At 35.3% G+C, this 57,671-nt stretch carries 52 protein-coding genes and 4 pseudogenes (1 of these 56 only partly in view); 40 read left to right on the top strand and 16 right to left on the bottom strand.

Annotated features, from left to right (window positions below; translation table 11 throughout):
* The 11 genes and pseudogenes from HMPREF9333_RS06315 to HMPREF9333_RS06270 form a co-directional block, all read left to right on the top strand.
* Positions 1–565, top strand: partial view of an ABC transporter substrate-binding protein gene (locus HMPREF9333_RS06315; protein WP_005540669.1) — the end only. The gene continues 602 nt to the left of window position 1, outside the view; the window shows 565 of its 1,167 coding nt (coding positions 603–1,167); its start codon lies beyond the left edge, outside the window; its stop codon occupies positions 563–565.
* Complete coding sequence (locus tag HMPREF9333_RS06310; RefSeq protein ID WP_050798116.1) at positions 543–1,304, top strand: ABC transporter permease; 762 nt, start codon at positions 543–545, stop codon at positions 1,302–1,304. Before HMPREF9333_RS06315 ends, HMPREF9333_RS06310 begins: the two co-directional genes overlap by 23 nt.
* Positions 1,288–1,878: an ATP-binding cassette domain-containing protein gene (locus HMPREF9333_RS06305; RefSeq protein WP_005540667.1), complete on the top strand. Its 591-nt coding sequence runs from the start codon at positions 1,288–1,290 to the stop codon at positions 1,876–1,878. Before HMPREF9333_RS06310 ends, HMPREF9333_RS06305 begins: the two co-directional genes overlap by 17 nt.
* An 81-nt stretch (positions 1,879–1,959) precedes the next feature.
* Positions 1,960–3,450: pseudogene (gene glpK / locus HMPREF9333_RS06300) on the top strand (glycerol kinase GlpK); the annotation flags it as partial.
* A 120-nt stretch (positions 3,451–3,570) separates the two neighbouring features.
* Positions 3,571–3,978: a MazG nucleotide pyrophosphohydrolase domain-containing protein gene (locus tag HMPREF9333_RS13645; RefSeq protein ID WP_169311763.1), complete on the top strand. Its 408-nt coding sequence runs from the start codon at positions 3,571–3,573 to the stop codon at positions 3,976–3,978.
* Entirely contained in the window at positions 3,947–4,498 is a 552-nt protein-coding gene (locus tag HMPREF9333_RS06295; protein ID WP_005540664.1) for a methylated-DNA--[protein]-cysteine S-methyltransferase, read from the top strand. Before HMPREF9333_RS13645 ends, HMPREF9333_RS06295 begins: the two co-directional genes overlap by 32 nt.
* A 536-nt stretch (positions 4,499–5,034) precedes the next feature.
* Entirely contained in the window at positions 5,035–5,787 is a 753-nt protein-coding gene (locus HMPREF9333_RS06290) for a hypothetical protein (RefSeq protein WP_005540663.1), read from the top strand.
* Positions 5,788–6,217: 430 nt separating this feature from the next.
* Positions 6,218–6,814 (top strand): TetR/AcrR family transcriptional regulator, encoded by a 597-nt coding sequence (locus HMPREF9333_RS06285; protein WP_005540662.1) that lies wholly within the window; start codon positions 6,218–6,220, stop codon positions 6,812–6,814.
* Entirely contained in the window at positions 6,811–7,410 is a 600-nt protein-coding gene (locus HMPREF9333_RS06280) for an MptD family putative ECF transporter S component (protein ID WP_005540661.1), read from the top strand. Before HMPREF9333_RS06285 ends, HMPREF9333_RS06280 begins: the two co-directional genes overlap by 4 nt.
* Complete coding sequence (locus HMPREF9333_RS06275; RefSeq protein ID WP_005540660.1) at positions 7,410–8,105, top strand: energy-coupling factor transporter transmembrane component T family protein; 696 nt, start codon at positions 7,410–7,412, stop codon at positions 8,103–8,105. The genes HMPREF9333_RS06280 and HMPREF9333_RS06275 overlap by 1 nt, the downstream gene beginning before the upstream one ends.
* Positions 8,090–9,535 carry an ABC transporter ATP-binding protein gene (locus HMPREF9333_RS06270; RefSeq protein ID WP_005540659.1) on the top strand — a complete coding sequence of 482 codons (1,446 nt, stop codon included), beginning with the start codon at positions 8,090–8,092 and terminating at the stop codon, positions 9,533–9,535. The genes HMPREF9333_RS06275 and HMPREF9333_RS06270 overlap by 16 nt, the downstream gene beginning before the upstream one ends.
* A 155-nt stretch (positions 9,536–9,690) precedes the next feature.
* Here HMPREF9333_RS06270 and HMPREF9333_RS06265 read toward each other — a convergent pair whose 3' ends face one another.
* Positions 9,691–10,236 carry a flavodoxin family protein gene (locus tag HMPREF9333_RS06265; protein ID WP_005540658.1) on the bottom strand — a complete coding sequence of 182 codons (546 nt, stop codon included), beginning with the start codon at positions 10,234–10,236 and terminating at the stop codon, positions 9,691–9,693.
* Positions 10,237–10,378: 142 nt separating this feature from the next.
* On the opposite strand from HMPREF9333_RS06265, the gene HMPREF9333_RS06260 reads away from it, so the two are divergent.
* The gene (locus tag HMPREF9333_RS06260) at positions 10,379–10,711 is read left to right on the top strand and encodes a winged helix-turn-helix transcriptional regulator (RefSeq protein ID WP_040882454.1); all 333 of its coding nucleotides are present in this window, start codon (positions 10,379–10,381) and stop codon (positions 10,709–10,711) included.
* Positions 10,712–10,762: 51 nt separating this feature from the next.
* Here HMPREF9333_RS06260 and HMPREF9333_RS06255 read toward each other — a convergent pair whose 3' ends face one another.
* The 6 genes from HMPREF9333_RS06255 to HMPREF9333_RS06230 form a co-directional block, all read right to left on the bottom strand.
* Entirely contained in the window at positions 10,763–10,975 is a 213-nt protein-coding gene (locus HMPREF9333_RS06255) for a hypothetical protein (RefSeq protein ID WP_005540654.1), read from the bottom strand.
* Between the two features lie 20 nt (positions 10,976–10,995).
* Positions 10,996–12,102: a site-specific DNA-methyltransferase gene (locus HMPREF9333_RS06250; RefSeq protein WP_005540653.1), complete on the bottom strand. Its 1,107-nt coding sequence runs from the start codon at positions 12,100–12,102 to the stop codon at positions 10,996–10,998.
* Between the two features lie 15 nt (positions 12,103–12,117).
* Positions 12,118–12,918 (bottom strand): type II restriction endonuclease, encoded by an 801-nt coding sequence (locus tag HMPREF9333_RS06245; RefSeq protein WP_005540652.1) that lies wholly within the window; start codon positions 12,916–12,918, stop codon positions 12,118–12,120.
* 276 nt (positions 12,919–13,194) lie between these two features.
* The gene (locus HMPREF9333_RS06240) at positions 13,195–13,995 is read right to left on the bottom strand and encodes a class I SAM-dependent methyltransferase (protein ID WP_005540651.1); all 801 of its coding nucleotides are present in this window, start codon (positions 13,993–13,995) and stop codon (positions 13,195–13,197) included.
* A 189-nt stretch (positions 13,996–14,184) separates the two neighbouring features.
* The gene (locus HMPREF9333_RS12235) at positions 14,185–15,960 is read right to left on the bottom strand and encodes an RsiV family protein (RefSeq protein WP_005540650.1); all 1,776 of its coding nucleotides are present in this window, start codon (positions 15,958–15,960) and stop codon (positions 14,185–14,187) included.
* A gap of 142 nt (positions 15,961–16,102) precedes the next feature.
* Positions 16,103–17,587 carry a helix-turn-helix transcriptional regulator gene (locus HMPREF9333_RS06230; protein WP_005540649.1) on the bottom strand — a complete coding sequence of 495 codons (1,485 nt, stop codon included), beginning with the start codon at positions 17,585–17,587 and terminating at the stop codon, positions 16,103–16,105.
* A gap of 213 nt (positions 17,588–17,800) precedes the next feature.
* Here HMPREF9333_RS06230 and HMPREF9333_RS06225 point away from each other — a divergent pair, with 213 nt between their 5' ends.
* The 3 genes from HMPREF9333_RS06225 (at position 17,801) to HMPREF9333_RS06215 (ending at position 22,666) form a co-directional block, all read left to right on the top strand.
* Entirely contained in the window at positions 17,801–18,892 is a 1,092-nt protein-coding gene (locus tag HMPREF9333_RS06225) for an AAA family ATPase (RefSeq protein ID WP_005540648.1), read from the top strand.
* 118 nt (positions 18,893–19,010) lie between these two features.
* On the top strand, positions 19,011–21,356 hold the full coding sequence (locus tag HMPREF9333_RS06220) for a DUF5682 family protein (RefSeq protein WP_005540647.1): 2,346 nt from the start codon (positions 19,011–19,013) through the stop codon (positions 21,354–21,356).
* A 122-nt stretch (positions 21,357–21,478) separates the two neighbouring features.
* Positions 21,479–22,666 carry a VWA domain-containing protein gene (locus tag HMPREF9333_RS06215; RefSeq protein ID WP_005540646.1) on the top strand — a complete coding sequence of 396 codons (1,188 nt, stop codon included), beginning with the start codon at positions 21,479–21,481 and terminating at the stop codon, positions 22,664–22,666.
* A 339-nt stretch (positions 22,667–23,005) separates the two neighbouring features.
* Here the strand turns inward: HMPREF9333_RS06215 and HMPREF9333_RS06210 are convergent, their stop codons facing one another.
* Positions 23,006–23,728: a hypothetical protein gene (locus HMPREF9333_RS06210; RefSeq protein WP_005540645.1), complete on the bottom strand. Its 723-nt coding sequence runs from the start codon at positions 23,726–23,728 to the stop codon at positions 23,006–23,008.
* Positions 23,729–24,334: 606 nt separating this feature from the next.
* On the opposite strand from HMPREF9333_RS06210, the gene HMPREF9333_RS06205 reads away from it, so the two are divergent.
* Complete coding sequence (locus HMPREF9333_RS06205; RefSeq protein WP_005540642.1) at positions 24,335–25,540, top strand: MalY/PatB family protein; 1,206 nt, start codon at positions 24,335–24,337, stop codon at positions 25,538–25,540.
* 120 nt (positions 25,541–25,660) lie between these two features.
* Positions 25,661–26,533, top strand: a complete 873-nt coding sequence (locus HMPREF9333_RS06200; protein ID WP_005540640.1) for an ROK family protein — start codon at positions 25,661–25,663, stop codon at positions 26,531–26,533.
* A gap of 111 nt (positions 26,534–26,644) precedes the next feature.
* Here the strand turns inward: HMPREF9333_RS06200 and HMPREF9333_RS06195 are convergent, their stop codons facing one another.
* Entirely contained in the window at positions 26,645–27,028 is a 384-nt protein-coding gene (locus HMPREF9333_RS06195; protein WP_005540639.1) for a Fur family transcriptional regulator, read from the bottom strand.
* Between the two features lie 245 nt (positions 27,029–27,273).
* Here HMPREF9333_RS06195 and HMPREF9333_RS06190 point away from each other — a divergent pair, with 245 nt between their 5' ends.
* From HMPREF9333_RS06190 to tadA, 21 genes are all read left to right on the top strand, one after another.
* The gene (locus HMPREF9333_RS06190) at positions 27,274–27,978 is read left to right on the top strand and encodes a S1 RNA-binding domain-containing protein (protein ID WP_005540638.1); all 705 of its coding nucleotides are present in this window, start codon (positions 27,274–27,276) and stop codon (positions 27,976–27,978) included.
* 91 nt (positions 27,979–28,069) lie between these two features.
* On the top strand, positions 28,070–29,482 hold the full coding sequence (locus HMPREF9333_RS06185; protein WP_005540637.1) for an aminopeptidase: 1,413 nt from the start codon (positions 28,070–28,072) through the stop codon (positions 29,480–29,482).
* 68 nt (positions 29,483–29,550) lie between these two features.
* Entirely contained in the window at positions 29,551–30,888 is a 1,338-nt protein-coding gene (locus HMPREF9333_RS06180; RefSeq protein WP_005540636.1) for a trigger factor, read from the top strand.
* A 31-nt stretch (positions 30,889–30,919) separates the two neighbouring features.
* Positions 30,920–31,567: a serine O-acetyltransferase gene (gene cysE / locus HMPREF9333_RS06175; protein WP_005540635.1), complete on the top strand. Its 648-nt coding sequence runs from the start codon at positions 30,920–30,922 to the stop codon at positions 31,565–31,567.
* 91 nt (positions 31,568–31,658) lie between these two features.
* Complete coding sequence (locus HMPREF9333_RS06170; RefSeq protein ID WP_005540634.1) at positions 31,659–31,967, top strand: GIY-YIG nuclease family protein; 309 nt, start codon at positions 31,659–31,661, stop codon at positions 31,965–31,967.
* A gap of 76 nt (positions 31,968–32,043) precedes the next feature.
* Positions 32,044–32,766 (top strand): RluA family pseudouridine synthase, encoded by a 723-nt coding sequence (locus tag HMPREF9333_RS06165; RefSeq protein WP_005540633.1) that lies wholly within the window; start codon positions 32,044–32,046, stop codon positions 32,764–32,766.
* 114 nt (positions 32,767–32,880) lie between these two features.
* Positions 32,881–33,750, top strand: coding sequence for a dTDP-4-dehydrorhamnose reductase (gene rfbD / locus HMPREF9333_RS06160; protein WP_005540632.1), 870 nt, complete (start codon positions 32,881–32,883; stop codon positions 33,748–33,750).
* Positions 33,751–33,754: 4 nt separating this feature from the next.
* On the top strand, positions 33,755–35,110 hold the full coding sequence (glmM, locus tag HMPREF9333_RS06155; RefSeq protein WP_005540630.1) for a phosphoglucosamine mutase: 1,356 nt from the start codon (positions 33,755–33,757) through the stop codon (positions 35,108–35,110).
* A gap of 126 nt (positions 35,111–35,236) precedes the next feature.
* Positions 35,237–36,199, top strand: a complete 963-nt coding sequence (locus tag HMPREF9333_RS06150; protein WP_005540628.1) for a glycosyltransferase family 8 protein — start codon at positions 35,237–35,239, stop codon at positions 36,197–36,199.
* 79 nt (positions 36,200–36,278) lie between these two features.
* The gene (locus HMPREF9333_RS06145; RefSeq protein ID WP_005540626.1) at positions 36,279–37,184 is read left to right on the top strand and encodes a glycosyltransferase family 2 protein; all 906 of its coding nucleotides are present in this window, start codon (positions 36,279–36,281) and stop codon (positions 37,182–37,184) included.
* Between the two features lie 22 nt (positions 37,185–37,206).
* Positions 37,207–38,175 (top strand): glycosyltransferase family 2 protein, encoded by a 969-nt coding sequence (locus tag HMPREF9333_RS06140; RefSeq protein ID WP_005540625.1) that lies wholly within the window; start codon positions 37,207–37,209, stop codon positions 38,173–38,175.
* A 79-nt stretch (positions 38,176–38,254) separates the two neighbouring features.
* Positions 38,255–39,700, top strand: a complete 1,446-nt coding sequence (locus tag HMPREF9333_RS06135) for a lipopolysaccharide biosynthesis protein (RefSeq protein ID WP_005540623.1) — start codon at positions 38,255–38,257, stop codon at positions 39,698–39,700.
* A 28-nt stretch (positions 39,701–39,728) separates the two neighbouring features.
* A complete protein-coding gene (locus tag HMPREF9333_RS06130) occupies positions 39,729–40,871 on the top strand; it encodes a DegT/DnrJ/EryC1/StrS family aminotransferase (RefSeq protein WP_005540622.1) in 1,143 nt (380 codons plus the stop codon).
* A gap of 19 nt (positions 40,872–40,890) precedes the next feature.
* Positions 40,891–41,982, top strand: coding sequence for an ATP-grasp domain-containing protein (locus HMPREF9333_RS06125; RefSeq protein ID WP_040882452.1), 1,092 nt, complete (start codon positions 40,891–40,893; stop codon positions 41,980–41,982).
* Positions 41,982–43,373 (top strand): lipopolysaccharide biosynthesis protein, encoded by a 1,392-nt coding sequence (locus HMPREF9333_RS06120; RefSeq protein ID WP_005540619.1) that lies wholly within the window; start codon positions 41,982–41,984, stop codon positions 43,371–43,373. Before HMPREF9333_RS06125 ends, HMPREF9333_RS06120 begins: the two co-directional genes overlap by 1 nt.
* The gene (locus HMPREF9333_RS06115; protein WP_005540617.1) at positions 43,366–44,325 is read left to right on the top strand and encodes a glycosyltransferase family 2 protein; all 960 of its coding nucleotides are present in this window, start codon (positions 43,366–43,368) and stop codon (positions 44,323–44,325) included. Before HMPREF9333_RS06120 ends, HMPREF9333_RS06115 begins: the two co-directional genes overlap by 8 nt.
* Before the next feature lie 20 nt (positions 44,326–44,345).
* The gene (locus HMPREF9333_RS06110) at positions 44,346–45,059 is read left to right on the top strand and encodes a glycosyltransferase family 2 protein (protein WP_005540616.1); all 714 of its coding nucleotides are present in this window, start codon (positions 44,346–44,348) and stop codon (positions 45,057–45,059) included.
* 119 nt (positions 45,060–45,178) lie between these two features.
* Positions 45,179–45,667 (top strand): DUF2304 domain-containing protein, encoded by a 489-nt coding sequence (locus tag HMPREF9333_RS06105; RefSeq protein ID WP_005540614.1) that lies wholly within the window; start codon positions 45,179–45,181, stop codon positions 45,665–45,667.
* A 24-nt stretch (positions 45,668–45,691) separates the two neighbouring features.
* Positions 45,692–47,542: a DUF2142 domain-containing protein gene (locus HMPREF9333_RS06100; RefSeq protein WP_005540611.1), complete on the top strand. Its 1,851-nt coding sequence runs from the start codon at positions 45,692–45,694 to the stop codon at positions 47,540–47,542.
* 108 nt (positions 47,543–47,650) lie between these two features.
* Entirely contained in the window at positions 47,651–48,613 is a 963-nt protein-coding gene (locus tag HMPREF9333_RS06095; RefSeq protein ID WP_005540610.1) for an ROK family glucokinase, read from the top strand.
* A gap of 94 nt (positions 48,614–48,707) precedes the next feature.
* A complete protein-coding gene (gene tadA, locus HMPREF9333_RS06090) occupies positions 48,708–49,169 on the top strand; it encodes a tRNA adenosine(34) deaminase TadA (protein WP_005540609.1) in 462 nt (153 codons plus the stop codon).
* 223 nt (positions 49,170–49,392) lie between these two features.
* Here tadA and HMPREF9333_RS06085 read toward each other — a convergent pair.
* From HMPREF9333_RS06085 to HMPREF9333_RS06065, 4 genes and pseudogenes are all read right to left on the bottom strand, one after another.
* A pseudogene (locus tag HMPREF9333_RS06085) lies at positions 49,393–50,579 on the bottom strand (tyrosine-type recombinase/integrase).
* A gap of 83 nt (positions 50,580–50,662) precedes the next feature.
* Positions 50,663–50,866, bottom strand: a complete 204-nt coding sequence (locus HMPREF9333_RS06080) for an excisionase (protein ID WP_005540605.1) — start codon at positions 50,864–50,866, stop codon at positions 50,663–50,665.
* Between the two features lie 413 nt (positions 50,867–51,279).
* Positions 51,280–51,603 (bottom strand): annotated as a pseudogene (locus tag HMPREF9333_RS13290) (helix-turn-helix domain-containing protein).
* A complete protein-coding gene (locus tag HMPREF9333_RS06065) occupies positions 51,593–52,027 on the bottom strand; it encodes an RNA polymerase sigma factor (protein ID WP_005540604.1) in 435 nt (144 codons plus the stop codon). Before HMPREF9333_RS06065 ends, HMPREF9333_RS13290 begins: the two are co-directional and overlap by 11 nt.
* Positions 52,028–52,280: 253 nt before the next feature.
* Here HMPREF9333_RS06065 and HMPREF9333_RS06055 point away from each other — a divergent pair.
* A protein-coding gene (locus tag HMPREF9333_RS06055) for an IS3 family transposase (protein ID WP_156797294.1) occupies positions 52,281–53,440 on the top strand; the annotation gives its coding sequence in 2 pieces (ribosomal slippage) (positions 52,281–52,533 and positions 52,533–53,440; 1,161 coding nt in all).
* Between the two features lie 360 nt (positions 53,441–53,800).
* On the opposite strand, the gene HMPREF9333_RS06050 is transcribed toward HMPREF9333_RS06055, so the two are convergent.
* Positions 53,801–54,577 carry a hypothetical protein gene (locus HMPREF9333_RS06050; protein ID WP_005540599.1) on the bottom strand — a complete coding sequence of 259 codons (777 nt, stop codon included), beginning with the start codon at positions 54,575–54,577 and terminating at the stop codon, positions 53,801–53,803.
* Positions 54,578–54,685: 108 nt separating this feature from the next.
* Positions 54,686–54,808, bottom strand: a complete 123-nt coding sequence (locus HMPREF9333_RS13495) for a hypothetical protein (protein ID WP_277352361.1) — start codon at positions 54,806–54,808, stop codon at positions 54,686–54,688.
* A gap of 212 nt (positions 54,809–55,020) precedes the next feature.
* On the opposite strand from HMPREF9333_RS13495, the pseudogene HMPREF9333_RS06045 reads away from it, so the two are divergent.
* A pseudogene (locus HMPREF9333_RS06045) lies at positions 55,021–56,166 on the top strand (IS110 family RNA-guided transposase); the annotation flags it as partial.
* Positions 56,167–56,653: 487 nt separating this feature from the next.
* Here HMPREF9333_RS06045 and HMPREF9333_RS06040 read toward each other — a convergent pair.
* Positions 56,654–57,671, bottom strand: a 1,018-nt coding sequence (locus tag HMPREF9333_RS06040; protein ID WP_005540596.1) for a M56 family metallopeptidase, incomplete at its 5' end; no start/stop codon positions are given.

Here is a 57,671-nt window from a genome sequence, read left to right as displayed (position 1 = left end):
AAAAGGCGGCACTCCTGAATATGTACTTAAATATATTCTTACAAAGAACGGTATAGATCCTGACAAGGATGTTACAATAGAGTGGAAGAGCGAGCATACTGAAGTTATAAGTACCATAGCGGGTATGGACAAGGCTGTGGTTATGTGCCCTGAACCGTTTATGACAGTTGCAAAGAATACGGTTGAGGGTTTTGATGAAGCACTTGACCTTACAAAGGAATGGGATAAGGTAAGCGACGGTAATAAGCTTATAACGGCAGGTCTTTTTGTAAGGACGGATTTTGCAAAGGAGCATCCTGAGCAGATAAAGAGATTTCTTCAGGAATATAAATATAGTACACAGTGGGTGAATGCAAATATAGCTGAAGCTGCAAAACTTGCTCAAAAGTATGATATAGTTAAAGAACCCGTAGCATTAAAAGCTATACCGAAATGCAATATAACCTATATAGACGGAAAGGAGATGGCTGAGCTTACAAAAGCTTACTTAGAGATTTTATATTCATATAATCCGCAGTCGGTAGGCACAGAGGTACCCGGTGATGCTTTCTTCTTCATACCGTAATATGTATAAAAAAACTGCAGCAGTGCTATTTGCACTGCTGTTTTGGCAATTGACCGCCTCGGCGATAGGGCAGAGCATATTGATTGCAGGTCCTTTTGAAGTATTAAACAGTCTTACAATGCTTATAAGGACAAAAGAGTTTTATCTTACTGTAATACATTCCTTTTCAGGTATAAGCCTTGGATTTATATATGCTTTTGTGCTGGCATCAATACTTGGTTTTATATCATATAAATATGATTTTTTTTCAACACTTTTATATCCCTATGTACTGATGACAAAATCGGTACCTGTGGCAAGCTTTGTAATACTTGCACTTATGTATGTAGGCTCAGGTAACCTCTCAATATTTATAAGCTTTATAATGGTATTTCCAATAATATATACCAATATTCTGGGAGGATTTAAAGCCGTTGATATTAAACTTCTTGAATTTGCAAAGGTTTACGGTATAAAAGGATTTAGAAAATTTAGATATATATATTTTCCTGAGATGTTTGAGCATATTTATTCCGCTTTAAAGGCGGCGGCAGGGATTGCCTGGAAAGCCGGAGTTGCGGCTGAGATAATAGGTCTGTCAAGAAATTCAATAGGCTTTAAGCTTTATGAGTCTAAGCTTTATTTTTCAATTACAGATTTATTTGCATGGACATTGGTAATAATACTTTTAAGCTTAGGCTTTGAAAAACTTTGTGTATTTATTTTAAGGACTGTATACAGATATGCTTGTAATAAATAACTTATGTAAAAAATTCGGGCAGAAAATATTATTTAAAAATTTTAATTTAGAACTTAAAGGCAATGAAAGTATATGTATAACGGGCAGCTCAGGCTGCGGCAAAAGCACTCTTTTAGATATGATAATGGGTATAGAAACCTTTGACGGCGGAAGCATTAAAAAAGATGCAAAAAAAATATCGGCAGTATTTCAGGAAGACAGGCTTATAGAAGATCTGAGCTGTTACCGCAATATAGCAATTGTCAAAGGATATGCAGATAATAAGGATAAAAGGATGCAGAGGGAAAATATAGAAAAGATTGCGTTTGAGCTCGGAATAGGAAGTCTTCTTTTGCAGAAGGCAGGTTCTTTAAGCGGCGGTGAGAAGCGGAGACTTTGCATAGCAAGAGCATTGTACCATAACGGGGATCTTATGATATTTGATGAGGCATTTAAAGGTCTTGATATGGAGCTTAAAAAAAATGTGCTTTTGTATGTAAAAAAAAGTACAGCGGATAAACAATGCATACTTGTAAGTCATGATGAAGATGAAAATATGATTTTTCAGTTTAGAAAAATCAGTTTAAATGATTGATATTAAGGATTGATATTAAAGAAACGATAGTTAGATTATAGTTTCCTTAGATAAAAATATTGGAATTTACGGAGAAATTTAATGTCTAAATATATAATGGCACTTGATTCGGGAACTACAAGCAACAGATGCATAATTTTTGATAAAGACGGCAATATATGTGAAATGGCACAAAAGGAGTTTAAGCAGTATTACCCAAAGCCCGGATGGGTTGAGCATAATGCGGAAGATATATGGTCAGGGCAGCTTTCCGTTGCAGTTGAAGCAATGGTAAAGATGGGGCTTACAGCCTCTGATATAGCGGCAATAGGTATTACAAATCAGAGGGAAACCACCATAGTATGGGATAAAAACACCTCACAGCCCATATACAGAGCGATAGTCTGGCAGTGCCGAAGAACAGCCGGGTATTGTGATGAGCTTAAAAGAAAAGGGTTCGGTGAAAAGATACGTCAAAAAACGGGTCTTATGCCCGATGCATATTTTTCAGCTGCAAAGATCAGGTGGATACTTGACAATGTTGAAGGAGCGGCTCAAAAAGCTGCTGACGGAAATCTGATGTTCGGTACTGTTGAAAGCTGGCTTATATATAAACTTAGCGGCGGTAAGGTTCATGTAACGGATTATTCAAATGCCTCAAGAACTATGCTTTTTAATATACATACACTTAAATGGGATGAGGAGCTGCTTGAGATATTCGATATACCTGTGAGTATGCTTCCTAAGCCGGTACCGTCAAGCGGAATATATGCCAAAACCGATAAAAGATATTTTGGGGAAAGTATATGTATAGCAGGGGCAGCCGGAGATCAGCAGGCGGCACTTTTCGGACAGGGCTGTTTTGATGCCGGAGAAGCAAAAAATACTTACGGGACAGGTTGCTTTATGCTTATGAATACAGGTGAAAAACCTGTATTTTCAAAAAATGGACTTGTAACCACGATCGCATGGGGTCTAAACAATAGTATAAATTATGCACTTGAAGGCTCGGTATTTGTAGCGGGTGCCGGTGTACAGTGGCTGCGTGATGAGATGAGGCTTATAGATTCCGCCTATGACTCGGAGTATATGGCAAATAAGGTGGAGGATACAAACGGATGTTATGTAGTGCCGGCATTTACAGGGCTTGGAGCACCATATTGGGATCAGTATGCCAGAGGAAGCATATCAGGACTTACAAGAGGAGTAAATAAATATCATATTATAAGGGCTATGTTAGAGTCAGTGGCATATCAGGTGAATGATGTATTTAATGCCATGGAAAAAGATTCAGGCATAGGGCTTAGAAGCCTGAGGGCTGATGGCGGCGGCAGTGCAAATAATTTTATAATGCAGATGCAGGCTGATATATGTGCAGTGCCTGTATTCAGACCTACATGTATAGAAACGACCGCTATGGGAGCGGCTTATCTTGCAGGGCTTGCAGTAGGTTATTGGAAGAATATAGATGAAATAAGAAGAAATTGGAAGATAGAGCGTGAGTTTAAACCCAAACTTGATAAAACAGTAAGGCTGCAAAAGATATATGAGTGGAAAAAAGCTGTTACAAAGTCATTTGGCTGGGCTAAAGAAAACGGTGAAAAACATATAAAATACGATAGTTTAGAGGATATTAAAGAAAAAGATATCAATATAAAAGAAAATCTAAAAGAGTGTTCTGTAAAAAACAATATCGAAACCGATATAAGAAATATGTATTGTGAATTTTCAGAATATGATTTTAATGAACTTAAGAAAATAACCTCTGTATTAAGAAGTGAAAACGGTTGCAGCTGGGATAGAAAGCAGACACATGAGAGCCTTGTAAAATGTCTTGAAGATGAATGTCTGGAAGTGATTTCGGCAATTAAAAATAAAGATGACGACAATCTTAAGGAAGAGCTAGGAGATGTACTTTTATTGATACTTTTAAATTCACAGATTGCATCCGAAAGAGGAAAATTCACAATAGATGATGTGATACAGACCCTGGGAGAAAAACTTATAAGACGGCATCCGCATGTATTTGGAGACAAAAAAGCTGATACGCCTGAAGAATGCCTTGCAATCTGGAAGGAGATAAAAAAACTTGAAAAGGAACAAAGAGGATATAAAAAATAAAATCAGTTTTAAATCAAAGATAGGAATAATTACTATAAAAGCAGATGAAAGCGGTATAAAAGAGCTTTTGCTTTCCGATATATTAAATAAGCATGTACCGGAATATGAAACTGCACTGTATGAAGCGGATTGCGATATGATGCAGGTTCAAAGCTCCGGCACGGTGTCTTTTCTGCTCAATGAAGCCAAAAAGCAGGTGCTTGAATATCTTGCTGCAAAGAGGAAAAAATTTGATTTAAAACTGGCACCTGAGGGAACCGAATTTCAAAAAAAGGTCTGGAAAGCACTGACTCTTATACCGTACGGCAGTACAAAAAGCTATGCGGATATAGCCCTTATGATAGAAAAACCGGGAGCGTACAGGGCGGTAGGCATGGCAAATAATAAAAATCCTATAAGTATAATAATACCCTGTCATAGAGTTATAGGAAAGGATGGGAGTTTAGTGGGATACGGTTGGGGGATTGAACTTAAGGAAAAGCTTTTAGAATTTGAAAAAAACGGGACCTGGAATTTATAAAAAAGACTTTTTATTTTTATCAGAATTCTTTTAGATTTATTCAGTAAAGTTTATAGTATAAGACAAGCACTTAGAATATGAAAAATTGCTGCGGAATATGATAGTATCCATTGAATACTGTTTTCTAAATTTAAACAAAAAGTATTCAACGGATACTATATTTTTTTTATATTTAGTTGTAGTATGAACAGAGGGGATAACAAAACTTGAATTAGCATTAGGTTGGCACCGTATTTAAAACATATAACATCCTAAAAGCTATTTTTGAGACAGTTGTTATAGCTTTAGCCAACTAAAGAGAGGGGGAAGATTATGAAAAAAAGAGTTTAAGCGGGTAATGATATATTAGTGTGTAATCATTATTACGGGTTTAGATTGGAATCATAGATATGAGTGTCATAGATATGAGTTTAGGGTGCTAACTACGCAGATGAATTAAAAAAACAGATGAATTTAAAAACAAAAAACAACAGGCGAAAGTATTTTAACTTATTTATACTACATAGATACTTTTCGCAGAAGGGCGGATTATAATTATGAAAAAAACTATTTTAACTTTTACTACAGTGATGTTTTGTTTACTTATGACAGCCTGCGGCACAGCTTCCGGCAGAGCTGATGAAGCTTTAGTAGGAAAGTATATTCCTGTAAAAGGAACTGCACTGGGAGTAACTTTGTCCGGTGATGATATGGGAGGATTGACAATTGAATTAAAGAGCGGCGGCAAGGCTGAAATTGAGGTATACGGTTCGACTGGAAGTGGAAAGTGGGTTAATGACGACACCACACTGACACTTACAGTTGATAAAACCGATATGGTCGGAAAGCTTGGTAAGGATACAATCATATTTGAAGGTTTCTTAAAAGAACAGGTTGGGCATTCAATGGATGTTACATTCGCAAAAGAAGGAACAGATGCTGCAAAACCTGAAAATTTCCTTCCTGAAGAGGAAAAAGCTCTTCTTGGAGACTGGGAAGGTGTTTCTGTTACTGATGTAATGGATGACGATGTCTCGGGAGAAATTTCTCCAAGTGCACTTAAAGTAACTTTAAATCCGGATCATACGGCTGTTATAAGTTTTAAAGGTGAAGAAATTGCCACACCTACATGGAGCATTTTTTCCAACACAGTATCATTTGAAGGTGATGTTGCAGGTGATGCAAGAATTTATGGAGAATATAAAGACGGGGTATTTGTAATAACTTATAGCGGAGAGGATAATTATTATAACTTTACAATGGAAAATTCTAAAAAAGATGCATCTACTCAGGAGAAAGAGAATAAATAGGAATATATTATAGGCTATTAAATTTAATTATTTAAAACTTATGGAACTATATTTACCTGTTAATATGTATCATACTATTGCAAAGCTCCATGAATATAAGGTAAAGCAGGAACTTTATGTAGAAAATTATCCGGATATTTTAAAGAAGATAAAGGACAATAGAATGAGCTTTAAAAGAATTACAGGAGAATAAAAAAATAAAACCGGCAGGTAGCGGACGTTCAACAAAATATGTAAAGATTTAGACTTTAGATAAAAAGTAAAACAGATAAAATAAAAAGCACTTAAAATTGAGTAAAATGAATCTCAGAAATTTAAGTGCTTTTTTAATATTAATTACATCCCAAAATTGAATATGTCTATTGACAATGGAGTTAGACAATGCTAACATATAATTATCGAGTAATTCCTCAATAAAGGGAGAGAAAATTTGTCAAGTAAAAGATTGTCAAAAAATGCGAGGGAAAAACAAATTCAAAATGCGGCAAAAGAAGTTATTTTGAAAAAAGGTTTTTTTAATACAACAATGGATGATGTAATTGTATGTTCGGGTATGTCGGTTGGAGGTGTTTATCACTATTATAAAAATATCTATGAGATTTTTTATGACCTAATGTCTCAGGGACTTGATTATGGTGAGGAGAGAAACTTTTTGAAGATAGGAGAAAAGCATAATTTAGAAACCTTTGTTGACTTTATGCTAGATAAAATTTTTGATGATAATGAATACAAAGAATTATTCGCAATCCTTTTAGAAGGGATTGCAAGAGATCAAGAGTTGTTAGGAATATATAAAAAACTGAATATTAAATATATTGATATTCTTCATAGAGCGTTTAAAGATGGCGACATATCAAATGATATATTAGATGATCAGTTTTTAATATTCTTCACACATTCTTTGCTAATAGGGTACGTATCGTTTGAACCTTTAGGAGGAAAAGAATCATTTAAAAAGAACAAAAATATAGTAAAGAAAATGATTTTATTGTATTTAAATGAATTTCAAAGGAGGAAAGATAAATGAAATTAAAAGATGTTATTACTGTCAGTTTACTTGGAGTTGTGGGCTTTGTAATTAGTATGGTATCAGGAATGATAACACAAGTCTTTGGAACCTATGGAGTTTTTGTACATGTTTCAATAGGCAGTTTGTTATGTGCTCCTGTTTATTTCGTTATGTGCCATAAAATTCCTAAAAGAGGAACGATTTTTATTTACTATTTATTAGCAGGTATTATTTATTCACTTATGGGATTTATTCCAATGCTCCCTATTATGGCTGTAGCCGGTCTTTTGGGGGAACTTTGCATAGGTAATAGAGAAAATTATATGAATGACGGTAAAATCAGTATTTCATATGTAATCTCTCAAGTTATTTATGCGTTACATGGTTTTTTCTTTATTCTTTTTTTAGGAGTAGAAGGCTTAACAAAAACTTTTCCAAATTTGTTTACAGTAGAAAAAGCTCAGATGGTAAAAGACACTTTCTTCAATTCAAAGAATATGGCAATCATACTGTCTGTGGAAGTCATTGCAGCTATTTTAGGAACAATGCTTGGTAAATATATTTACAATAAGTTTTTTAACAAGAATATCAAAAGAGAAGGAATGTTATCTTGATGTTTGTAGATAATGTAAAAAGGAAGATACAAATCAAACCAATTTCAATCGGAGTTCTTATGGTTATCTATACAAGCATTGTGTTTTTTAGCACAATGCTTGTATATTGGTTGATGTTACTGTTTAGTTTTGTATTGCTTATTGCCGTAAAAAAGAAAAAATCAATTTCACTATTCATTTTCTATATTATTTTATTTGGATTGATCTCATTGGTTTCAAGTAAATGTACTATTTCAGGATGGATAGGATCGATTTATACAATGGGACTTATTATTCTTAAGCTTTTTCCTTTATGGACTTTAGCGGTTATATTATCAAGTTTTGGTACATCGGCAATTATATATTCATTAAGAAGCCTTCAATTGCCAATTTCATTATGTATTGGGGTAGCTATTTTTTTTCGATTTATCCCGGAATATAGAGCATATTTATCAGAAATAAATGAAGGCTTAAAAACCAGAAATATGGGACTTAGTATTATCAGACCAATTCATAGTTTAGAAATTTATTTAGTCCCTATGATTTACAAAGCATTTGAAACAGGAGAGATTCTATCCTGCGCTTTAATTACAAAAGGAATTGAATATGATTGCAAAAAAACTTCTTATGAAGATCTTTCTTTCACATGGAAAGACTATGGCATTATTTTAGTTGGACTTGTATTTTTGGGGATTACTATATGGAAAAAATTATAAAAGTTGATATAGAGAATTTTTCATACGGCGGAGAAACTATTTTACAGGACATTCATTTTTCTGTAGAGAAAGGTGAATTCATTGTTATTACAGGTTTGTCAGGTTGTGGAAAAACAAGCTTATTAAGATTATTAAATGGTTTAATTCCAAACCTATATGAGGGGAATATAAACGGAGAAATAAATATATTAGGTAAGCCTGTTTCTGATTATAAAAAGGGAGAAATTGCGAAGTACGTGGGTAATGTTTTTCAAAATCCCAATGATCAATTTTTTGCAAAAGAAGTGGAAAATGAAGTTGCACTAATTGGAGAAAACATGGGAATGGACCGTCCATTGCTACACAAAAGAGTGCAGAATGCCTTACAAGAAATTGGTATTGCTGATTTAAAAAACAAAAAAGTAAGAGAAATTTCTGGAGGACAAAAGCAAAAAGTGGCTATCGCTTCAACTTTGGTATTTGACAGTGAAATTATTTTTTTCGATGAACCTTCAGCGAATCTTGATTATAAAGCAATAAATGATCTTGAAAAAATTTTGAAATATTTAAAGGAACAAGGTAAAACAATAATTATAGCAGAACATAGATTATCATATTTAAGTCAGCTATTGAATCGCCTAATCCTTCTTAAAGACGGAAAGATTCAGGCGATTTTTTCATCTGAAGAACTAACGGCTGATGTCAAACGTGAAAATGATTTGCGTTCTTTTAATAATCAGAATTTAAAATCGACTATGGAAGATCCTGATAATTATCAGATGATAAGTATTGAAGATGTTTATGTCTCTAATAAAGGATATAGTTTGAAGGAACCTGTTAATTTTACCCTAAATCTTGGTGAATGTATGGCTTTAATAGGTGAAAATGGCATAGGGAAGACAACTCTTGCCAAAGAGCTGACAGGTCTTATACCAATGCGAAAAGGGAAGACATCTTATGGTCAGTCTACAAGTAGCAGGTTGTCTAATGTGGCAATTAGCTTACAAAATTGTAGTAATATGTTTTTTTGTGAGACTGTTGAAAAGGAACTAATCCCGAAAGATAAAAATAAAGATCAACAATATTTAGCAGAGGTTAAAAAGTATCTGATTGAAATGGAATTATGGGATAAGAGAATGTTAAATCCACATGATTTATCGGGCGGAGAAAAACAAAGACTAGCACTTCTTATAGCATTCCTTAAAGATTCTAAGTTTATTATTTTGGACGAACCTACGGCAGGATTGGATTATAGAAGGATGGTGCTTGTTGCGGATGCCATTAAGAAAAAAATCAGAAGCACCCCTGTTATGCTTATAACACACGATATAGAACTTATGTTTCAAACTTGCAATACGGTCTATTTACTTTCCAAAAATGGAAATAAAAAGATAAATGTTCGAGGTAATGAATTCAAAATATTAGATTTTTTTAAGCAAAATAAGTATTAGAACAATAGAAAACTAAAAGCGATTAATCATGGATTTAATTATAAAATATGTAAAAAAGAAAGAAAAGGTCAATATTTTGTGTCTATTATACCGGCTATTTTAAGTGTTTGCAAATCTGATTTCCTATGTCCAAAGATTATAGAAACGTTATAGAATTAAATTTTTTCAGCAAGAGCTGCAGCCTGTTTACAACCGTCAGTTTTCTCAATATCTCCCTCATTTTGTACACCGGTTATAAGTACCTCACCTACCATATGCCATTTTAATAGAGCGGCAGTACGTTCAATAGGAATCCGTACACCGTCCATAACGGACATATCGTCTTCAGCACAGCAACATATAAGACCGCATCCTTTTCCCGTAACATTTTCACCATCCAGATAAAAAGGGAACGTCTTGTCTATAACCGCTTTGATTTTTGCCGGGATAGAGTACCAGTAAACAGGCATTGTATAGATGATTGTATCCGCTTTCAAAATTGCCGGAGCAATGGAATTGAAATCATCATCAAAAGAACAGGCTTTTCCACTCTTAAAGCATGTTTCACATGCATTGCATCCATCCACATTTAAAGAAGTTGCATCAAATACGGTAATACTATGTCCTCGCTCTTTTGCTGCGTTAATAAAAGCTTTTGTCATAGCAAGACTGTTTCCGTTTTTTCGTGGACTGCCGGTGATAACTACAATTTTTTTACTCATAATATTTTCTCCTGTTTCTTTAAATTGACTTTTAATAATGTCTATATTAAAATTATATATATAACAAGAATTATAGCAAGTACGCACATTGAGGTGTGATACTTACAATGATGTTCAATACTTACCTATTGGAGAGTTTAAAATGTGTGAAAAACATGTTTCTTCCGAGTGTATAAATTCTACAGGATTTAGTTATACATTATCGTTAATCAATGGCAAATATAAAATGTCTATCCTATATGCTTTAATGTCATTTGGTGTGGTTCGCTTTAATGAGATGAAAAAATATATAGGGGGAATTTCTTATAAAACACTGAGCTCTGCCCTAAAGGAACTTGAGGCTGACCGTCTTGTGCATAGAGAAGAATACCCACAGATTCCGCCGAAAGTAGAGTATAGTTTAACGGAAAGAGGGAAATCCCTCATTCCAATTTTAGACGGAATGTGTGAGTGGGGCAATAAAAACAGGCTTTAAGGATATTACTGTCAGCAAAGATTGGAATTTTTTATTACAATTATAACCTCATTATTTGTTAAACAATAAGGTTATAATTGGCAATAAACTTCCAATAACTGCAAGCATTAAATATTTCTTTTCTTTATCTTGAGAAAAATAATATCCTAATGCACCGCCGATTGAAAGTAAGGCAGGTGAAATTACAGCAAGTATTTTAGGGAATTTATTTGATGGATTTCCTGAAAGATCTATCTGTACCGTTACTATTTCCGGTAATACCATATAACAATAAATACCTAAAATTATAAATCAATAATGCATATATCTTTAAGATTATCCCGTTTTCCTGTTAATACATCTATTGCTACTTTTGATTTATCAATTCCTATAACATATCTATTATTATCAATTCCGGCACTCAAAAAACTGGATGAACCACAAAAACAATCCATTATAATTGATTTTTCATTTGATGATTGCTGAATTATCATAGATAACATTTCATAATTTTTTTCTGTTGGATATATTGGGTACTGCGGATCTTTATAATTTTTCCAAATATCTTGAATTTTTTTTCCTTTATGTTCATCTGAAAATTTCTTAATCCTGGGAATACCATTTTTAGACCATTCTATCAAATTGTTATTATCCAGTTCTTCTAATTCATTAGGACTGCATCTCCAATGTCTCCCTTTAGGTGGCAACATTCCTTTCCATTCTTTTCCGGTATCCCCATTTTTTGTTTCTCCAGGTGCATGACAAGGTACGGTTGTGTAGTGGCGACCGTTTTTATCTGATTTTGGAAAAGATTTCTTTATTTCTTCTATTGTAAGTGGTACTAACACATTATTAAAAATATTTTTTTGTGGAACTTTTGAGTAAACATATAGAACATCTTTTTCATTACCATAAGCTTTTCTTTTGAAATTCTTAGGGTTAGATTTTACTCTTGTAATATCATTAACAAAATTATCAATTCCAAAAATTTCATCCAAAATTATCTTAATATAATGTCCAACTTTACAATCAATATGAAAATATAAAGTACCTTTATCGCTTAGCAGTTTTCTTATAACAACAATTCGTTCTCTTATAAATTCCAGATAGTCCTCAAAAGACATTTTATCACTATAAGCAACTATATCATTTTTAGAGGCACTAACCGTTGAAGTGTTGTATTCACTATAATAAAAATCGGAGTTTGTATTAAATGGCGGATCTATATACACTAAGTCTATTTTATTTTCGAATTCGTCCAATAAAGAAATCATCACATCAAAATTATCTCCATGTATAAAGATACCTGTATTATTTTCTTTATTAATAAAAATTTTATTCCCTCTTTTTTGCTGTATTAAATTTTCTATTTCATCCAGAGCCTTTTTGTTATCGTAATAAAGCTTTATCATGAGCGACTCCTTTATTTATATTGAATATAAATAATCTCTAAGTAATACTGCTGAAATGATAATATCATCATCACCAAAGTTTTCAGATATCATTGTATACATCTTGTTTCTTGATTTTATATATAAAACTCCGTCTAAAATATCAATGGTTTTCACCTTATTATTTGTATTTCTAAATTTAGATTCCATTGTAGATATAGCATCTACAAATTGTGCATTTTGATGACCACCAAAATCGGTTAAGAATTTGGCTTCTGCTAAAATATAAGTATTATTAAATTTTGCTAAGAAATCTAATCCTTTATTTCTATCATATCCCAGGTATTTATTTGCAAAAAATTTCATATTTGAATCAGTACCATTAAATACCATATTTTTCTTAGCTTTTAAAAATTCATTTTCTGATGTTGTTATTTTACATCCTAAAGCCCCTGTATCTATCCAATTTTTAAATAATGGTCCTATTTGTCTATTAGTTTCTTTTGGCGCTGTTGTTTTATTAAATATTTCATCCAATCCCATCTCATAAAGTATACCGGTTATTCTAGAAACAGTATTAGGATTTCTATCTATCGCCGATTTATCTCTTTTCAAATAGGCAACATAAGAATCTTTTATTGGAAAAATATTTTGAGACAATAAAAGGTTAAGTAATTTTTTTGAATCTTTATTATTAAAATAGTTGGTTATTTCGCTAATTGTTTTGCTGCTTAATTCTCTTCTTAAATTAACCGACATAGGATATATTTTAAACAATAAATCTAAATAATTTCTTTGATTTGCTAATTCAATACTTTTTTTAGTCCATATATTCACCGTTATTCTCCTCGTATTTGTTGTTCTTGCTCACATCTTAAATTCTAAAATTTTGGATATAGTTTTATCTAAAATATCTTCATTATTAATAAAGATATATGTTTACAATCTCCGTTAAAATCCAAGAAATAAACTTAAAGGCAATGTCTTTATGTGCAAAAGTTCCGTCATCACTTCATGGTTTTAGAAGCAGACTTTTTGAATTTGTACTATATAATAGTAATTATAAGACGTTAAACTTTTTGTGTCTATAGTTATATACTACCCCCTATCATATCATTCCTGTTTATCATATCTGCACATAATAAGCCTGTTGTTCATAAGATAAACAACCGGTATAAAGATTTTAAATATACCCCTGATCTTTTTTTCTAATTCCTTTGTAAAGTTGATATATCCCGTTTGCTTTAATTTCGGATTTAAGGAAATAAGCTCCTTGCCGTTTGTTACTCCGAAATAATATTCCGAGTTTGTCCGTTTTACCGATTTATTGGTTTTTGCTTTATTGACAAGCCTTGTTGAGAGGCAATCAAGATATAAATCAAAGGAGTCGAAGTTATCTGTAAGTATATTTAAAAACTCTTTAACCTGCTCCGGATGAAAATACATTATAACACCTTCGGAAATTATCAAAAGCTTTTCTCCATTTGTACATATTTCCTTTGTCCAGCTTGCATCAAGGGCGGATTTTTTAATAAATTTTATTCTCTCATTCTCATTAAAAAATTTTTTTCTTATTTCTATAACTTCCGGGAAATCCACATCATACCAGTGTATTTTTCCGTTATCAATTCTTGTCAAACGTGTATCCAGACCTGAACCTATGGAAACTATATGGCAGGTAGGGTATTTTTCTATAAATTTTTTAATCTCATCATCTATTACTTTAGCTCTTGCCACAATCCCCAAGTGTGCCATCTTATCCTCCGAAAATGATGTAAAATCATAATCTATCATATTTACCATTTCTGCCGATTTTTTATCATTCAATATCGGTTTTTCAGCAGAATAATCTCTTGCTCTGGCATCAAGTGTTATAAGCATTGTTTCCATAACGCCTTCAAGTTTAATTTTCATTGCATCTTCTCCTTTGACTTTAGTTATGTATTACTAACCTATAGTTGTAAAGCTCCTTTGCTCAAAAATTATACTTTTACTTCAGGTATATATCAACATAAATTTTTAATAAGACTTTTTTAATAAAAAACTGCCTTTGGAAAATTTTTATTTCCAAAAGCAGTTTTTGTCTGTTAAAAAGTATATTTACTATCCGGCGAATACTATACCTTCAAATAACTGGTTTATATCCACTCCGCCGACCTTTGTTTTATAATATTCTTCGTCTTTGTTAATGGTAATCCTGTAGAGAGGACCTTTATAATCCTTAAGTGATATATTTTTAACAGAGAAGTATTTGTCAAAGCTGCCGTCTCCATTGTCTGTTTTTGTAATGTTTACGTCATTTTCATCTATTATTCTCACATCAACCCAGTTTTCGCCATCGCTGTATAGAAAAAGCAGATAAGAGTTTTCAGGTATAACTGCAGATTTTTTGACATTTCCTTTTTCATCAACTTCCTCACATTTAACATCTTTTAAGGTGTGCAGAACATGATTGCTTGTAACCTTGTAGCGATCTTCATTAGATTCAGGGCGACCATTTTTTCCTACATACCATTCCTTTGCTGCAAAGAAAGTACTTAACAGCTGTGCCGATATTGAAGCCTGAAATGACTGCGTATCTGTAAAAGTTTCTTCCAGCCATTTATAAGTGTTTCCGTCTTCCGACCAGTAGGTTGTTATAGATGCCGGACTGATATAAAAGGTGTCATCTGTCATATTATAATTCATAGTCGAAAGATCTACTACTGAGAGAGCTTCATAGTCTCCCTCCTGTTCCGAAAATAAATACAGATAATATTTTCCGTCTTTTTTTATAACATAAGTTGAACCGTCATATCCATAGATTCTTACACTTTTTTTATCTCCTGCAAAGACTTCCATGCCGGTGAAGTAGATATCATTATCTTCATACACTTTTTCTTTTAAATTCTTAACACGCACCGGCTCTCTTTTTCCTTCATTGTTTATATCCAGATCTATAACCATATCTTCCGTTAGTAAAGGAAAAACGTAATCTTTTTCTTTATTGACATACTTGTCGTTAAACATATCTTTTGCCTGATCAAAATATACAGTAATGATTTGAACTCCTGATGCGTATGCACCTAAGGTGTATGTATTAAAATACACGCTGACTCCTTCCGCATTGACCGTCCATACAAGATCCTTGTAGTTACTGTCCTGCATATCTTTTACATACTCTGAAGGCATTGTCAAATTATCGTCAGGATAATTCTCCTTTATTTTATTATCTGCCAAACCAAAGAAAGCTGAGGTATCTTTTACAACATCTGTAAACTTAATTTCTTCTCCCGTGTTAGTATCATAATTATGTGAACTGTATTGATATCCGGGATGCACTCCACCGTAGTCCGCAACACGGTAATCAAGTATGCTGACTATGTTTTTGTCAGATCTTATTACATAGACATCAGTTTCATCGCTAAGCATAGGATGATTGTAAAAATATGACGGACTATCTTTTTTAAGATCTTCACAACAGGCAGCCATTTCTTCACGAGCCTTGGCAATATTTGCATCCGCTTCTTCGTTATATTTATCAAGTGCCTTAGCAAGAGGTTTGAATTCTTCTGAATCGTTCTTTAAGCACAGGTGAGAAATTTCCGAGATATACAGATAATGATCACTGTTTTTATCTACATAGATTTGACTTGTCTTCTCCAGAATAATATGAGGAACTTCCGACACCTGTTTTACTTCTTCTTTATCTTCACTGTTTTTCGATTTTTCACGTTTTTTTGTTTCCTTTTTGTTTTCCTTGTTACTTTCCTTTTCACTATTTTGTGAGGCATTTGTCGTATCCGTAGTATTTGTATTATCCGATTTTACACAAGCGGCAGATACAAGCATAAGCAGACCTATGGCTACCGAAATTAATAAGCTTCTTTTATATCTCATGTTTACCCTCCTTAAATTTTAAAAGACTTTTAAAGCTTTTTTTATTTTTTGTCATAGTAGCCCGAGATTATTATTTTGTCCCCCTTAAAGCTATCCGTTTTACCGGGATTTCCCCAATATTATCTATCGGATAATAGGGGATTTACAGTTCTGTTTTGCTATTGTTTTGCATTAAAGTGCAGTATCTGAGCATAAGCTTCATAGAATTTACAGATAACTTGCTGTAAATGTTTTGGTTATGGTATCTTAAAGTACTCTCTTTTATATTTGCTATTTCTAAAATTTCTTTTGCGGTATGCCCTTTCCTGTACAAATCAAATATCTTTTTTTCAGTTTTTGTCAGTGTACTTATTCCCTCTAAAAAGCTTTTGAAATTATCGGGATCTATTTCTTTTTTTCTGTCATATTCAAGTCGTTTGACTTCCTGCTTTAAAGCAAGTATTTCTTCACTATATGCTTTTTGCTTTTTTTCATTCTCCGTTTTTAAAAAAGCAAAAAAGTCTTTTATTTCCTGCGGCAGATTCTCATTTTCTTCTTCCGATTGTCCTTTTTTAAATCTTTCTATGCTTATAAGTAATTCTTTAATGCAGCTATTACTTAAAAAAAAGGAACTTATAATTATAAAGAGTATTATAAGACAGAGTAAAGCCGAGATTTTTATTATATTTCGGCAGGTTTCAGCTTTATATTCTTTCCTGCTTATCATTACATATAATCTGCATGAACCGGATTTGTCAAATAAAGAGATATCTTTTGAGTTGCCGACATTATCAATATTATTTCCTTTATACGAATAGAGATTTTTTGAGATTTTTTGACTTATAAAATTCATGTTCCGATCATTATAAGATTCTTTGCCGCTTTTTAGGTCTATCGCCGGACTAATGTCCTGTTCACCTGTTTCATTAAGTGCATTTTTTGAAAACAGCAATATCGTATATGATTTTAAGTCCGTGTTTTGAATGTATTTATCCTGAAAAAAGCTTTCGTCTATTTCATATCCGCAGATACCATATATTTTTTCGTCATTTCCATAAATTTTCCAAAGTAAAAATACATTTTTATCTGATATGATAAGCTCTCTGGTTTTATCTCCTGCTTTAAATTCATCAAAAATTCTTTCATCAAAGTCAGTTTTTAGGATACTGTTTGATATACTATCTTCAGTTTGATACGCATTTTCAGAGCTTTTATAAAAAAACTCTTTATTTTCAAGCGATGTATTAAGTATAATAAAAAAGGCTGAGCATTCATTACGGAACATTTCCGGTTTAAGTGCAAGTGAAAGTCTTTTTTTCAGCTTCTCCATATTTTCCTTTGACATCTTAAGATCATCAAAGCTCAGGTTTTCGTCAGAAAGAAACTCCTCTATAATCACCCGTGATTCAACTGCCGTACCATCGCCTATACCGGACAATGTTTTAAAATGCAGTTTAAGCTGAAGCTCATATATATCCATCAGTGTATTAACCGAATTGACGGTTCTGTTTTCTGTGTATTTAAAACTGAAAAATAATCCCGAAAATGATATAAGCATGGTTAATGCTGCAAGTCCGAGCATATTAAAAAACAACTTTTTGCGTAAAGATTTTAACGAAAACAGTGTTTTTATAGAAATCAATTTCATATCACTTCCTCACTTAATAAAATTGGTATGTCTTTTGAAAATTATACTGCTTAAAGGATATTTTTGCTACACATTTTAAAAGATATATTCTGCATCTTGTCCATTTGTAAGTAAAATGGTAAACTCATACTGCAAATAAATTATATGCCATATAGTTTTAGGATTTTCTAATATATCAGAATCATAATACACTGTGGCTGAATGGAGAATTAAATGTCTGATAAAAAGCTTCAGAGACTGCCTGCCGAGCAGTTATTTAAAAATGAGATAGATGCACTTATAAATGATGAAAAATATCCGGTACCTTCCGGCTGGAGGATGTCTCCCAGATCGGTGCTTAAATATATATGTGGCGGAAGAGCGGGAAATGTTGATATAGTACCCAAGTATATAGGTAATGAAAGGCTTGTAGAGATAGCGGTTGCAACACTTGTTACCGACAGGGCTCTGCTTCTTATAGGTGAACCCGGTACTGCAAAATCATGGCTTTCAGAGCACCTCAGTGCAGCTATAAACGGGGATTCTACAAGGGTGGTACAGGGAACGGCAGGTACTACCGAGGAACAGATACGATATTCATGGAATTACGCAATGCTTATAGCAGGCGGTCCTTCAAAGGAGGCTATGGTACCGAGCCCTGTATATCGTGCTATGGAACAGGGGGCGATAGCAAGAATTGAAGAGATATCACGATGTGCTTCGGAAGTACAGGATGCTCTTATATCACTTTTATCTGAAAAAAGGATATCGGTGCCTGAACTTAATATAGAGATACCGGCACAGAAGGGATTTTCAATAATTGCAACCGCAAATACAAGAGATAAAGGTGTAAACGAGATGTCCGCCGCATTGAAAAGACGTTTTAATATAGTAGTGCTTCCAAGCCCTGCAAGCATAGAGGCTGAGATGGATATAGTAAGAACAAGGATAGATCAGCTTGCAGGAAGCCTTGATTTAAATGCAAAGCTTCCAAAGGATGAGGTGCTTAAAAAGGTATGTACTATATTTAGGGAATTAAGGCAGGGAGAGACTCTTGATAAAAAGCAGAAATTAAAGACAACCACAGGCGTGCTCTCAACCGCTGAAGCCATATCACTGCTTGCAAACAGTATGGCACTTGCCGGAAGCTTCGGGGATGGCAATATATCCGACAGGGATCTTGCGGCAGCTTTGCAGGGTGCGGTGGTAAAAGAAGAAGGCAAGGATTCAAAGGTATGGGAAGAGTATCTTGAAAATATAATGAAAAAAAGAGGCTCAGGCTGGCTCTCGCTGTATAAGGAATGTAGAGAGCTTAATGATGTATAACTTAGTATGAAAAATCTATATGTCGGAGTCTTTGAATTTACAGAAAATTTTAATAAACTCAATGTGTACAGCTGTTGTATAGCGGTACAAATACATCTAAACAGGAATATTTAAACCTATGAAAAAAATACAGGATAACCGGGATATAATAAAAAACTGTAATTTATCTCCAAGATCTGATAAAGCAAAGCCTCATGTATTTGGGATAAGGCACCTCTCACCGGCAGGTGCTTATTATCTTAGAAAATATCTTGACAGAATAAAGCCTAAGCTTGTACTGATTGAAGGTCCCTCCGATTTTAGCAGTTTAATCCCTGAACTTGGCAGTAAAAAAGTAAAGCCGCCTGTGGCAATTATGGCATATACTTCACAACCGCCTGTAAGAACTATACTTTATCCGTTTGCAGTATATTCGCCGGAATACCAGGCGATGGTATGGTCGGTTGAAAATAATGTAAAGTGCAGTTTTTGTGATCTGCCTTCATCAATCTTTTTAGGGATTGAAAAATCAAAGCAGGATAATTTGAATAAAGAGTCGGGTATGGAGCCGGTGTCCGAATCTTTAAATGAATATGTGCACAGGCGGCTTGACGAACTTTCTACAGACGGCAGCAATGAGGTTTTTTGGGAAAGAACGATGGAGCAGGCTGCATCCGAGGAGGCATATATGGAGGGGGCGGCAGCTTTCGGCAATAACTTAAGGCAGCTTACCCTTTCAAATACCATAGATGATGCAAGGAATATAGTTAGGGAATCATATATGCTTCGTACAGTCTGCAATGCTTTAGAAGACGGTATAGAACCGCATGAGATAGTGATGGTTGTAGGGGCCTTTCATATACAGGGTATACTTTCCGATTGTATGCCTATGGAGGACAGTGAATTTAAAATACTTTCAAAGCTTGAAAGCAGTATAACCCTGATGCCATATTCATATTTCAGGCTGTCAGAGCGTTCAGGTTATGGTGCAGGAAATAAAGCGCCGGCATACTATGAATTGTTGTGGGAAGGATTAAATCGTTGTGAACCTGGTTATGCTCCTGCAAAATACTTTGCGGCTTTAGGAGCATTTTTAAGAGAGCACGGTTCGCATGTTTCTTCAGCGGAAATTATAGAAGCAATACGACTTTCACATGCACTTGCAAAAATGCATGGAGGCAGCATACCCACTTTAAGGGATATAAAGGATGCGGCAGTTACATGTATAGGTCATGGGAATTTTTCAGAGATAGTGCTTGCAGTGGCTGATACCGATATAGGCACGATGATAGGCGAAATACCTGAAGGACTTAGTTCAACCTCTATACAGTCCGATTTTAACAGGAAATTAAAGGAGCTTAGACTTGAAAAGTATAAAACTCTCGTTTCACAGGAGCTGAGTCTTGATCTGCGTGAGAATCTGAGGGGAAAATCAAAAGAGGCGGCTTTTATAGACCTTGAACGTTCATTTTTTTTGCATAAATTAAGGCTGCTTAATATAGGATTTGCAAAAGTCCGTGAAGTAAAGCAGGAAAAGGCGACATGGGCAGAGCATTGGCTGCTTCAGTGGAGCCCCGAGTCCGAGATAAGGATAGTTGAAGCGGTGCTTAAAGGAGATACTGTAGAGCTTGCCGCAGCTTTTGAGATAAATGAGAGATTAAAGGAGGCTTCAAGTATATCGGAGCTGGCAGTACTGGTAAATGAAGCCTTTTACTGTGGTATGTCTAAAAGTCTTGAAAGTGCATTAAATGTGCTTCAAAAAACTGCCATTGATGCAGCCGCAGTTGATGAAATAGCAAAAACCGCAGCCGCACTTTCACCGGCGATTTTATACGGGGATATCAGAAAACTTGACAAAACCCCCATAGAGCCTATACTTTCACAGTTGTTTTTAAGGGCATGCCTTATACTTCCGGGTGAATGTACCTGTGATGATGAAGCGGCAAAAGTTATGGCAGATGCAATTATAACACTCCATTCAGTTTGCATAGAACATGATTTTCTTGATAGTGCAAGATGGAAAAAGACACTTTTTGAGATTTCGTCAAGAGATGATTTAAATACCAGACTTTCAGGTCTTTCAGCAGCCATATTACTTGAAATGGGCAGTATGGATAAGGAGGAGCTTGGAATTGAGGTTGAAAGAAGGCTTTCAAAGGGGATTCCGGCAGAGCTTGGAGCTTCATGGTTTGAAGGACTTGCAATGAAAAATCGTTATGCCCTTATCGCCAGACTTAGTTTATGGGAAAAATTAAGTTCATATCTTGATACACTTGATGATGATGAATTCAAACGTTCTCTTGTGTTTTTAAGGCGTGCTTTTGCAGATTTTTCTTCTGAAGAAAAATACAAGATAGCGGAAAATCTCGGTGAGATCTGGGATATAAATCCTGTCCGGACGGCAGAGACACTAAATTCCATGTTAAAACCGAAAGAGCTTGAGGACATATCAGGGCTTGATGATTTTGACTTTGGAGATATATAGCTAAATATGCTGCCTGTATCTGACGGCTGTGAAAAGGATGTATAATATATGGATTATACAGACAAGGTGTGAAAACCGCAGACTCCAGGGAGAATACCAACCGTGAAAGGAATTTGTAATTTATGGATTATAAAGACAGGATAAGGCGATGGAGGCTTATCCTAGGAGAAGAAAGTCATAAAGAGTTTGAAAGCATGGGAGATTTTAGAGGTGATATATTGACTGATGAGCAGTATCTCATGGATCAGGCTCTTGATGCGATATATAATAAAGAAAAAAGCTTTATGGGCGGAAGCACAAGAGGTGCCGGCAAGGGAGCTTCAAAACCTTATATAAGCAGATGGCTTGGAGATGTTCGCAGCTTATTTGACAAAGAAATTGTAAAGATAATACAGACCGATGCTATGGAACGGTGCGGATTGAAGCAGCTTATATTTGAGCCTGAAATTCTTGAACAGATTGAACCTGATATAAATCTTGCCTCCACTATAATGCTTTTAAAGGACCAGGTGCCTAAACAAAGCAAGGACAGTGTAAGGGAGTTTATGAAAAAAATAGTTGAGCAGATTAATAAACTTCTGGCTGACGATATAAGGCGTGCAGTAACTGCAGCGCTTAATAAAAAACGCCATTCTCCTATACCCTCCGCCTCGGCACTTGACTTTAAGACAACCATAAGACATGGAATTAAAAATTACAACAGGGATCTCAAAAAAATTGTACCTGAGCACTACTATTTTTTTGAAAGGAGTACGCAGACCTCTGCAAATAAATTTACTGTAATTCTGGATGTTGACCAGAGCGGCTCTATGGGAGAATCGGTGATTTATTCATCAATAATGAGCTGTATACTGGCAGGAATGAATTTACTTAATACAAAGATAGTGGCATTTGACACTGAAGTTGTTGATTTAAGTGAAAAAACCGAAGATCCTGTAGATCTTTTATTCGGTTTTCAGCTTGGCGGCGGAACCGATATAAATAAATCGCTTGCCTACTGCAGCAGGTATATTGAAAATCCTAAAAAAACTTTATTTTTTTTAATTTCCGATCTTATGGAGGGCGGCAACCGTGCAGGCATGCTTAGGCGGCTTAAGGATATGAAAGATTCACAGGTTATGGTAGTATGTCTGCTTGCAATAGCTGACGGCGGAAAACCTTATTATGATGCACAGATGGCAGGACGTATATCATCACTCGGTATCCCGTGCTTTGCATGTAATCCTCAGAAGCTGCCGCAGCTTCTTGAAAGGGTATTTAAAGGGCATGATCTTGCAGAATTTACAAAGGAATTTGAAAGTGCGAAGTAGGTCATCGCTTTTATTTGTCGCAGTTTCTGCTGTCTTTAAACTGCTTTTTTTATGACACGCTCTTTAATTGTTTAATAAAAAATGTAGAATTAATACATATAAAAAATGAAAAATTATAAATATAAAGTGAATAAATATAACATACATGAAAAATATAATGAGGTATAAAATACGAGGAGATTTTATAATTAAGAAAAAACATAACAAGGTCTGTATTAGTTATACAGACCTTGTTTAAAAGACTTTATTAATTAGAAAATATGTTTATTCTATATTTTTCGCAGTCTTATATTATATTTTTTTAATGATTAAAAAAACATATATAAACGGCAGGATATATTAATATACCCCTTTCAGTGCATTGTTATTTACAACTATTTTATCGGCATATGCCTGAGGAGGATCGCTTAATGTCAGTTCTCCCGAATAATAAAGTGTAACGGTGCTTTTTTTCTTAATTGAACTTAATTCTATATTTTCACCGTTTTCATTTTCAACTACAACATTATTATCAAGGTTTGCGATAAGGGTACTTCCGTCCGACAGACGCAGCTTTGCACTTTTAGATGCATTATTCAGACTGCTTTGTATCTCGCCTGTAACTGCCGACACACCCTTAGGAAGAAATACTACTTCACTTGCTATATAATTTGCAGGATATATTGCAGGCATTTCGGCAGGAGAGGTTACAACTATTTCACTGCCTATATAATCATCTGTAATTTTATCTATAACTCCGCCGTACATTGATTTTAATTTTGCGTTTTTAGTTGTTACATATGATATATCATTGCCGTCTTTAGCGGTTATAACCCCGTTTGCATCAACGGACTGTATTACCATGCCGGCAGTCTGGACATTGTTTGACTTGCCGATACCTGTTTTTATACTTGATGAAGCTTTTTTCTTGGAGGTTTTTCCTTTTTTTGCTACAGCAAAATAACCCGTATTTTTTCCATTTGTTGCTGCCAGAGCGGTGTTTGCAGCGCCGCTATATGCTGCTGCCGTAATTGCGGATATTATACTGAATGTACAACATCCAAGTAAAAATTTCTTTTTCATAAAAATTAATCTTCTCCTTTACTGTGTATTTAAAATATATCTTTCCAGTTTCTCCCAGATTAATTATCATTTTAACCATTTTCATTCTAGCATACTTACAAAATACATGCAAGGCGGGTTTTAAGCCTGAAAGTCCGAAAAGCCTTTTAAATAAAGGGGTTTATAGATATGTTAATCTTTGCTTACAATCTTATGTCATAAATCTAAAGTATTTATTTTACAGATTTAATATAAAATATTTTATATTAATATTTACATATCTGGATTTTATTTATATTAAGCTGTATAATTAAACAGCCGGGCATTATGGACATGAAATTATTAAACTGCCGTATATAATGGCGTAGGTGTCAGAAGTATTTGACACCTATTGATACAGGATTGCTACAGCTTCGCTTTTCGCAATCCCTGCAAAAATATTCGTAATTCGCTCATTTTTTTACAAAAAATGGCTGCTTACTTATATTTTTTGTGTGTCAAAAGATAATAAATTCTATTGCAAGCAATCTTGCATCGAATTTTTATACTTTTGACACTTGTATAATATAATAAATTACATGCTTTAAGACTGTGTTATAAAATAATTTTAATTTGAGAGGTGAAGATATGAATTATGATTTTACAAGCATAATTGACAGAAGCGGAAAAGATGCTCTTGCTATTGAAGCTATAGATTTTGCAGGCACTAAACTGCCTGTAAGGGAAGGCTTTGCCAGGATTCCTATGTGGGTTGCGGATATGAATTTTGCCACAGCTCCCGGCATACAGGAGGCTGTAATAAATAGGGTAAATCATCCGCTTTTTGGCTATTTTAATCCTTCAGCACAATATTATAAGGCTATAACGGACTGGATGGAAAAACGTCATGGTATAAAAGGGATTGAGTGCTGCAATATAGGTTATGAAAACGGTGTTCTGGGCGGGCTTATCTCTGCCGTAAATGTGCTGTGTTCAAAGGGCGATAATATACTTCTTCATGCCCCTACATATATAGGCTTTACTATTTGTCTTAGAAATAACGGATATAACCTTATATTAAGTCCTCTTAAAAAAGATAAAGACGGTATATGGCGTATGGATTATGAAGACATGGAGGATAAGATAAGGAAAAACTGTATACATACCGCTATATTCTGTTCGCCGCATAATCCAAGCGGCAGAGTGTGGGAGAGATGGGAAATCGAAAAGGCTATGGAAATTTATAAAAAACACAATGTTTTTGTAGTTTCAGACGAAATCTGGGCAGATCTTACGCTAAACGGAAACCATCATATACCTGTACAGTCGGTTTCGGAAGATGCAAGGGAGCGTACCTTTGCTCTTTATGCACCCTCAAAAACCTTTAATCTTGCCGGTCTTATAGGAGCCTACCATATAGTTTATAATGAATGGATGCGTGAACGCATTGATAAAGAGGCTTCACTTTCACACTACAATAAAATGAATGTTCTTTCAATGCATGCACTTATAGGAGCCTATACACCGCAGGGGCATGTATGGGTTGATGAGCTGCGTGATGTATTAAGTGCCAATGTAAACTATGCAGTTGATTATATAAATTCACATTTCGAAGGAGTTGAGGTTTCAAAGCCGCAGGGAACCTATATGCTTTTTATTGACTGTACAAACTGGTGTAAAAAGCATAATAAAAATATAGAGACGCTTTATAAACTGGGAGTTGAATATGGAGTAATATGGCAGGACGGACGTTTATTTAACGGCAATTGCCATATACGCATGAATCTTGCACTTCCGTTTTCGCTTGTAAAAGAAGCATTTGAACGTCTTGATAAGTATGTATTTAATGCATGAAAATTTTAAAATATCTGTTTAAAAACTTTTAGATATTATTTTAAATTAATTACTGAATATTGATAATGACGTGATTAACTTAAAAGGATACATCAGCTTTATTTATTAATGGAGGTTAATATGGTTATAGGGGCACTTGAGGTCGGAGGCACAAAGATGGTATGTGCCATAGGAGATGAAAACGGCATTATAAAAGAACAGATTTCAATCCCTACGGTTTCTCCGGAAAAAACTTTTCCTGAGATAAAGGAATATTTTAATGATAAAAATATCGAGGCACTTGGTATAGGCTGTTTCGGACAGATAGATTTAAACAGAGATTCAAAAACCTATGGTTATATAACCGAAACCCCGAAAATCCCGTGGAGAAACTGTGATATCGTCGGAGAATTTAAAAGAAGTTTTAATATACCTGTAGGTTTTGATACAGATGTCAATGCTTCACTTTTAGGTGAGGCGACATGGGGAGCGGCAAGGGGTATAAAAAATGCTCTTTATATGACTATAGGAACCGGTATAGGGATTGGCGTGCTTGCAGAGGGCAGTTTGGTACATGGTATGCTTCATCCCGAAGCGGGGCATATACTTTTAAGGCAGCACCCGGACGACAATTTTAAAGGGATATGTCCTTATCATAAAAACTGTTTTGAAGGGCTTGCCTGCGGTCCTGCTGTTGAAAGCAGATGGGGCGTAAAGGGGGCGGATCTTGCCGGAAATGACAGTGTCTGGGAGCTTGAGGCTTATTATATAGCACAGGCACTGTATGATTATATACTTGTACTTTCACCGGAAATTATAATTCTTGGCGGCGGCATAATGAAGCAGGAGAAGCTTTTTGGGCTTATACACAGGAAACTTGAGATTTTCAACGGCTCCTATCTTTTGACAGGGGAATTTAAAAATCTTAATGGGTATATAGTACCTGCAGCATTAAAGGGCGATCAGGGGATAATGGGTGCAATAAAACTTGCGATAAATGAGATGGGGATATAGGAGCCGTAACGGTTTTGCAGGGGAGGCTTATATGCGGTTTATTTCCGCAGGCAACAGGTATAGTAGGCGTATAAGTTTTAGTTTTTTAAGAATTTAATGCTTAAAGTAAACTCAGATGTCAAGGCACTCCCTGCATTGACCGTAAAATATAAGTGCATGTGAATCAACTCTGCCTATATCGGTATGTACGGCATGATGTTTAATATCTCCCTTCAGTTTCGGCTCAAGATCAATGATTTTTCCGCATTTTCTGCATACAAAATGATCATGTTTATCCGTAATATAGTCATATCTTTCTATACCGTCACCACAGGATATACGGTTAATTTTGCCAAGTTCTGTTAAAAGTCCCAGATTTCTGTAGACAGTGCCCAGGCTTATCCTTGGGTTGTTTAAACGCAGTGCCTGAAATAAGGCATCCGCAGTAGGATGGTCATGCCTGTTTTTAAGACATTCAATTATGGCTTCACGCTGCCTGCTGTATTTAAGTTTCATAAAATAAAAACTCCTTTTTTAAATATAATTATAAGAATTATTATTGATTTTAGTATAGCATATAGCAAAGTGATGTCAAGCTGTTTTATACAAGGCAGGTCCGGGCTGTGGCAGTAGTATACAAAATAATCCTAAATAAAAACAAGATTTATTCAAGATTATATGTTATAATCTTTTCATAGGTATCCGTTATGATGATACTGAGAATAAAATTTTAGAAAAAGTTTAAGATAGGAGGACGATTTATGGAAGAGAGCATGAAGGACTTTGAGGAGGAGATTAATAAATCTCTTGAAGAAAGAAATAATGATGAGGATCCTGATGCAGGAAAATGGGAAGTTTTTGAAAAAATGCTTGCCGACAAAACTGTTGCAACGGTTAAAATCATTGAAATAGTTAAGAAAGGCTGTATAGCGTATCTTGATGAGGTCAGAGCTTTTATACCTGCAGGTCAGTTATCACTAAGGCATGTAGAAGATCTTGATGAATACCAGAGTAAAAGTCTTGATGTTGTCATAATAAGTGTTGATCCGGATAGAAAGAGGCTTGTTTTAAGTCATAAGGAACTTGAAAAGGCAAAAGAGGACGAGGAGAGAAGAAAAGCGGTATCGGCTATAAAGGTTGGAGATGTGATTAAAGGAACGGTTGAGAGCATTAAGGATTATGGTGCATTTGTAGGTCTTGGAAACGGTATTGCAGGGCTTTTGCACGTTTCACAGATTTCAAACAATCATATAAAACATCCGAAAGCTGTACTTAAAGAGGGTGATGAGATTGAAGTTAAAGTTGTAGGTGTTGAAAACGGCAAGATTTCACTTTCCAAAAAAGTGCTTGAAGCTGAAAAAGAAGAAAAAATTGAGAAAAAAGCTTTTGACGGCTTTAAAAATCAGGCAAAAGAAAATGTTTCAACAAGCCTTGCGGATCTGCTTAAGAATTTAAAGACAAAGTAAAGAGATCTGAATATAAAATAAAGCTTATGTAGACTGTTAAGAAAGTCTATAAAAACTACTTACTATATTTTAATTACGAGGTGTCAAAGTTATGGCTGAAAAAAAGAAGGCTAAGAAAGACAAACCGGATGTAAAAGGCTTGTTATACAAAAATCCGCATATAGCAAAACAAGATCATAAGCAATTTGAAAAAGCTGATAAATTTGCACAAGGCTATAAAGAGTTTCTTGACAAGGGCAAAACTGAGAGAGAGTGTGTGAATTATGCACAGCAGCTGCTTATAAAATCAGGCTATAAGAAATTTGAACCTGAAAAAAAATATAAGCCGGGTGATAAGGTTTATAAAATTAACAGAAATAAAGCAGTGCTTGCAGTTACATGGGGAAGTGCCGATTTGAGAGAAGGTCTAAGGATAAACGGTGCACATATAGATTCACCCAGGCTTGATCTTAAACCGAATCCGCTTTATGAAAAAAAGGAAATTGCTTATTTTAAAACACATTACTATGGAGGCATAAGAAAATATCAATGGGTAACTATGCCTCTTGCTATGCATGGTGTTATAATAAAGAAAGATGGAACAAAAATTGAAGTAAATATAGGTGAAGATGAAAATGATCCTGTATTTGGAATAAGTGATCTTTTGCCTCACCTTGCGGCAAAACAAAATACAAGAAAGCTGTCTGAAGGTATCACAGGCGAGGAATTAAATATAATTATCGGTTCTCTCCCGTTTGATGAAAAGGATATTGACAATGCTTTTAAACTCAATGTGCTTTCACTGCTTAATGAAAAATACGCTATTGATGAAAGGGATTTCACAAGTGCCGAAATTGAGTTTGTTCCTGCATTTAAGGCGAGAGATTTCGGATTTGACCGTTCAATGATAGGTGCTTACGGACAGGACGACAGGATATGTGCATATCCTGCACTTATGGCGGAAATTGAAGTAAAAGCTCCATATTATACAACGCTGACCATATTGACTGACAAAGAGGAGATAGGTTCAGTAGGAAATACAGGACTTCATTCCAATTATGTGTATGATTTTATTTCATATCTTGCACAGAATAAGGGGGTTGATGTAAAGGAAGTATGTGAAAACAGTGCATGTATATCTTCTGATGTAAGTGCCGCTTACGACCCTACTTTCCCAAGTGTATTTGATGAACAAAGTGCTTCATATATAAATCACGGTTGTGTATTTTCAAAATATACAGGTGCAGGAGGCAAGTATAATGCTTCAGATGCGAGTGCCGAGTATATGCATAAGCTTATAAGAATTATGGATGAAGCGGGAGTTTACTGGCAGGTAGCTGAACTTGGAGCTGTTGATGCAGGTGGCGGCGGAACAATAGCACAGTACGTTGCCATGTTTAATATAGATGTGGTGGATATAGGCGTGCCTATCATAGCTATGCATGCTCCTTTTGAGATTGCAGGCAAGCTTGATCTGTATAACGCATACCTTGCTTTTAAAGCATTTTATGCGGATAAAAAATAATGCGGTACTTTTATTTAAGTATCGGCAAAATAAAAAAATAAAGGGATAATAATATAAAGGATAATATAATGAAAATAAAAAAAATACTTATTTTAGCTGCCGCAGCTTTAACTGCGACAGTATCAGGGGCTTGTTCAACAACAGCCGGGAGTACAGCTTCAACACAAAGCACAGCTGCGGAAAAAGCCGAACCTATTGAGTATACAAAAGACGGTGTGGGAACTGTAAAAATAAAAAAATATAAAGGTATTGAGGCAGATATGGCTGAGGCTGTATTAGATGAATCGGAGCTTGAAGATATATATAATTCTTCACCTTCATATAAGGCTGTTTCAAGAGCTGCAAAAGATGGAGATACCGTTAATATAGATTATGAAGGTACTATAGGCGGAGAGAAGTTCGAGGGCGGGACGGCAGAGAAGACTGATCTTGTCATTGGAAGCGGAAGATTTATAGACGGCTTTGAAGAACAGGTTAAAGGTATGAGTGCAGGTGATGAAAAAACAATCACTGTAACATTTCCGAAGGAATATCAAAGCGAGGATCTTGCAGGTAAAGAGGCACAGTTTAAGGTTAAAGTAAATGAGGTAAAGGGGCCTGTAAGCAGTTCCGAGGGAATAAATGATGAGTGGGCAAAACAAGTGGCTGCCGATCATCTGCGTGAGGAAGACAGCAAAAATATTGATACGCTTGATAAATTAAAAGAGTATATATTAAATCAGAGAAAAAAGCAGTATGAACAGGAAGCACTTTATGATGTTATTGAAAAAATCATGAATGAAGCCGAATTTAATTTAAATAAAGAGAATTTAGATAAAAAAATAGATGATGCAGTTACAGAAGCTATAGAAAGTTACGGTATGGACTTTGAAAAAATTGCACAGGAGAGCGGAGAGAGCGTTGAGGAGTATAAAGAGAAACTTAGAGATAATATGAAAAAAAATATGGCAGTGAATATAGAAGAGGATATAAAAGCGGAGCTTGTAGTGGAGGCGATACTTGATGCTGAAAAAATAAAAATTGAAGATCATGACTATAGCGATATGTATGAATATTTCACAGGTGAAAAAGGAAAGACCAGGGAACAGATGGGTATAGAGATTGGCGATGAACTCGTTGAACAGTCTGTAAAGTCGTTTAAGGTGTTGAATTTTCTTAAGGAAAATTCAAAATTCACTATGAAGAGCGCCCAGGAGATAGAGAAGGCAAAAGAAGAATCAATGTCTGTGGAAGCGGCAAAGGAAAGTGCAGCTGAAGCTTCAAAAGAGGCGGAGGCATCAAAGTCTTCTGAAAAAGCATCTGACAATGATAATTCAAAAGAATCGGGAAAAACTGAAAAAACAGATAAAAGTACACAGGCAAAGGAATCAGCCGATTCAAAAAGTTCTGAGAGCAAGGCACAGTAAGATTTAAAGTTTCGGGAGCGGAATAAAAAAGATGTTTTTTAAGGCAATACAAGAGGATATAAGGGCTGTTAAGGAGAGAGATCCTGCGGCACGCAGTACATTTGAGATACTTCTTTTATACCAAGGCGTTCATGCCCTTATAATGCATCGCATCGCACACTCATTATATAAAAAAAAGAGATATTTTATAGCGAGGCTTATCTCACAGGTATCAAGATTCATAACACATATAGAAATTCATCCGGGTGCCGTGCTTGGGAAAGGGATATTAATAGATCACGGTGCGGGTGTGGTTATAGGTGAGACGGCGGTTGTCGGTGATAACTGTACTATATATCAAGGTGTAACATTAGGAGGTGTAGGAACCAGAAAGGGGAAACGCCATCCCACGTTAGGAAAAAATGTTACCGTTGGTGCCGGAGCAAAAATACTTGGATCATTTGTAGTTGGTGATAATTGTAAAATTGCAGCAAATGCAGTGCTTTTAAAACCGCTTGCCGATAATTCGACGGCTGCCGGCATACCTGCAAGACCTATAAAAGTTGCGGGCGTTGCGGTGCAGGAAGAAAAAGAAGAGATAAATTGTGATTTTTCTAAGCTTGAACATAATTTAAAGGCTCTTTCGAGAAGGGTTGAAGAGCTTGAGGATATGCTTGTTGATAAAAAACAGATATTATAATCATGGCAGCAGTTAAAAAAGATATAAAATCTGCTTTTATAAGCCTGATAAACAGGCAAATCCCTGAATCAGCCGGAGGCATAAAAAAGCCATGACAAAGAAAGAACCATGTACATACAGCCTGCAGGAAAAGCCTGATAACGGCGTGCGGGCTGTATGTGTTAATTATACTTATATATTGATATGCTCTGATAAAACCTACTACTGCGGCTGGACAAACAATCTTGAAAAGAGGGTGGAAATGCACAAAAGCGGAAAAGGGGCAAAGTACACCAGATCAAGACTTCCCGTTGAGCTTGTGTATTATGAGACTTTCATAAGCAAAAGTGATGCTATGAAACGAGAGATTGAAATTAAAAGTATGACTAAAAAGCAAAAGGAAAAACTAATTAATAGGTAATTGTGGGCTTGCAAAGCGAGCTTTTCAATTACCTATTAAATTTATAGGGAAAATTATGAAAAAGGAGACGGGGTTTGTGAAAATAGTATTTGAAGATGAAAGTATAATAGCGGTTATAAAACCGTCAGGGCTTGCTGCACAGTCCTTGCGGGGGTTTGAACCGGATATGGAAAGTGAACTTAAAAACTATCTTTCAGTCAAGTCAAAATCTGTAAATCCTTATCTGGGAATAATACACCGGCTTGACAAACCTGTATCGGGCATAATGTTATTTGCAAAGACAAAGAAAGCGGCAGCGGGACTTGGAGCTCAGATGGCAGGCAGAGAATTTAAAAAAAAGTATAGTGCTGCAGTATATGGAAAGCCTGATTCCGACTTAGCCGTTTATGAGGACTATATAAAAAAAGAAAGTGCTTCCAATATTTCGTATATATGCAGACAGGGTACAAATGCGGCAAAAAAAGCTGTGATGTCATATACACTTAAAAAGTCCATAATATACAGGGATATAAAGTTGAGTCTGCTTGATATAGAATTGTTTACAGGAAGACATCATCAAATAAGGCTGCAGCTTTCCTATCATAAACTGCCTATAATAGGAGACAGGAAATATGGTATAACAAAAAGCGGCATCGGCGGTTTAAAGACAAATAAGGTATCAAAGGATATAGCTGAACTTGAAAGCTTTAATACGGCACTTATATGTACAGGGCTTGCATTTAAGCATCCTGTTTCAGGTAAGCATATGGAGTTTGGATGTGAACCCGAAGGATATATATGGAGCTTATTTGCCTTGTAAGTTAAGGACTAATATTTTGACCTGAGTGTGATAATATGATAAAATATGGCAGGCTGAGTTCCGGGCATAAACCGTGCCGCTTTTATTTTAAATAGATAAAGAAAGGACAGACTGATGAGAATATTGGTTACAGGAGCAAAGGGTCAGCTTGGAAGTGATTTAGTAAAAGAGCTTGAAAAAAGAGGTATAGAAGCCATAGGCGTGGATATGCAGGAGATGGATATAACATCCGCCTCACAATGCAGAGAGATTATAGAAAAGGAGCATAACAGCTCCGCACTTGAAGCGGTCATACATTGTGCGGCATATACGGCGGTTGATAAAGCGGAGGATGAACCCGAACTTGTAAGAAGTGTAAATGCGGATGGAACTGAAAATATAGCAGTTATATGCAGGGATTTAGATATAAAAATGCTTTATATAAGCACTGATTATGTATTTGACGGAGAAGGAACAAGACCGTGGGAGCCTGATGATAAAAGAAATCCGTTAAATGTATACGGACAGATGAAATATGAGGGAGAGCTTGCAGTAGAAAAAAATCTTGAAAAATATTTTATAGTAAGAATTTCATGGGTATTCGGTTTAAAGGGCAATAATTTTGTAAAAACAATGCTCTCTCTTGCACAAAGCAGGGATGAGCTTAGAATAGTAAACGACCAGACAGGTTCCCCCACCTATACGCCGGATCTTAGTGTTCTTCTTGCTTCTATGGTTGTAACTGACAAATACGGAAGATATCATGCAACCAATGAAGGGCTTTGCACATGGTATGAATTTGCCGAAGAGATCTTTAAACAGGCGGGAATTAAGGATATAAAATTAATTCCTGTAACATCACAGGAATTTATAACAAAGGCAAAAAGACCGCATAATAGCCGTATGGATAAATCAAAGCTTGATAAAAACGGTTTTAAGCGGCTTCCGTCATGGCAGGATGCTTTAAAGAGGTATCTTGACGAATATATGAAAGGACAGTATTAGTTTTATGGGTAAATATTTTGGAACGGACGGATTTAGGGGTGAAGCAAATAAAGATCTCACTGTTGAACAGGCATACAGGGTAGGAAGATTTATAGGACATTTTTACGGAAAAAATCCCAGAGATAAAAAAAGATGCAGAGTTGTAATAGGAAAAGACACAAGACGTTCAAGCTATATGTTTGAATATGCATTGGTTTCAGGTCTTACCGCTTCAGGTGCGGATGTTTATCTGCTCCATGTAACTACCACGCCAAGTGTTTCGTATGTAGTAAGAACCGAGGAGTTTGACTGCGGCATTATGATAAGTGCCAGTCATAATCCGTATTATGACAACGGGATTAAAATATTAAACGGCAGGGGAGAAAAGCTTGAAGATGAAGTTAGCGATAAGATAGAAGAATACCTTGACGGTAAATATGGCGAGATAGCATTTGCACTTAGAGAACAGATAGGCAGAACAACCGACTATGCGGCAGGCAGAAACAGGTATATAGGCTATCTCATATCGGTGGCTACAAGATCATTTAAAGGTAAAAAAGTTGCCCTTGACTGTGCAAACGGTTCAGCTTCATCAATTGCAAAAAATGTATTTGATGCTCTTGGGGCTGAAACCTATGTAATAAATAATTTACCTGACGGAGTAAATATAAATGTAAACTGCGGTTCTACACATATGGAGGGACTTTGCAGCTTTGTAAAAGAAAATGGCTGTGATGTAGGTTTTGCATATGACGGAGATGCGGACAGATGTCTTGCAGTTGATGAGGACGGAAAGCTTGTTGACGGTGATAAGATACTTTATATATGCGGCAAGTATATGAAAGAAAACTCATCTTTGCCAAATAATACCGTGGTTACCACAATTATGTCAAATCTTGGATTATATAAGGCATTTGACAGAGAAGGCATATCCTATGAAAAAACTGCCGTAGGCGACAGATTTGTATATGAAAATATGCAGACAAACGGACATTATCTTGGCGGTGAGCAAAGCGGGCATATAATTTTCAGCAAGCATGCGACCACCGGAGACGGTATACTTACATCGCTTAAAATCATGGAAGTAATACTTGAAAAGAAAGAAAGCCTTAAAAAACTGGCTTCAGAAGTAGAAATCTATCCTCAGGTATTAAAAAATGTGAGGGTAAAAGATAAAAAAGCTGCTCAGGAGGATGAGGAGGTAGTGAGAAAGACTGAGGAGATTTCAAAAAGACTCGGCGATGACGGAAGAATCCTTATGAGGGCAAGCGGGACTGAGCCTGTTATAAGGGTTATGGTTGAGGCAAAAACTACTGAAATCTGTGAAAGCAGTGTAGATGAGGTTATAAAGGTAATATCTGAAAGAGGGCTTATGTCATAAGGCGGTGTTAATAGAGCTTATATCATATATAAATCAATATGCCGTAAATAAAAATATGTTAAATATCAGTATTTTAAATTGCGGATTTTAATGTCTGCATAAAAATTATATCAGGGGGGAAGCATAATGGAAGCTGCCTATGTGTCAAATGAAGTCTATGCCCGGTATCTGGGGGCAGCTTTATATTCATTGTATGACAACAATAAGGATGAAAAAGAGTTAAATGTACATGTGGTATCAATAGGCATGCAATATACGTCTTTAAAAAGATTAAAAGAGACTGCGAAGATTTTTAAACGGAAAATTAATATTATAAATTTTGATGATATAAAGTATAAGCTTGGAAAAAGCTCAGATACAGGCAGATTTGATTACAGCATTATGGGAAGACTGTTTTTAGGTGAACTCTTGCCTGAAAGTGTAAAAAAAGTCATATATCTTGACTGTGATACCATAGTTCTTGGAAGTCTTAAAAAACTCTGGGGACTTGCACTTTACTCAAATATTATGGCAGCGGTTCCTGAGCCTACCGTAAATAAAAGTATAAAAGAAAAAGCCGGACTTTATAAAGACGGACTTTACTATAATTCAGGTGTACTTCTTATAAATCTCAGCCTCTGGAGAAAGGAAAATATAAAAGACAAATTGCTTGCCTATCATCAGAGTATACGCGGCAAGTGTCTTTTCGGAGATCAGGACGCATTAAACGGTGTGCTTGCGTACAGGATAAAATTGCTGCCGCCTAAATATAATTTTTTTTCAAATTATAAATATTGGAGTTATAAAGAGCTTGTAAAAAATACTCCGGAGTATGGCATAATAACAAAAGAGGAATATAAAATTGCTGCAAAACATCCGGTTATTATACATTTTGCAGGTGATGAAAGACCGTGGAATAAGGGCTGCCTTAATTATTATAAAAAAGCCTACGATAAGTATGCGGCACTTTCCGTATGGGAAGATAAAAGGGTTTCAGGAAAGAGGATATATATGTTTTTTTATCATCTTATGAATCTTTCAACCGTATTTGTTCCTTCATTAAGACACAGGATTTCCCGGATGTATTTAGAAAATATAGGTAAACGCTGATTAAATCGGAATTTACATTTAAACAAAAATAACAATGCCCCAAATAGAAACAGTTTTCCAAAAAGAGAGGTTTAAACTTATGGAAAATATTAAAACAGTATGCATAGTACTTAATTATAATGATGCACCTACGGCGATAAAGCTTGTAAGAAAGATACAAAAATATAAAGCCTTTGATAAGATAATAATAGTTGACAATGCCTCAACTGATGACTCACGTGAAAAACTGGGTATGCTTGCAGGCACAAATACCATGTTTCTAAGGTCAAAAAGAAATGGAGGATATGGAAGCGGAAATAATATAGGTCTAAAACATGCCTACGAGGTGCTTCATGCAAAATATGCGGTAATAGCCAACCCTGATATTGATTTTTGTGATGAAGATGTAATCTATATGAGCCGTATTATGGATGCAAACTCCGATCTGGCAGTAATTTCTCCTATGATGAAGGAAAAAGGGGGATTCGGGACTGCACCTGCATGGCCGCTTAGAGACTGGTTTCATGAGCTATGTGCGGCAGGTCCTTTAATGAGACGGCTTTTTAAAAAGCTTTTAAATTATCCGGCTTCATATTATAAGAAAACTCTGTATAATAATTATGATAAAAAAAATCTTGTGTATGTTGATGCAGTTCCCGGGGCATTTCTTATGGTCAGACTTGATATAATTAATGCACTTGGAGGATATGATGAGAAGATGTTTTTATATGGGGAGGAAAACCTGCTTGCATATAAAATAAAAAATGCAGGTGCAAGAAGTGCGGTTATAACAGATAGATTTTATATACATAACTGTTCTTCAAGCATAAAAAAATTATTCTCATCACTTCACAACAGGCAAAAACTTAGAGAAATTTCTACACTTTATTATTTTAAAAAGTATTTGCGTATAAATCCCATTGAGTACGCCTGTGCAGTTATATTTTTTAAAATAACCGCCCTTGAAACTCTTATAGGCGAAAAAATTTTAAAAATAAAAAAATAATTTCCGGTACAAGAGGAGTGTAATGGCATTAATTAAAATACTTATGGCAGTATATAACGGCGAGAAATATATAGAAAAACAGATTGAATCAATACTTAACCAGAGCTTTAATGATTTTACAATAAAAATCTCTGACGACGGTTCTGATGACAATACTGCCGATATAGCTGAACTATATATGAAACGCTGTCCCGGAAAGATAGAATTTGTAAAGAGGCAGGCTCATGTAAAAGGTGCGGGAGAAAATTTTTTTTCACTTTTGGATGAGGCTGCTTTGTACAATAATTCATATGATATTTGCGGCAGGCAAGAGGCTTCCTGCGGATATATTATGCTTTCAGACCAGGATGATGTATGGCTGCCTGATAAAATTAAAAAAACATATATGAGAATGAGGGCACTTGAAAAAAGATATTCAAAAAATATGCCATGTCTTGTACATACGAATTTAAGTACTGTTGACGAAAATCTAAATATAATACATAGGGATATGGCATCATATATGAATATGAATCCGGGGTGTTGCCGTTTAAACAGACTGTTGACCGAAAATAATGTAACCGGAAACACTATTATGATAAACAGGGCTTTTTTAAAAGCATACAGGCGGCCGCAGGAATATGTGATGCATGACTGGTGGCTGGCACTTACCGCTTCCTGTATAGGAAAAACATCATATATTGATGAGCCTCTTGTTTTATACAGACAGCATGGAAAAAATTTACTTGGAGCCAAAAATGCACTTTCAGCTGAAGTAATTAAAAACAGGATAAAAGATAAGGAACAGGTAAGACAAAATTACAGACTGATGTATTCACAGGCATCTGAGCTTTTAAAAAATTATAAAATTACCGGGAATAAAAAAATACTGATTGATGAATTTATAAAACTGCAGTATAAAAGCAGACCTCAAAAAATAGTATCAATCATTAGAAATCGTTTTTTTAAAAATACTGCTATAATGACTCTGGGTGAGATGCTGAATATATAAATATGCTTATTTTAAAGGAAGATTGATATTTTAATACTGGATATGAAAAAAATATAAAAAGCAAAACGGGAATTTTAAAATGGAAAATAAAACTGAAAAAATAAGCACAAATAAAATAAAAAGCGGTTTTTTTTGGAAAATTATGGAAAACGGCGGCTCACAGGGGGTTCAGTTTGCAGTGTCAATAATACTTGCAAGACTTTTATCACCTGTAGAGTACGATGTGCTTGCAATAATGCTTATATTTACAGGCATTGCAAATGTTCTTGTACAAAACGGCTTTGCCACTGCACTTATACAAAAAAAGCATGCGGACAGTTTGGATTTTTCATCTGTATTCTATTTTAATATATTTTTGTCGGCTCTGGCATATGCCGTTATATATTTTGCTTCACCATATATAGCGGAATTTTATTCAAATTCGGATATAAAATCAATGCTGAGGGTGATGGGAATAATTATATTTTTCGGGGCTGTAATATCGGTACAAAATGCCTATGTATCAAAAAAACTTGAATTTAAAGCATTGTTTATATCGACATTTATATCGGCAGCACTTTCAGGGCTTATAAGTATATACCTCGCTTATAAAAATTACGGAGTATGGGCTCTTGTATATCAGCAGATAAGCTATTATGCCATATTATGTGCGGTACTTTTTATAAATATAAGCTGGAAGCCGGGATATGAATTTGATTTTTCAAGGCTTTTATCTATGTCCGGTTTCGGTTCAAAAATACTTGCGGCGGCACTTATAGACAATATATTTACTAATATGCACTCACTTGTAATGGGACGTGTATATGACAGAGGTACCCTTGGGAATTTTAACAGGGGAGAGCAGTTTCCTAAGATAATTGTATTAAATCTTTCAGGTGCACTGCAATCCGTGCTTTTGCCGGTTATGTCCCGGAGTCAGGAAGACAGGGAGCATATAAAAGAGCTTTTAAAATATTCAGTTATGCTTGGCAGCTATATATTTATGCCTATGATGGCAGGCATGGCTGCCTGTGCCGATAATATAGTGCTTTTTTTACTTGGGAAACAATGGTTTAAAGCAGTTGTATTCTTAAGACTTATGTGTGCGGCGTATGTATTTTGGCCTGTACATATAGCAAATTTACAGGCTGTAAACGCCCTTGGCAGAAGTGATATATTTTTAAGGCTTGAAACCATAAAAAAAACTGTCGGGATTATAGTCTTAATTATAGGTCTTAAATATAATGCTGTAATATTTGTGGCATTTAAAGTGCTTGCGGATTTTATATCCATTTTTATAAATTCAGCACCGAATAAAAGGATATTTAATTACGGTATATCAAAGCAGTGGGCGGATATGCTGCCCGGAATTATAATAACATTTATAATGGGATTTTGTGTATATGCCATAGGGAATGTACTTAAATTTGAACCAGGGATAAAGCTGCTTATACAGGTATTATCAGGAGCTTTAATATATATAGTACTATCGGCAGCTACTCAAAATAAGAGTTTTAAGCTTTTATGTAAACTTATTTCAATATAAAATTAAAACCGGTGAAAGGTTTGTCAGCATGGAAAAAATATTTGTAACAAGGGCATCTCTGCCCCCTTTTGAGGAATATACAAAGATGCTTGAAAGGATATGGGACAGTGCATGGCTTACAAACATGGGAATATATCATGAAGAGCTTGAAAAGCTTTTAAATGAGCGTCTTGAAAGTGAGAATATATCATTATTTACAAACGGTCATCTTGCACTTGAAATGCTTCTTGAAGCATTTGAATTAAAGGGTGAAGTAATCACTACACCTTTTTCATTTGCCTCAACAACACATGCCATAGTCAGAAAGGGGCTTACACCGGTATTTTGTGATATAAAAGAAGATGATTATACAATAGATGTATCAAAGATAGAACCTCTTATAACAAAGGATACAAGTGCAATACTTGCGGTGCATGTTTATGGAAATATATGTGATATTGCAGGACTTGAGAGAATATGCAAAAAGTACGGGATTAAGCTTATATTTGATGCGGCACATGCTTTTTATGAAAGATGCACACCGGATTTGGATGACGGAGGCGGGCGTAAAAGTGTGGCTGTTTATGGAGATGCCTCTATGTTCAGCTTTCACGCTACAAAGGTGTTTAATACAATAGAGGGGGGAGCGGCATGCTGCCGTGAACCGGGCATAAAGGAAAAACTTGACAGGCTTAAAAACTTCGGGATTTTAGACAAGGAAAATGTAGTATGTGCCGGAGGCAATGCCAAGATGAATGAATTTCAGGCTGCTATGGGTATATGTAATTTAAAGCATATTGATGAAATGATTTTTTTAAGGAAAAGGATTGTAGAAAGATATATTGAAAGGCTTGAAGGAATTAAAGGTATAATTTTAAATAATTATAAGAATAATATAGAATATAATTATGCATATATGCCGATCCGTATAGAAAGACCTGCAAAAAATAATGAGGGTATTTCATCAAGGGATATGGTATATAATGCACTTGCACAACAGGGTATATATGCGAGAAAATATTTTTATCCCTGTATAAATGAATATGAATGTTATAAAAAAATATATAAAAATCCGGCCACTCCGGCGGCTTTAAAGATATCACAACAGATTATAACGCTTCCTGTATATCCGCAGCTTGATATGAAGATTGTAGATAAAATCTGTGATATAATAATTAAAGTGCTTGATTAAAAAGAAAGGGCAGTTTTTTATGAACTTGTTATTTACCTCGGTGGGAAGAAGAGCGTATCTTTTGAGATATTTCAGGAAAGCCATGGGGGAGCATGGGAAAATATATGCTGTAAACTCCGCACCTATGTCAACGGGTATGGCACAGGCTGACGAATCATTTGTAAGCCCTGTCATATATGATAAGGAATATATTCCGTTTTTAATAAAACTATGTAAAGAAAAGGCGATAGATATGCTTATACCGCTTTTTGATATAGATCTGCCTGTACTTTCATCTGCAAAACCGCAGTTTGAAAAAACCTTTGTAGCAGTTTCAGATTCAGGTTTTATAGATTCATGTAATGATAAGCTTAAGATGAATGAGTTTCTGATTTCGGCAGGACTTAAAGAAGTACCTGTATTTACCCGTTGTAAAGGCAGTATACAGGAGATAGTGTATGGCAAGGACGGGATTTCAAACGATATAATACCTATATGTAAAGGTATGGAGCAGGTACAGGAGCTTGAATATTATTTCAGGGATAAATTTAAAAAAGGTATTAAGTTTATGATAAAGCCCAGGTGGGGTATGGGTTCACTTGGAATTTACGAAGCCGGAGATTTTGATGAGCTTGAATTTTTTTATAATAAAACGTCTAAAGACATATATGCCTCATATTTAAAATATGAGGCAGGAAATAATATTGAATCTGCGGTTATAATACAGGAAAAAATAATCGGCAGGGAGTACGGCATAGATATAATAAATGATTTTAAAGGCAATTTTATAACTGCCGTAATTAAAGAAAAGATTGCCATGAGGGCAGGTGAAACCGATATATCAAAGGTTGTCATGCACCCAAAGCTTTATGAGATTGCAAGAATTATAGCTCTTAAAGGCAGGCATATAGGCAATCTTGATATAGATATAATACTCAACGAAGACGGAGCCTATGTTATAGATATGAATGCGAGATTTGGAGGAGGATATCCGTTTTCTCATGCGGCAGGCATAGATCTTCCGAAAGCAATGCTTGCATGGCTTATGGGCAGGGAAGCTGAACCGGGCTGTTTTATTGCGGAGGCGGGTCGTGTATATGCAAAGGATATAGAACTTATGAGGCTTGGATAATGAATGTAATATACAGGCTTATACCCGGATGTATCAGGACTGACTGTATGAAGCACAGCGGTAAATCTTATAAAAATATAAATACTGAAAATACGGCATTAAATTCAAAAAAAGAGAAAACAGGATATGGTGAAGATAAAGATCTTGAAAAAAAGAATCTTATCTGGAATATGCTTGGAAGCGGAGTTTATGCAATAACAAGTATGCTTCTCGGAGTGATAGCTTCAAGAATATTGGGGAAAGAGGAAGGGGGCATAATATTTTTTGCTTTTTCAACTCTTGGACAACAGCTGTATATAATCTCATATTTCGGTATGAGGCCTATACAGATGACTGATATGTCATTTAAATGCAGCTTCGGAGATTATCTCAGATTCAGGATGATTACATCTGCGGCTGCACTTGCAGGAGGCATAATATATTCAGTTTTATTTGCAGGCAGTTTAAATAAAATGCTTATATGGTTTTCAATGGTGCTGTATAAGGTGTTTGACGGGATTGCGGACTGTTATGAAACTGAATATCAAAGGCAGGGAAGACTTTATATGACAGGAAAGTCAAGCCTTTTAAGGACTGTATTTTCGGCTGCCGTATTTATAATTGCCACGATAATTACAAAAAATGCACTTTATGGAAGCGCTGCATTTGCAGTCTCCGGCTTTATCTCAGTTTATATATTTGCGGCTTGTCCGCTTAAATCTATAAGGGCTGTTGATTATAGTGTAAAAAAGGGCAGTATACTTAAACTGTTTAATTTAAGCAAGCTGCTGTTTTTATCCTCATTTGTTGATATATATATATTTGCAGCGGCAAAATATGCGGTAAATTCGGCTCTTGGAGATGAAGCAAATGCCTATTTTAATACGCTTTTTATACCTACCTCGGTTATAAATCTTATGGCAGGTTTTATAATAAGGCCTGCACTTACAATGCTGAGTGTAAATTATGAAAGGGGTGAGATAAAACTTTTTAATAAAAGAATACTGAAGATAAGCCTATATATAGCGGGATTTACGATATGCGCTATGGCAGCTGCCAAAATTATGGGTATAAGGGTGCTGTCAATGCTTTTAGGAACCGGTATATCCGAGCTTAAACAATATGAAAACTCATTTTTGATTTTAATACTTGGAGGCGGTTTTTATGCACTTCTTAACCTGTTTTATTATATATTGGTAATTATAAAAGAAAGAAATGCCATATTTGCAGTTTATATATTAGGAGGCATTACTGCATACTTTTTATCTGAAAGGATGGCAAAAAGTGCAGGCATAGAAGGTGCCGCTGTCTCATACCTTATACTTATGGTTTTTGTAAGCTTTATGTTTATAGCGGTATTTTTAAAAAAACTGCTTTCAATTAAGGGGAAAAAGGAGTATCAAGATGCCTGAAAAAAGTGTTGATGTCATAATACCTTCATACAAACCGGATATGCGATTTATATCTCTTTTAAAAAGACTTGTAAAACAGAGTGTAAAACCCGGAAAGATTATTATAATAAATACTGATAAAAGTGAATGGGAAGCCTTGGGTTTTGATGATATAATATCAGAAAGCGGTGAGCTTTCAAAAGCCTGTGTTATAAGGCATATAAAAAAATCTGAATTTGACCACGGAAGAAGCAGAAATTTCGGTGTTTCATTGTCAGATGCGGATGCGTTTATATGTATGACACAGGATGCTGTTCCATGCAGCAGACATCTTATAGAAAACCTTATATCATCGCTTGATAACAATGTAGGCATATCCTATGCAAGACAGATCCCGTATAAAGATGCGGGGCTTATAGAGAGATTTACAAGGAGATATAATTACCCTGAAAATTCATATATAAAGTCGGCATCAGATGTAGAAAAATATGGTATAAAACTGTATTTTGCTTCAAATGTATGTGCCGCCTTTGACAGAAAGCGTTTTGATAAACTTGGCGGCTTTCCTGAGGGGCTTGTATTAAATGAGGATATGATATATGCTTCAAGGCTTATAAAATCCGGAGGAAACATATATTACAGCTCTAAAGCATGTGTTTATCATTCACATGAATATTCGGGATTTATGCAGTTTAAGAGGAATTTTGATATAGGTGCTTCACAGAGTGCATACAGTGATGTGTTCTCCGGGTTTAAAAGCGAGGGAGAGGGTAAAAGGCTTGTAAAGGAAACCGCCTTATATCTTGCAGAGCATGGCGCCTTATATCTTTTACCTAAGCTTTTTTATATAAGTCTGTGTAAATATGCAGGCTACCTTATGGGAAAACGATATAAGAAACTTCCACCTGCAATAATAAAAATGTGCGGTTTAAATCATACCTACTGGCAGAATTACCTGAAAAGAGTTTTGTAGCGGATTGGACGAATAAGAGCATGTATAAAAAAGAAGTTCTTCTCATTATTCCTGCATATAATGAAGAAGCGAATATAGCATTTGTAGTTGATGAGATTGCAGAAAATTATCCGGAATTTGACTATGTGGTTATAGATGACGGTTCTTCGGATGATACAAAAAGAATATGTAAAAACAGGGGATATAATATAATAAGTCTGAGCGTAAATTTAGGCCTGGCAGGTGCTTTTCAGACAGGTATGAGATATGCATACCAAAAAGGATATAAATATGCGGTGCAGTTTGACGGAGACGGACAGCACAGTGCTAAGTATATACAGGCTATGAAGGCTGAGGCGGACAATGGGGCTGAGATAGTTATTGCTTCAAGATTTCTTAAAAAAAAGAAGCCTATGTCTTTGCGTATGATAGGAAGCAGTCTTATATCGCTGGCAGTAATGATTACTACCGGAACAAGACTGACCGATCCCACATCGGGTATGAGGATGTACAGCTCAAGAGCCATAGAGGAGTTTGCACTTAATATTAATTACGGACCTGAGCCTGACACCGTATCATATCTTATAAAACAGGGTATAAGGATAAGTGAGGTGCAGGCACAGATGAAAGAACGTCAAGGCGGAAAAAGTTATCTGACTTTCTTTAATTCAATAAAATATATGATAAGAATGCTTGTATCAATTATATTTATACAAAATTTTAGAAAAAGGGATTTAAAATATTCAAAAAAGTAGACGTTAATTTTTGCAGGAAATTATTTTAATCAGATTAAAATATATTTTTAAAAATAGCTTCTCTATATTTTAATTCAGCATATTAATGATAAATTTTATTATTTAAAAAGGGGGAGTATATGAATTTGGTGCTAAGACTTCTGCTTATAATAGGCTCGTTTACTGCGGCAGTATCGGTGATACAAAGGATAAGGCGTGCTAAGCTTCAGATTGACGAGGCTGTATTTTGGGTATGCTTTTTTCTTGCACTTATAATTATAGCCTTATTTCCGGATATAATTTATTTCCTCTCTTCATTAAGCGGAACGCAGTCTCCTGCCAATATGCTTTATCTTATAATAATTGCAGTGCTTATAATTAAGATTTTTTCAATGAGTTTACAGATTTCGGTGCTTAACAGTAAAATTACAAGACTTATACAGGATGAGGCACTTAAGCATGCACAAATAGGTACTGATAATTCTGTTAAAATACATACAGAGGATCAGGCAGTGCGGATGCTTGAAGATGATATGGTAAGTGCTACCGAAACAAAAGGTAATGCCGGGTTTGAAACGGAAAAAAATATAAAAAAAGCTGATTATACAGATGATAAAAATAAAATATAAGCTGCAGGGGGAGAGTTTGTAAAGATGTTTAGCAGTTTGAATTTTAAAAAATATAAAAACATAAATATTTTAATACCTGTATTGCCTTTGATAATAATTATCATATTTGCGATTTGTCATTATGATAAGGTAAAGCTTGTTGCGGACAGAAGCGGAGATCTTTTCCTTAAGACTGACTATATAAAGTTATGTTTTTTAATGCTTTTTAATATAACATTATCATTTTATATACTTAAAAAAAGTTCTGAAGGCAGGCTGCCACTGTATAAAAGCTTTATGTTTTCGGCATTTTTTCTGGGTATAGGTTATATGTTTGTATTTCAGGGACTTAGCGCACCCGACGAGGTAAGCCACTATATAAGTGCTTATAAGCTTTCATCACAGTTTATGGGACTTGAACCGGTGATTGAGGACGGTCATGTAAAGGTGAGGGAACAGGATTATTTTCTTGAAGATTTAAGTGATATTGCGGGTACGCAGGACGGCTTAAACAATACACAGGAAAATAAAAATGATGCAGGTGATGACATAGATAAAGCAAAAGCAAGTAATAAAGAAACAGATAGTGATACCTACAGTACAGATGAGATGGAGGTCCTTGGCAGAAACATAGAAGAAAAGGATCTTAAGATAATAAAAAACTGGGACAGCCTTTATCCGTATAAAAACAGCAAAAATATAAGAATATCTTCACAGCCTCCTGTGAAAACTACACCGCTTGTATATATACCTCAGGCATTTGGAATCTGCATTGCCAGAATAATGGGATTTAATTCAATAATGATGATTAATTTAGGCAAATTTTTCAATCTGCTTTTTTATGTACTTGTGATGTCCTATGCTTTAAGTCTTATGCCGTTTGCAAAGGAAATACTCTATGGTGTGGCGGTGCTTCCTATGAGCCTGCATCTTGCAGCCTCTATGTCGTATGATGCAATGCTGCTTTCTATTATATCATGTTTTTTTGCAAAGATATTAAATATGGCTTATGCATACGACAAAAGTCCTGATGCAGGAAAGAGAACAAGTGGAATTTCAGCTCGTAATACGGTAAATAGCGAAAATGGAAATAATGAAAAAAAAATCGACTCTACCTGTATGCGATATAGACCGGGTATTAAAGATATATTGTTTTTATGTCTGCTTACTGCGATTTATGCACCATGTAAGCTTATATATTCTCCGGCTGTGTTTGCCTACTTTATAATAGACAGGAATAGATTTAAAAACAAAAAAATATATCTTTTAGGCTTTGCGGCAATTTTAACAACGCTTATCATTTCTATATTTGCAGTAAATGCCGTTTTAATACAAAGCTATGCACAGGCAAGAACAAGCAGTGTAGGCTGGGCTGGCGAGCCGGGTTTTACTATAAGAGAGCTTGCTCACAGACCTTTCTTTACTATGGATATGATATATAAAACTATACTGTTGCAGCTTGATTATTATCATATGACTATGATAGGTGCATATCTGGGAAATATAAACAGGGTACTGAATGTGCCGTATATATGTATAGTTTTTTTCAGTTTAGGGCTTATTATGCTTGGACTGCGGGTTAAAGAACAAAATACGGATATGGTACATGGATTTAAAGAAAGATTTATAATTGCTTTTATAGTATTTGCAGTTTTTTCAGGTGCAATACTTTCAATGTTTATAGCGTGGACTCCAAGGGGGGCTATGGTAATAAGCGGTGTACAGGGACGGTATTTTCTTCCTGTGCTTATGCCTTTGTTATTACTGGCTGATAAATTGCCGGTTGAGGCGGTAAGAGATATAAAAAAACCGGTACTTTTTACTTTTATATGCCTGAATTCGTATGCACTTATAAGACTTTTTGCTATAATATGCATGAGGATAGATTTAACATAAGAAATTTAAAAGATCGGTTTGCTCATAACGCAGATGTGAGGGTACCGGTGATAGATTTAACATAGGGAATTTAAGACTGATTTGACATATAAATTTGAGAGGTTAGTTATGGAAAATATATGTATAGGAATTGATATAGGCGGAACAACTGTAAAGATGGGGATATTTAATACAAGCGGAAAGCTTGTAAAAAAATGGGCTATAGGAACATCAAAGGAAAACAACTCCGCATCGGTTATAAGTGATATAGCTTCTTCTGTACAGGAAGTGCTGCATGAACAGTCATACACTTTAAATGACTGTCTAGGTATAGGTCTTGGAGTTCCGGGACCGGTTCTTCCAAGCGGGTATGTTGAGGTCTGTGTAAATCTGGGCTGGAAGGACAGATATCCGGCAAGAGAGCTTTCACAGATGCTTTCAGGTATACCGGTAGGTCTGGGAAATGATGCCAATATAGCCGCACTTGGCGAAATGTGGCAGGGGGGTGCAAAGGGATTTGGAGATGTAGTGCTTATAACACTCGGCACCGGAGTAGGAGGCGGCGTGATAATTGACGGAAAGATAGCGGAGGGCAGACATGGCATAGCCGGAGAGATAGGACATATGCATGTGATAAATGATGAAAATGAATACTGCAACTGCGGCTGCCGTGGCTGCCTTGAACAGATAGCAAGTGCCACCGGCATAGTACGTGAGGCAAAAAGGGTACTTGCAGCAGATACTATGCCGTCATTACTTAGAAAACACAAAGAACATATAAGTGCTAAAGATGTACTTGATTGTGCAAAGGAAGGAGATGCGGCAGCACTTAAAGTAATTAAAAAAGTATGCAGATATCTGGGTATAGCCATGTCTCATATTGCATATACAGTTGATCCCGATGTATTTGTAATAGGCGGAGGAGTGTCAAAAGCGGGAGAGTTCTTACTTAAAATGATAGAAAACGAATATGAAAAATATGTAAAGCTTTCCAAAGCTAAACCCAGAACGGTACTTGCAACGCTTGGAAACGATGCAGGTATATATGGCGGCGCAAAGCTTGTATTTAATATGGCTTCAGTACAATCATGATTTAAAATTCCATCAGAGAACTGATTTGTATTTGAACTTTTTGAAATTGATTTAAAATAAAAAGTACTTATCAGATATAAACGGAGATTTTTATATGACAGACCATGATTTTATGTATGAAGCACTTAAACAGGCAAAAAAAGCCTTCCTGATAAATGAAGTGCCTATCGGATGTGTGATTGTATATGAAAATAAGATAATTGCAAGAGGATATAACAGGAGAATAACCGAAAAATCAACTCTCTCTCATGCAGAAATTATTGCAATAAGAAAAGCCTGCAAAAAGATTGGAGACTGGAGACTGGAGGGGTGCTGTATGTATGTAACCCTTGAACCCTGCCCTATGTGTGCCGGTGCCGTAGTGCAGGCAAGGATACCTAAAATATTTATAGGTGCTCCAAACCCCAAAGCAGGCTGTGCCGGCTCTATAATCGATCTTTTTCATGTAGATAAATTTAACCATCAGGTTGATGTAACTTACATGACCGGAAACATACATGATGAATGTTCCCGGCTTATGAAAGATTTTTTTAAACAGCTGAGAAAGCCAAGATAATATTATAAATATGCTACGATTTACTACTTTAAAAAATCACTTTTTAATATAAATAATCTCCATTTTCCTATTCATCTTTTTATAAGTTCTTATATACCGATAAATCCCGTATTTACGTGCTTTATCGGTATTTTCTTTTATGGAAGATATGATATAAATTCTTAAAACCTCACTTATTTTGCTATTCAAAAGTAGTAAAGTAGTAGTAAGCCTAACGCTTACATTATATAGCCAACTTGTTAAATTCCTCTTTTACAGTCTGTATGTTGGCGTGGGTATAGTAATCAAGTGTCATTGCTATACTTGCGTGTCCCATAAGATACTGTAAGGATTTCGGATTAAGTCCAGCACCCGCTAACTTAGTACAGAATGTGTGCCTTAAGGTATGAAGTGTCATTATCTTAGGTAAGGGAATAATATTAGTTATGTTATACTTGTTTACAAGCCTTGAGAACGTGGAGCAATACTCTTGTTGAGTTCGTGGCTGCCCTGTCCTTGAGACAAACATAAAGTCTTTATATCCGTCGATGACAACTTCACTGGAACCTTTCCTAATGCTTTTTATCCTAAGCATAGCCTGATATACTTCTTCGCTCATAGGTATTGCCTGATACCGTTTTTTGTCTTTGGCGGAGCGATATATTTTTTACCACAGGCTAATAACTGATGGTCTATGTTTATAAGCCTGTTTTCAAAATCAATGTCATTTAAGGTTAATCCGCACAGTTCGGATATTCTAAGTCCGGTACCAAGAAGTACCACAATATCATCATGGTATTTTTTATATACCGTATCCTTTCTGATAAATGTAAGCAGGCTTTCTTCTTGTTCTTTTGTCAGTGCCTGTTTTTTAATAGTGGTATCTTCTATAACCGTGCTAAAATCAAAGCTAAAAGGGTTCTTTCTTACATAGTCCTCTCTAACAGCGGTGTAAAAGCAGGCAAGCAGAGAGCGTCTGTAATTTTTTATTGTGCCATAAGCATAACCCTTTTCTTTCATACGAAGCACCCAGTCCTTAGCGTCTGATACTTTAACTTTATCAATACTTAATCCGCCCAGCTTATCCTGCTCCAGTGTTTTCATAAGATGTCGGCGAACTGTATTCGTTCCTAAACGCACATTTGACTTATATTTTATATGCCTTTCGTAAAGCTCCTTTACGGTCATTTGCCCACCTATGGGATTGATATTATCATTGAGGTCTTTTTCTATTTGTACAATTTTTTCCCTAAGTGATATATCATCTTTTTTACCGTTAGGTGTTCTGTCCGTCGGTACAAGCTTCCAAGCGTAAACAAACTGTATTTTCCCTAAGTTATTAATATATTTATAAGCATATTTTCCGTCTTTTCTTTGGCTCTCTCCTGTGCGAAAAATGCGGTTTTTATTGTCTCTCCTTTTTTCAGACATCTTTTTGCTCCTTTCTTTTCGGAAAGAGCCTTGATATACTTAAGGTTATTATAACACGGAAGATAATAAGTTTCAGCCTGTTTTTATATGGCATTTATCGTGTCAATCACTTTCTCAAACTGCTTACGTTTAATCTGCATGCGGTTACCGTTCATAATAAGCCAGTTGGCATTAGGATTTTCCTCCGCGAGTTTTCTCAGTTTATTTTCGCCTACCCTAAAATATAAAGAAGCTTCTTCAATGGTAAGCGTATACTTTTCCCATATAGGCATAACTTCTTTACCCATATATCAGTTTCCTTTCATCAGATATATTTTTTCTAAGTAAAGCTGACGGTCTTAGCAAGACCTCACGGGAATTCCACCCCTGCACTTATAGTCCAGCCCTACCCATTGCCTTTACGAGCCGTTAAGCTCTGACTGTGGCTGTAAGGGAGTATCATTATAGTATCTGCAAATCGTCGCCTTACAGGGTGCTAATTCTGTATTTTCTAAAATAGTATTTATCGCTTGCCTTTATAAACTTATATATCATTTTTATAAAGGGTTATGGCGTACCTTTAGCCCGGCTCTTTACAGATATAAGGTATCTGCTTTACTTTTTATGCTGCAACGCCGTTATCTTGCGTGCTTTCTTTGTCAAGGTTCAGTATCCTAAAAGGATTATTCAGATTATGAAAGGGGACTTATAATCTGAATATTTAGATTTCAAATATCAGTACTGCCTGCATAAGCTTTGAATGCAGGCGGTCTTTTATATCGGTATTTACTCCGTAATAAGTGTTTCCTGTTTTATCATAAGCTTTTCTAAGGGATAAAACAATAGGAAACACTTTGAATTAACTTCGTAAATTCAAAGTACACTTTCACACTAAGTTTAGACTTCGCTAAGGCTTGTCTTCACTAAGTGTTCAATGCGTCTGACTGTCATAATGGCATATAACCGTCTTCATTGCTTCGGGTTCTCCCTTAGTTGCCGATAGGATAATAGGATAAGGAAGCAGTCCTTTTTCTCTATTCTCCATAGCCGTTCAATCTCTTTTCAATATATTTTTTCAGCAGCTGCAAGCCCTTAGTTCTTTTATACTGTATCGCACTTCTTGAAAGATTAAGCAGACCTGCTATATCTATATCCTTTAGTTCGGAGAAATAATACATAAGTATGATTTCCCTCTTATCCTCTGAAAGACTGAGAAGTGCGTCGGATAGCAGTTTTTCACTTATGCTCACTTTTCCTATACTGATTTCATTGTCCAAGTCCTTAAAATACTCATCTAAGGTATACAGGCACTTTTCATCAGCACTTGACATATCGGAAAACAAGACTTCTTTCTGACTAAGCCTGTTCAGTTCCTTATGTGCATTAGCGGCTTCGTTTTTAATGACCTGCTTACAGTATCCGTTAAAGGCACAGCGTATCTCAAATTCGTTGTGTGCTTGTCTATCCATAGTATTATCTCCTTTCTTACTATGAATATTTCATTTTCCCCTTTCACTACCTACAACAACGAAATTTCAAAAATGCCAAAGTTTTTTAGAGAAATTTGAAGAATAAAAAAAGTTCTACATTTTGCATAGTAGAACTTTAGAAAAAGGCATTAATATCATATAGTTTTACTATGCCTTTATAAATAAGTGTTGTGGTATAACATACTTGTAACAGCTCGACCTAATAAGATATAATCTTAGAAAGAAACGAGGTATGTTACAAATGAATAAACACTACGAACCTGAATTTAAGAAGAAAATCGTTCATCTCCACCTTGAGGAGGGACGCACCGTCCAAGGGCTTGCAGCTGAATACAGTGTGTCAAAAGCAAGTATATCCAATTGGGTACACCAATTCCGTAAAGAATGCCAAATAAGTAAAGAAGCCAAAGCAGATTATGATTCTATGAAAGAGAATCTTAAGTTAAAAAAGCAACTTGCAGAACTACAAAAGGAAAATGACTTCTTAAAAAAAGTGGCGGCATTCTTTGCGAAGGAAATCGATTAAAGGCTTATCGATTTATTCAAAAATATAATAAGAAATTTGGATTAAGATGGCTTCTAAGAAAGTTTAATATATGTCTAAATGCTTATTATAATTACTTGAAAAAACGAAAGGCTAATTATCATCGAAACAAAGCTAAAATCAAAAAGACCATTAGAGAGCTCTATCATGCACATAATGGATCACCCGGTTATCGAATTATTCATATTTACCTTTGCCGTAAAGGTTATGATATAAGTCGCTTAATTGTTCATAAATACATGAACAGGGAGCTACAACTTTACTCAATCTCTAGGAGAAGAAAACTAAGTTATGAGCGAGGTATTTCACACAAAGTTTACAATAATAAACTTAAGCAGGATTTCAATTCACCTGAGATCAATCGAAAATGGTGTACTGATTTTACTTATTTATTTCTAACTGATGGCAGTAAGCGTTATAATTGCACAATTATAGATCTTTATGATCGAAGTGTTGTTGCCGGCATAAGTGATAGAAATATAACCTCCGATCTGGCAAAAAGAACCCTGCAAAAAGCTATTGATTCACAGCCGGGAATTGACCTGCACAAACTAATGCTGTACTCTGACCAAGGAAGTCAGTATACATCCAAAGATTTTACTGAATACTGCGAAGGTCTTGGAATAACTCAAAGCATGAGTAAAGCCGGATATCCATATGATAATGCGCCTATGGAAAGGTACTTCAATACGCTGAAAAACGACCTTATTTATCAGCATTATTACCATTCAGAGAAAGAACTCTATAGAGCAATTGAAGAATTTGCGTATGTTCAATATAACCATGTTCGTCCGCATTCTTATAATAATTACAAAACGCCATATGAGGCACGCTATGGGGTTATATAAACCCCATAGTAAAAATTAGGTTGTAATGTTACAAAAACACTTGACCACAACAAAGAGACAAGGTAGAAAACTACCCTGTCTCTATATGAGATTATATAATTCGTTTAAAAAGTAATTATTTGATAGATATTTTCTCTTTTGTTTCACTGATAATATAAATGGATTTGGGACTAATACTTAAGTCATAACCTATCATATATAAATATTCATTATTTTTCATCGGATACTCGTATACATAGCCCCCGCTTCCAATATCTTTGTATGTGAATTTCATAAAATCATTCCAACTTATATTCTCTTTTCCTTTTAGAAGTATTAATCTATCAATATATTCTCTAGTTAAAATTGTATTATCTATTTCTATCCTCTCCTTACAATGTAAAAACCACAGAAAACTGAATAGTTTAAACCTCCATAATTTCGGTTGCAGTATTGAGGGTTTGTAATCTTTTTTCCACTAGCATCTACATTTGTAACTTTTAAATGTCCTCTTTTATGTGACCAATACCCATTAGTATTAAGTACATACCAATGGTAATCCCTATTTGGAGCAATAACTAAAGCGACTTTATACTCTCCTGAACCTGGACTTTCACTTGAGCTTGACCTTCTAATATAGCGTCCTCCACCTAAACGAGAACCATCACGTACAACGGCACTAAAGATGCTTGATTCAGATAATGATTCAAAAGTTCGTCCTGATGCTTGACCAGGCTGTAATTTTCCTACAAAATTTTGAATTACATCCATTGAATAGGCATAACAATTAGCCCTCTTTATACGATTCCTATTATTCCACCAACCTGGATTATATACCGGTGCTCCTAATACAAAAGGCTCCATATCATCTATGTCTAATTCATCTAGTTCCGGCTCGGATACTATAATATCCTCAGAATTCACAATCAGTTTTTGCAAGTCTGCCGGCTCATAATTAATGCTATCTTGTTCATCTGGAGATAAAGAATTATACCAATCTAACCATTTTAATGTGTCTTCTGATAATTCTTTTTGTTCAATAGCAACACCCTGATAATACAATGTATCATTCTCTAAGGCATAAGTATTAAATCCAACATTTAATGATAATAAGCATATACTTAATACCAAAGACATTATTTTTAAATATTTTTTCATCTTATATTCCTCCTCGTATAATATATTTAAGATACCAAACCGTATCCTATTTGACTTAAAAATTTAATCGGCTTAGTTAAGCCTATGATAGAATTGTCTTAGTGTCAATCAGGTAATAGTTCTGTTTCCTCCTGTTGAACCTATAACGGTTACTTCATAGTAAGTCTGTTCCCCTGACATGGAAGTTAGCTTCAAACCGCTGGCTGTTTGCTTAAGTTCATGGACAACCATTTAGCAGTGTGGTTTCGCATCTGTCCATCTTAAGCCGGATTCTTATATGCGAGGGTGTCGATGCTCCATGATCATGGGTTTTACCAAGCTGATTGAACACTTGAATCTACAACGAAAGAAGGTGATAACTATGAACAAACTTTACGTCGGTATTGATGTAAGCAGCAAATCCAATGTTGTTTACCTGATGCTTCCTACATGGTGACAGGCACAGTAACTTCTCTGTTGCTAACTCGCATGAAGGTTCTATCCGGTTGGTAAAAAGAATCCATTCCGCTTTAACTTCACATTCCCTTGACACGGTTCTGATTGGTCTTGAATCAACCTCTGTTTATGGAGACAATCTCGTGTACTTCTTAAGGGAAGATGCCACTCTGACACCGTTTAACAGAAAGATTCATCTCCTCAATCCCAAGCAGGTCAAAAAATTTCATGATATTTACAATGACCTGCCAAAGAATGATTATGTGGACTCTTTTGTTATTGCTGACTGCCTGCGTTTCGGTAGAATCAACAAAGAGGTATATCTGGGAGACTATCGCTACAAAGCTCTCCAGAACCTCACAAGAGCACGTTTCTTCGCTGTCCAGAATCTTACTAAAGAAAAGCAAAGATTCATAAATGTGCTGTTCAAGAAGTATTCTACGATGACACAGGAGAAGGTATTCAGTAATACCTTCAGCACTACTGCCCTTGCTGTCTACGATGAATTTGAATCAGCAGAAGCACTGGCAAATATGGACTTACATGAGCTTACTGAGTTCATCATTGAAAAAGGAAAGAACCGCTTTCCCGATCCTGATGCAGTAGCCAAAGCCATTCAGAAAGCTGCCAGAAGTTCATACCGTTTACGAAAGACGGTAAATGACTCCGTTAATCAGGTGCTTTCTATATCCATAACCTCCATGAAGGCATTGGAATCTCAAATCAAAGAGTTCGATAAAGCTATAAAAAGTCAGATGGAACTCTTACCAAATGTATTGATTTCTATCCCGGGAATCGGTCCTGTATTATCAGCCGGAATAGTGGCTGAAATAGGTGATATAAATCGTTTTGAAAACCAAGCAGGACTTGCTAAATATGCAGGCTTCGCTTGGCGACAACACCAATCCAGTAATTTTGAAGCTGAAAATACAAGGCTCATTCACTCCTGTAACCGATTTTTAAAATACTATCTGTGTGAAGCAGCTTTTTCTCTTGTAAGATGCGACAAAGAGTATTCTGACTTCTACCACCTCAAATACAAAGAGGTGAACAGATATCAACACAAACGCGCACTCGCATTAACTGCTCGTAAATTTGTGCGATTAGTCTTTCGACTGCTGAAAGACAATCGTCTTTATACCTCAGCACGATAGTTTTACTATCTGCTGAATCAAGCCGCCCTGCTCTTTTAAAAACAAGGTCGACAGGGCTTAGGTGGATGTTTTTTGTCTTCGTGAAATATATCAAAAATAAAAAGATCTTTTATTTAAATTCACTTGACATCACACCGCTGGACTTGCTTAACAAAAAATCTTCAAGTATATATTTTACTACTCTTTTATATTGCTAGTATTAAAATATCAAAAAATACTTGATTATAACAATATTCTAATACTAAACAAAATAATAATCTCCATTTTTGTACCTCATAGGATTTATTTTCTTCATATAGACTCCTTTCCTTTCTTTAGATTTTTTGTTTTTACAGGTAGTTGCAAAACACTAAAATCAAATTAATGATCTTTGCTTATGTTCTTATGCTACATTAGCAATTATATATTTATAAATGAATTGATTTAGTCGGCTTTGGCAATTACCTAATGTTACAAGATTATATCTGCTATACAAGTTTTCGAGATTTCAATTTTTTATATATAAACTTCCTGCTATATGAATATTTTTATTCTCAAGTCCCTCTATGAAAAGTCTATATTTTCCAGAAGTATTGACTGTGAATGTATGTCCAACCTCTCCACTTCTTGAATTTACAAAAACTTTTTTGTTTTTACTGTTCAATAATCCGACTCTGAACCTATCGTTGGAATTGTCAGCATATAATGTAAAAGTTACTTTTGAGCCTTTTCTCATATCTACTGTATTTGTAATAACCCTGATTTTTCCATTCACATTTATGTCTATGTCAACGCTTCCACTCACAGGTACTATTTCCTCTAACATAACTTCTGCAATATCCGTATTATCCATTTCTGGATATTCTATAAGTTTGGTATCAGCAGTTTCCTCTATGCCTTTGTCCAACTTGTCAATTACATAAGTCTGCATACCTATAGAGCCGTTGGTTGCCGCATAAGATATTACAGGGCATATTCCAAGTATCAGTGTTGATAAAGCGATATATGGTATCTTTTTCATCATCTTTTTACTATTCATAATGTTAATTATCCTCCTTTGAAGATTTATCGCTGTTTTTCCTGTTAAACATATAATATTTTCTATATCAGGCTTACTACACGCCATATCACGCAGAAGCTTCGCATAAGTTAATCTTTCTCCGGCTGAACAGTTTTTTAATGTGGCTTCATCACACGCCATTTCATTTATCTCAATGAATTTATCCAGAAAGATATGTACGGCAGGATTAAACCAATACATCACACAGAGTATAAACATAAGCCTGCGATAAAAATAGTCCTTGGCTTTTAAGTGCGTCATCTCATGCTTAAGTATAAGCTCCGTTTCCAAATCCGAAAGACTATTTTTTGATAAAAATATCCTCGGCTTAACAAACCCTATTATAAACGGGGAAGGTATCACGGAGTTCATAAACACTACTAAAATCCTTTTTATTGCCCATTTCTTCAATAAGCCTGTTTTTGTTTCAATGCTTGTGCCGTCAGTTAAGAGTTCACTTAATTTG

It is taken from the genome of Johnsonella ignava ATCC 51276 (assembly GCF_000235445.1).
In the GTDB taxonomy this organism is placed as follows: domain Bacteria; phylum Bacillota; class Clostridia; order Lachnospirales; family Lachnospiraceae; genus Johnsonella; species Johnsonella ignava.
Note: the sequence above shows the minus strand (reverse complement) of the source record. Positions and strands in the feature narration are given on the sequence as shown.

Bases quoted from the DNA above. Each gene is read 5' to 3' on its own strand.
- HMPREF9333_RS06310 (WP_050798116.1), top strand. From the start codon at position 543: ATGCTTTCTTCTTCATACCGTAATATGTATAAAAAAACTGCAGCAGTG.
- HMPREF9333_RS06305 (WP_005540667.1), top strand. From the start codon at position 1,288: ATGCTTGTAATAAATAACTTATGTAAAAAATTCGGGCAGAAAATATTA.
- HMPREF9333_RS13645 (WP_169311763.1), top strand. From the start codon at position 3,571: ATGTATTGTGAATTTTCAGAATATGATTTTAATGAACTTAAGAAAATA.
- HMPREF9333_RS06290 (WP_005540663.1), top strand. From the start codon at position 5,035: ATGAAAAAAACTATTTTAACTTTTACTACAGTGATGTTTTGTTTACTT.
- HMPREF9333_RS06280 (WP_005540661.1), top strand. From the start codon at position 6,811: ATGAAATTAAAAGATGTTATTACTGTCAGTTTACTTGGAGTTGTGGGC.
- HMPREF9333_RS06275 (WP_005540660.1), top strand. From the start codon at position 7,410: ATGTTTGTAGATAATGTAAAAAGGAAGATACAAATCAAACCAATTTCA.
- HMPREF9333_RS06270 (WP_005540659.1), top strand. From the start codon at position 8,090: ATGGAAAAAATTATAAAAGTTGATATAGAGAATTTTTCATACGGCGGA.
- HMPREF9333_RS06265 (WP_005540658.1), bottom strand. From the start codon at position 10,236: ATGAGTAAAAAAATTGTAGTTATCACCGGCAGTCCACGAAAAAACGGA.
- HMPREF9333_RS06260 (WP_040882454.1), top strand. From the start codon at position 10,379: ATGTGTGAAAAACATGTTTCTTCCGAGTGTATAAATTCTACAGGATTT.
- HMPREF9333_RS06255 (WP_005540654.1), bottom strand. From the start codon at position 10,975: ATGGTATTACCGGAAATAGTAACGGTACAGATAGATCTTTCAGGAAAT.
- HMPREF9333_RS06250 (WP_005540653.1), bottom strand. From the start codon at position 12,102: ATGATAAAGCTTTATTACGATAACAAAAAGGCTCTGGATGAAATAGAA.
- HMPREF9333_RS06240 (WP_005540651.1), bottom strand. From the start codon at position 13,995: ATGAAAATTAAACTTGAAGGCGTTATGGAAACAATGCTTATAACACTT.
- HMPREF9333_RS12235 (WP_005540650.1), bottom strand. From the start codon at position 15,960: ATGAGATATAAAAGAAGCTTATTAATTTCGGTAGCCATAGGTCTGCTT.
- HMPREF9333_RS06230 (WP_005540649.1), bottom strand. From the start codon at position 17,587: ATGAAATTGATTTCTATAAAAACACTGTTTTCGTTAAAATCTTTACGC.
- HMPREF9333_RS06225 (WP_005540648.1), top strand. From the start codon at position 17,801: ATGTCTGATAAAAAGCTTCAGAGACTGCCTGCCGAGCAGTTATTTAAA.
- HMPREF9333_RS06220 (WP_005540647.1), top strand. From the start codon at position 19,011: ATGAAAAAAATACAGGATAACCGGGATATAATAAAAAACTGTAATTTA.
- HMPREF9333_RS06215 (WP_005540646.1), top strand. From the start codon at position 21,479: ATGGATTATAAAGACAGGATAAGGCGATGGAGGCTTATCCTAGGAGAA.
- HMPREF9333_RS06210 (WP_005540645.1), bottom strand. From the start codon at position 23,728: ATGAAAAAGAAATTTTTACTTGGATGTTGTACATTCAGTATAATATCC.
- HMPREF9333_RS06205 (WP_005540642.1), top strand. From the start codon at position 24,335: ATGAATTATGATTTTACAAGCATAATTGACAGAAGCGGAAAAGATGCT.
- HMPREF9333_RS06200 (WP_005540640.1), top strand. From the start codon at position 25,661: ATGGTTATAGGGGCACTTGAGGTCGGAGGCACAAAGATGGTATGTGCC.
- HMPREF9333_RS06195 (WP_005540639.1), bottom strand. From the start codon at position 27,028: ATGAAACTTAAATACAGCAGGCAGCGTGAAGCCATAATTGAATGTCTT.
- HMPREF9333_RS06190 (WP_005540638.1), top strand. From the start codon at position 27,274: ATGGAAGAGAGCATGAAGGACTTTGAGGAGGAGATTAATAAATCTCTT.
- HMPREF9333_RS06185 (WP_005540637.1), top strand. From the start codon at position 28,070: ATGGCTGAAAAAAAGAAGGCTAAGAAAGACAAACCGGATGTAAAAGGC.
- HMPREF9333_RS06180 (WP_005540636.1), top strand. From the start codon at position 29,551: ATGAAAATAAAAAAAATACTTATTTTAGCTGCCGCAGCTTTAACTGCG.
- cysE (WP_005540635.1), top strand. From the start codon at position 30,920: ATGTTTTTTAAGGCAATACAAGAGGATATAAGGGCTGTTAAGGAGAGA.
- HMPREF9333_RS06170 (WP_005540634.1), top strand. From the start codon at position 31,659: ATGACAAAGAAAGAACCATGTACATACAGCCTGCAGGAAAAGCCTGAT.
- rfbD (WP_005540632.1), top strand. From the start codon at position 32,881: ATGAGAATATTGGTTACAGGAGCAAAGGGTCAGCTTGGAAGTGATTTA.
- glmM (WP_005540630.1), top strand. From the start codon at position 33,755: ATGGGTAAATATTTTGGAACGGACGGATTTAGGGGTGAAGCAAATAAA.
- HMPREF9333_RS06150 (WP_005540628.1), top strand. From the start codon at position 35,237: ATGGAAGCTGCCTATGTGTCAAATGAAGTCTATGCCCGGTATCTGGGG.
- HMPREF9333_RS06145 (WP_005540626.1), top strand. From the start codon at position 36,279: ATGGAAAATATTAAAACAGTATGCATAGTACTTAATTATAATGATGCA.
- HMPREF9333_RS06140 (WP_005540625.1), top strand. From the start codon at position 37,207: ATGGCATTAATTAAAATACTTATGGCAGTATATAACGGCGAGAAATAT.
- HMPREF9333_RS06135 (WP_005540623.1), top strand. From the start codon at position 38,255: ATGGAAAATAAAACTGAAAAAATAAGCACAAATAAAATAAAAAGCGGT.
- HMPREF9333_RS06130 (WP_005540622.1), top strand. From the start codon at position 39,729: ATGGAAAAAATATTTGTAACAAGGGCATCTCTGCCCCCTTTTGAGGAA.
- HMPREF9333_RS06125 (WP_040882452.1), top strand. From the start codon at position 40,891: ATGAACTTGTTATTTACCTCGGTGGGAAGAAGAGCGTATCTTTTGAGA.
- HMPREF9333_RS06120 (WP_005540619.1), top strand. From the start codon at position 41,982: ATGAATGTAATATACAGGCTTATACCCGGATGTATCAGGACTGACTGT.
- HMPREF9333_RS06115 (WP_005540617.1), top strand. From the start codon at position 43,366: ATGCCTGAAAAAAGTGTTGATGTCATAATACCTTCATACAAACCGGAT.
- HMPREF9333_RS06110 (WP_005540616.1), top strand. From the start codon at position 44,346: ATGTATAAAAAAGAAGTTCTTCTCATTATTCCTGCATATAATGAAGAA.
- HMPREF9333_RS06105 (WP_005540614.1), top strand. From the start codon at position 45,179: ATGAATTTGGTGCTAAGACTTCTGCTTATAATAGGCTCGTTTACTGCG.
- HMPREF9333_RS06100 (WP_005540611.1), top strand. From the start codon at position 45,692: ATGTTTAGCAGTTTGAATTTTAAAAAATATAAAAACATAAATATTTTA.
- HMPREF9333_RS06095 (WP_005540610.1), top strand. From the start codon at position 47,651: ATGGAAAATATATGTATAGGAATTGATATAGGCGGAACAACTGTAAAG.
- tadA (WP_005540609.1), top strand. From the start codon at position 48,708: ATGACAGACCATGATTTTATGTATGAAGCACTTAAACAGGCAAAAAAA.
- HMPREF9333_RS06080 (WP_005540605.1), bottom strand. From the start codon at position 50,866: ATGGGTAAAGAAGTTATGCCTATATGGGAAAAGTATACGCTTACCATT.
- HMPREF9333_RS06065 (WP_005540604.1), bottom strand. From the start codon at position 52,027: ATGGATAGACAAGCACACAACGAATTTGAGATACGCTGTGCCTTTAAC.
- HMPREF9333_RS06050 (WP_005540599.1), bottom strand. From the start codon at position 54,577: ATGAAAAAATATTTAAAAATAATGTCTTTGGTATTAAGTATATGCTTA.
- HMPREF9333_RS13495 (WP_277352361.1), bottom strand. From the start codon at position 54,808: ATGGTTGTCCATGAACTTAAGCAAACAGCCAGCGGTTTGAAGCTAACT.